Annotated in this window: 41 protein-coding genes (1 of these 41 cut by a window edge); 23 read left to right on the top strand and 18 right to left on the bottom strand. The window is 70.9% G+C overall.

Annotation, left to right across the window (positions count from 1 at the left end):
• Together ACZ7OY_RS01395 and ACZ7OY_RS01390 are read right to left on the bottom strand one after the other, a co-directional pair.
• The coding region (locus tag ACZ7OY_RS01395; RefSeq protein WP_471909489.1) for a trypsin-like serine protease at positions 1–1,272 on the bottom strand (1,272 nt) is incomplete at its 3' end.
• Positions 1,273–1,358: 86 nt separating this feature from the next.
• On the bottom strand, positions 1,359–1,865 hold the full coding sequence (locus ACZ7OY_RS01390) for a hypothetical protein (RefSeq protein WP_471909488.1): 507 nt from the start codon (positions 1,863–1,865) through the stop codon (positions 1,359–1,361).
• 736 nt (positions 1,866–2,601) lie between these two features.
• On the opposite strand from ACZ7OY_RS01390, the gene ACZ7OY_RS01385 reads away from it, so the two are divergent.
• Together ACZ7OY_RS01385 and ACZ7OY_RS01380 are read left to right on the top strand one after the other, a co-directional pair.
• Complete coding sequence (locus ACZ7OY_RS01385; RefSeq protein ID WP_471909487.1) at positions 2,602–5,976, top strand: ALF repeat-containing protein; 3,375 nt, start codon at positions 2,602–2,604, stop codon at positions 5,974–5,976.
• 123 nt (positions 5,977–6,099) lie between these two features.
• Entirely contained in the window at positions 6,100–6,483 is a 384-nt protein-coding gene (locus tag ACZ7OY_RS01380) for a hypothetical protein (protein WP_471909486.1), read from the top strand.
• A gap of 95 nt (positions 6,484–6,578) precedes the next feature.
• Here the strand turns inward: ACZ7OY_RS01380 and ACZ7OY_RS01375 are convergent, their stop codons facing one another.
• Entirely contained in the window at positions 6,579–8,783 is a 2,205-nt protein-coding gene (locus tag ACZ7OY_RS01375) for a trypsin-like serine protease (RefSeq protein ID WP_471909485.1), read from the bottom strand.
• 181 nt (positions 8,784–8,964) lie between these two features.
• On the bottom strand, positions 8,965–9,471 hold the full coding sequence (locus ACZ7OY_RS01370) for a hypothetical protein (protein WP_471909484.1): 507 nt from the start codon (positions 9,469–9,471) through the stop codon (positions 8,965–8,967).
• Between the two features lie 1,332 nt (positions 9,472–10,803).
• On the opposite strand from ACZ7OY_RS01370, the gene ACZ7OY_RS01365 reads away from it, so the two are divergent.
• From ACZ7OY_RS01365 to ACZ7OY_RS01340, 6 genes are all read left to right on the top strand, one after another.
• On the top strand, positions 10,804–14,187 hold the full coding sequence (locus ACZ7OY_RS01365) for an ALF repeat-containing protein (protein ID WP_471909483.1): 3,384 nt from the start codon (positions 10,804–10,806) through the stop codon (positions 14,185–14,187).
• A gap of 291 nt (positions 14,188–14,478) precedes the next feature.
• A complete protein-coding gene (locus tag ACZ7OY_RS01360; RefSeq protein ID WP_471909482.1) occupies positions 14,479–16,314 on the top strand; it encodes a DNA/RNA non-specific endonuclease in 1,836 nt (611 codons plus the stop codon).
• A 32-nt stretch (positions 16,315–16,346) separates the two neighbouring features.
• The gene (locus ACZ7OY_RS01355) at positions 16,347–17,393 is read left to right on the top strand and encodes a hypothetical protein (protein ID WP_471909481.1); all 1,047 of its coding nucleotides are present in this window, start codon (positions 16,347–16,349) and stop codon (positions 17,391–17,393) included.
• Between the two features lie 169 nt (positions 17,394–17,562).
• Positions 17,563–17,784 carry a DUF397 domain-containing protein gene (locus ACZ7OY_RS01350; RefSeq protein ID WP_471909480.1) on the top strand — a complete coding sequence of 74 codons (222 nt, stop codon included), beginning with the start codon at positions 17,563–17,565 and terminating at the stop codon, positions 17,782–17,784.
• Between the two features lie 84 nt (positions 17,785–17,868).
• Positions 17,869–20,166 carry an ArnT family glycosyltransferase gene (locus tag ACZ7OY_RS01345; RefSeq protein WP_471909479.1) on the top strand — a complete coding sequence of 766 codons (2,298 nt, stop codon included), beginning with the start codon at positions 17,869–17,871 and terminating at the stop codon, positions 20,164–20,166.
• Between the two features lie 217 nt (positions 20,167–20,383).
• Positions 20,384–21,187 carry an endonuclease I family protein gene (locus ACZ7OY_RS01340; RefSeq protein ID WP_471909478.1) on the top strand — a complete coding sequence of 268 codons (804 nt, stop codon included), beginning with the start codon at positions 20,384–20,386 and terminating at the stop codon, positions 21,185–21,187.
• Between the two features lie 67 nt (positions 21,188–21,254).
• Here the strand turns inward: ACZ7OY_RS01340 and ACZ7OY_RS01335 are convergent, their stop codons facing one another.
• The 8 genes from ACZ7OY_RS01335 to ACZ7OY_RS01300 form a co-directional block, all read right to left on the bottom strand.
• Positions 21,255–21,911, bottom strand: coding sequence for a DinB family protein (locus ACZ7OY_RS01335; protein WP_471909477.1), 657 nt, complete (start codon positions 21,909–21,911; stop codon positions 21,255–21,257).
• Positions 21,912–21,983: 72 nt separating this feature from the next.
• Positions 21,984–22,766 (bottom strand): ABC transporter permease, encoded by a 783-nt coding sequence (locus tag ACZ7OY_RS01330; protein ID WP_471909476.1) that lies wholly within the window; start codon positions 22,764–22,766, stop codon positions 21,984–21,986.
• Positions 22,763–23,860: an ATP-binding cassette domain-containing protein gene (locus ACZ7OY_RS01325; protein WP_471909475.1), complete on the bottom strand. Its 1,098-nt coding sequence runs from the start codon at positions 23,858–23,860 to the stop codon at positions 22,763–22,765. The genes ACZ7OY_RS01330 and ACZ7OY_RS01325 overlap by 4 nt, the downstream gene beginning before the upstream one ends.
• A gap of 133 nt (positions 23,861–23,993) precedes the next feature.
• Complete coding sequence (locus ACZ7OY_RS01320) at positions 23,994–24,851, bottom strand: DUF4097 family beta strand repeat-containing protein (protein ID WP_471909474.1); 858 nt, start codon at positions 24,849–24,851, stop codon at positions 23,994–23,996.
• 81 nt (positions 24,852–24,932) lie between these two features.
• Positions 24,933–25,472 (bottom strand): hypothetical protein, encoded by a 540-nt coding sequence (locus ACZ7OY_RS01315; RefSeq protein WP_471909473.1) that lies wholly within the window; start codon positions 25,470–25,472, stop codon positions 24,933–24,935.
• A 215-nt stretch (positions 25,473–25,687) separates the two neighbouring features.
• Positions 25,688–27,373, bottom strand: a complete 1,686-nt coding sequence (locus ACZ7OY_RS01310; RefSeq protein WP_471909472.1) for a thiamine pyrophosphate-binding protein — start codon at positions 27,371–27,373, stop codon at positions 25,688–25,690.
• Positions 27,370–28,335: an agmatinase gene (gene speB / locus ACZ7OY_RS01305; protein ID WP_471909471.1), complete on the bottom strand. Its 966-nt coding sequence runs from the start codon at positions 28,333–28,335 to the stop codon at positions 27,370–27,372. The genes ACZ7OY_RS01310 and speB overlap by 4 nt, the downstream gene beginning before the upstream one ends.
• Positions 28,336–28,388: 53 nt before the next feature.
• The gene (locus tag ACZ7OY_RS01300) at positions 28,389–29,861 is read right to left on the bottom strand and encodes a sodium:solute symporter family protein (protein ID WP_471909470.1); all 1,473 of its coding nucleotides are present in this window, start codon (positions 29,859–29,861) and stop codon (positions 28,389–28,391) included.
• Between the two features lie 189 nt (positions 29,862–30,050).
• On the opposite strand from ACZ7OY_RS01300, the gene ACZ7OY_RS01295 reads away from it, so the two are divergent.
• Positions 30,051–31,949: a helix-turn-helix domain-containing protein gene (locus tag ACZ7OY_RS01295; protein WP_471909469.1), complete on the top strand. Its 1,899-nt coding sequence runs from the start codon at positions 30,051–30,053 to the stop codon at positions 31,947–31,949.
• A gap of 103 nt (positions 31,950–32,052) precedes the next feature.
• Positions 32,053–32,841 (top strand): phosphatase, encoded by a 789-nt coding sequence (locus tag ACZ7OY_RS01290; RefSeq protein WP_471909468.1) that lies wholly within the window; start codon positions 32,053–32,055, stop codon positions 32,839–32,841.
• 144 nt (positions 32,842–32,985) lie between these two features.
• Here ACZ7OY_RS01290 and ACZ7OY_RS01285 read toward each other — a convergent pair whose 3' ends face one another.
• The 5 genes from ACZ7OY_RS01285 to ACZ7OY_RS01265 form a co-directional block, all read right to left on the bottom strand.
• Positions 32,986–33,351, bottom strand: a complete 366-nt coding sequence (locus ACZ7OY_RS01285) for a hypothetical protein (RefSeq protein ID WP_471909467.1) — start codon at positions 33,349–33,351, stop codon at positions 32,986–32,988.
• Positions 33,352–33,614: 263 nt separating this feature from the next.
• The gene (locus ACZ7OY_RS01280; protein ID WP_471909466.1) at positions 33,615–34,604 is read right to left on the bottom strand and encodes a cation diffusion facilitator family transporter; all 990 of its coding nucleotides are present in this window, start codon (positions 34,602–34,604) and stop codon (positions 33,615–33,617) included.
• Positions 34,605–34,609: 5 nt separating this feature from the next.
• On the bottom strand, positions 34,610–35,482 hold the full coding sequence (locus tag ACZ7OY_RS01275; protein WP_471909465.1) for an acyl-CoA thioesterase: 873 nt from the start codon (positions 35,480–35,482) through the stop codon (positions 34,610–34,612).
• A 35-nt stretch (positions 35,483–35,517) separates the two neighbouring features.
• Positions 35,518–36,675: an acyl-CoA dehydrogenase family protein gene (locus ACZ7OY_RS01270; RefSeq protein ID WP_471909464.1), complete on the bottom strand. Its 1,158-nt coding sequence runs from the start codon at positions 36,673–36,675 to the stop codon at positions 35,518–35,520.
• 106 nt (positions 36,676–36,781) lie between these two features.
• Positions 36,782–37,405, bottom strand: a complete 624-nt coding sequence (locus ACZ7OY_RS01265) for an SACE_7040 family transcriptional regulator (protein ID WP_351619595.1) — start codon at positions 37,403–37,405, stop codon at positions 36,782–36,784.
• A 95-nt stretch (positions 37,406–37,500) separates the two neighbouring features.
• Here ACZ7OY_RS01265 and ACZ7OY_RS01260 point away from each other — a divergent pair, with 95 nt between their 5' ends.
• The 11 genes from ACZ7OY_RS01260 (at position 37,501) to ACZ7OY_RS01210 (ending at position 51,861) form a co-directional block, all read left to right on the top strand.
• Positions 37,501–39,117 (top strand): carboxyl transferase domain-containing protein, encoded by a 1,617-nt coding sequence (locus ACZ7OY_RS01260; protein ID WP_471909463.1) that lies wholly within the window; start codon positions 37,501–37,503, stop codon positions 39,115–39,117.
• Between the two features lie 14 nt (positions 39,118–39,131).
• Positions 39,132–41,063: an acetyl/propionyl/methylcrotonyl-CoA carboxylase subunit alpha gene (locus ACZ7OY_RS01255; protein WP_471909462.1), complete on the top strand. Its 1,932-nt coding sequence runs from the start codon at positions 39,132–39,134 to the stop codon at positions 41,061–41,063.
• Positions 41,060–42,001, top strand: coding sequence for a hydroxymethylglutaryl-CoA lyase (locus ACZ7OY_RS01250; RefSeq protein WP_471909461.1), 942 nt, complete (start codon positions 41,060–41,062; stop codon positions 41,999–42,001). The genes ACZ7OY_RS01255 and ACZ7OY_RS01250 overlap by 4 nt, the downstream gene beginning before the upstream one ends.
• Positions 42,002–42,006: 5 nt before the next feature.
• Positions 42,007–43,167 carry an acyl-CoA dehydrogenase family protein gene (locus ACZ7OY_RS01245; protein WP_471909460.1) on the top strand — a complete coding sequence of 387 codons (1,161 nt, stop codon included), beginning with the start codon at positions 42,007–42,009 and terminating at the stop codon, positions 43,165–43,167.
• A gap of 272 nt (positions 43,168–43,439) precedes the next feature.
• Entirely contained in the window at positions 43,440–44,489 is a 1,050-nt protein-coding gene (locus tag ACZ7OY_RS01240; RefSeq protein WP_471909459.1) for an ABC transporter substrate-binding protein, read from the top strand.
• 32 nt (positions 44,490–44,521) lie between these two features.
• Positions 44,522–45,388, top strand: a complete 867-nt coding sequence (locus ACZ7OY_RS01235) for a siderophore-interacting protein (RefSeq protein ID WP_471909458.1) — start codon at positions 44,522–44,524, stop codon at positions 45,386–45,388.
• 455 nt (positions 45,389–45,843) lie between these two features.
• A complete protein-coding gene (gene desA, locus ACZ7OY_RS01230; RefSeq protein ID WP_471909457.1) occupies positions 45,844–47,286 on the top strand; it encodes a lysine decarboxylase DesA in 1,443 nt (480 codons plus the stop codon).
• Entirely contained in the window at positions 47,270–48,553 is a 1,284-nt protein-coding gene (locus tag ACZ7OY_RS01225) for a lysine N(6)-hydroxylase/L-ornithine N(5)-oxygenase family protein (protein ID WP_471909456.1), read from the top strand. The genes desA and ACZ7OY_RS01225 overlap by 17 nt, the downstream gene beginning before the upstream one ends.
• Positions 48,550–49,098 carry a GNAT family N-acetyltransferase gene (locus tag ACZ7OY_RS01220; protein ID WP_471909455.1) on the top strand — a complete coding sequence of 183 codons (549 nt, stop codon included), beginning with the start codon at positions 48,550–48,552 and terminating at the stop codon, positions 49,096–49,098. The genes ACZ7OY_RS01225 and ACZ7OY_RS01220 overlap by 4 nt, the downstream gene beginning before the upstream one ends.
• A complete protein-coding gene (locus tag ACZ7OY_RS01215; protein ID WP_471909454.1) occupies positions 49,095–50,864 on the top strand; it encodes an IucA/IucC family protein in 1,770 nt (589 codons plus the stop codon). The genes ACZ7OY_RS01220 and ACZ7OY_RS01215 overlap by 4 nt, the downstream gene beginning before the upstream one ends.
• Positions 50,865–50,973: 109 nt before the next feature.
• The gene (locus ACZ7OY_RS01210) at positions 50,974–51,861 is read left to right on the top strand and encodes a DUF4429 domain-containing protein (RefSeq protein WP_471909453.1); all 888 of its coding nucleotides are present in this window, start codon (positions 50,974–50,976) and stop codon (positions 51,859–51,861) included.
• Positions 51,862–51,882: 21 nt separating this feature from the next.
• Here ACZ7OY_RS01210 and ACZ7OY_RS01205 read toward each other — a convergent pair whose 3' ends face one another.
• Positions 51,883–53,448 (bottom strand): purple acid phosphatase family protein, encoded by a 1,566-nt coding sequence (locus ACZ7OY_RS01205; protein ID WP_471909452.1) that lies wholly within the window; start codon positions 53,446–53,448, stop codon positions 51,883–51,885.
• A 165-nt stretch (positions 53,449–53,613) separates the two neighbouring features.
• Between ACZ7OY_RS01205 and ACZ7OY_RS01200 the strand changes: the two genes are divergently transcribed.
• On the top strand, positions 53,614–53,871 hold the full coding sequence (locus ACZ7OY_RS01200; protein ID WP_351614915.1) for a hypothetical protein: 258 nt from the start codon (positions 53,614–53,616) through the stop codon (positions 53,869–53,871).
• A 13-nt stretch (positions 53,872–53,884) separates the two neighbouring features.
• Positions 53,885–55,318, top strand: the 5' portion of a protein-coding gene (gene glmS / locus ACZ7OY_RS01195) for a glutamine--fructose-6-phosphate transaminase (isomerizing) (RefSeq protein ID WP_471909451.1). Its footprint extends 384 nt past the window's final position; only the first 1,434 of its 1,818 coding nucleotides appear in the window; it begins with the start codon at positions 53,885–53,887; its stop codon lies off the right edge, out of view.

Here is a 55,318-nt window from a genome sequence, read left to right as displayed (position 1 = left end):
GCCCGTACCGGTGGAGGTGAACGTCCACAGCGCCGAGTGACCCCGGCCGTCCGAGGTGTTGGCGTACTTGTACAGGACGCCCACATCGGCGAGGCCGTCACCGTTGAAGTCACCGGACACCGGAGCGGAGCTGTCCCAGGTGAAGGAGCCGGTGCCGGAGTCCCACACCTTCACCGGCGCGTTGAAGCCGGTACCGGTGGAGGTGAACGTCCACAGCGCGGTGTGGCCGCGGCCGTCCGAGGTGTCGGGGTACTGGTAGAGGGCGCCGACGTCGGCCAGGCCGTCGCCGTTGAAGTCGCCCGACACCAGCTTGCTGCGGTTCCAGTCCCAGGAACCGGTGCCGGAGTCCCAGGGCTTCACCGGGGCGTTGAAGCCGCTGCCGGTCGACGTCTGGAGCCACAGGCCCGTGTGGTTGGTGCCGTCGGCGTTGGTCCCGTAGTTGTACAGGTACGCGACGTCGGACTTGCCGTCACCGGTGTAGTCGGTGACCCGGGGGACGGAGACGATGGAGGTCACCCAGTCGCGCAGATCGTCGACGCGGGCGCCGACGGCCCCGGTCTGCGTCACGGCCGGGTCGATGCCGAAGCAGCCGCCCTGCCAGGACCTGCTGCTGAGCGCGACCAGCTCGGGCTTGCCGGCCACCGTGCGCACGGCCGGGCCGCCGGTGTCGCCCATGCACACCCTCGCGCCGTCCTTGCCCGCGATGTCGACGGTGTCCGCGGCGGCCGAGCCGACGGTGAAGGTGCCGCTGTGCAGACCCAGCGGGGACCATTCGGTCGCGGTGCGGCCGTAGCCGGCCACCGTCAGGTCCTCGCCGGCCGTGGCGGCGGTGGCGCTGACGGCGACGGGCGCGACGGTGGTGACCGGCCGGCCGAGCCGCGCCAGCACCACGTCCCGCGACGAGGACGAGTACGGGACCAGTTCCACGACGTCGCGCGTCTCACCGGCCGTGCTCGTGAGGTCGGTGCGGCCGATGATCGCGGTGGTCTTGAGCTTGGGGGCGCCCGCGGGTACGGCGAGGCTCTGCGCCGGGTCGTCGGCGAAGCAACTGGCCGCGGTGAGAAGCCAGTTGCGGTCGACCAGGGCGCCCGAGCAACCCTTCTGGCCGTCGCCGATGTCCAAGCGCGCGGTGAAGGCGAGGGAGTTGTCGCTCACGGCCGGACCGGAGACGGCGCTGGCGGGCGTGGCGGTCAGCGCCAGCGGCGCCGTGACGAGCGCGGCGGCGAGCACCGTGGTGAGTGTGGCGGGACGGTGACGTCTGGGGTGTCGCATGTGACCTTCGGCTTCCTTGGTGGGAGAAGTGCGGTGCCGGTGCCCGGCGAAGCGCGGCGGCTCCGGCGCGAGGCGCCTGCGGCGGGCTACTTGGAGGTCCTGATCTCCATGAGCATGAACTCGCGTCCCTGCTCGTCCGCGCTCTCTCCCACGGGCGTCCAGGTGTTCTTGGTGATGTCGAAGGACTTCTCCTCGCTCCCGACGGTCATGTCCACCTGGGTCGCGTAGTCGTTGCCCTTCATCACGTAGACGGAAGGGATCTCCAGCGTCAGCCAGCCCGAGTTGCCGACCGTCCTGAAACAGATCGACCCCGACCGCTCCCGGGCCATGATCTGGAGGAGGCCGGTACCACTGGCACAGTCGGCCAGGGTGATGTGACCGTCACCCCGCTTGAGCACGATCCCCTGCTCGGCCAGGATCCTGTCCGCCTGCGGATAGGCGAAGTCCTCCACCGCATAGCCCGGGGCCTCGCCCGCGACCGGAGCCACGTCGGCGCCCGACGCACTCGCCCCGGCGGAAGCGCCCGGCAGGCCCTGCGCCACAACGAGCCATCCCAGGGCGGCCGTTGCCGCCAGTCCCACAACACGCCGCACAAGTCTCCCGCGGCTCGTCCGCGCCTGAAGCGCGGTACGCACACGTGCCTTCATCACAGTCCTGATCCACAGCCCTCGTCGTCGGTTCCGGAAAACCCGGAACACGGAATGAAAGGCGAGCGCGAAGGCCACGCCCAGCACCGAGGGCACGTTCGAGGACATGCGGATGAATAATTCCAGGCATAACGGAGCGACAGCTTGCACGCGCATATCCATGAGCTCACCCCCACCCCTGGAAGCGCGGTTTCCCGCTCGGAAATAACCGCCAAAAGACTCCGGCCCGCCCAACCTGTCGCACAACTGGACAAGAGATCGGAGAAACGCGAGACCCGTCGGCGACCGGCCTTGAAAGCGCTTGTGCGTCTCGGCGGAAATCCTTTGACCGCGTCATGAAATCTCAAGATCCATACTTTGTCCAGTGGTTTAACTCTTCACGAAACTGGATAAAAGGCCATCTTCCCCTGTGGCGCGCATCACTCACCGCTGAGTTGCCCGCACGCCGCGTGATTTCTCTCTCCACCGGTAGTCCATGACGAGTCGACGAATAGGCAATCCGGCGCACGCCATCTGTGCAATCCTTCCGCCGGTAATCGATGGCATCGGCACCTGTTTCGGAGAGGAGAACAGTGGGGCCCTTGCTCCGCTTATCCCTTTCGCGGGTGCCTTTTGCTCCTCCTCAGGAGGTTCATCCAGTGATGCGAAACAACGGCAAAAGACACGAGGGCGTGGTCGGACGATGCGCGTGAAGCAGTGGAGCAGGCGGAACTTCCTCCGCACAGTGGTCACCGGCAGCACCGCGATGGTCGCGGTGTCCGCCCTCGGGTTCGACCTGGCGCTCGCCACGTCGGCCGCGGCAGACGACACCGCGGGCGCCGATCCGCTCGCCTTACCGGACACCGACCGGGCGAAGGCGGTCAAGGCGTGGCTGACGGGCGGACAGGCCGTCAAGGCCGCCGCGGCCACGGCGCTCGTCGGCGGCGACGCCGAGATCACCGCCTTCCTCACCGAACACCTGCCGACGGCGACCGCGGAGGACAACCGCACCGTCGTCCTCACCTATCTGGCGAACGCCGGCACCGGTCTGCGCCGTGCGGGCACCGCCGCCCTCGACAACGGCGACAGCGCCATCAGGGACTTCCTCAACGGCGGCTTCACGTCCGCCTTCGAGGAGGACCTCCGCGTGGCCACCGCCACCGTCATGAGCACCAGCGGCAAGGCGGTCACGAAGGCGGGCAACGCCGCCCTGAACTCCGGTACCCAGGCGGCTCTGTCGGCGTTCCTCACCGACGGTCAGTTCAACGCACGCCTCGATGACATGAAGGTGCAGGTCACCTCCATGCTGGTCATGGCCGGCCCGGAGGTGCAGAAGTACGCGAGCCGTGCCCTGGACGGCACCGAGACGGACCTCCAGTGGTTCCTCGACACCGGCCAGCACATCGCGCGCGCCCGTGACCAGGAGTCGGCGACGATCGATGAACTCGTCGCGGTGGTCGAGCGGGAGGGCCAGCGCGCCCAGACCGAGACCGACCTCGCCGTGGAGGCCTCCCAGCGGGCCCAGACCGCCGCGGACAAGGCGAAGGAAGCCGCCCAGAAGGCCGCGGCGGAGGCCGAGGCTGCCAAGAACGACGTGGCCAGGTCCGGGGCTGCGGCGCGCAAGGCCGCCAGTGCCGCCGCGGGGGCCGCGGACGCCGCCCGTAACGCCATCAGCGCCTCGCAGGCCGCCGTGAGCGCCTCCCGTCGCGCCGCCAACGCCGCCACCGCCGCCTCGCACGCCGCCGCGGCCGCCGGGTCGGCCGCGTCCAGCGCCTACAACGCCGCGATCGCCGCGTCCAAGGACGCCTCCAAGGCGAGCACGGCCAAGAACGCCGCGGTCGCGGCCCGCAACGCCGCCGCCAAGGCCCGGTCTGCCGCCAAGGCCGCCGACTCCGCCGCGACCGCCTCCGCCCAGGCGGCGAACGCCGGTTCCGCGGCCGCCTCGGCAGCCCGCAACGCGGCCGCCGCGGCCAACGCCTCCGCCCAGGCGGCGAGCGCCGCGGGAGCGGCCCAGGCGGAAGCCGCGGAGGCCAAGCGCCAGGCGGCCATCGCCAACGCCGCAGCGAACCGCGCCACCAACGCCGCCTCCACCGCACAGGCCCTGGCCAACTCGGCCGCGGCAGCAGCGCGTACCGCACGCGACGCCGCCAACTCCGCCGCCGCGCATGCCGAGAAGGCGGCGGACGCCGCGGACGAGGCCGTGAAGTACGCGGGCCAGGCGCTCGACTACGCCAACAAGTCCACCGCCCACGCGGCCGCGGCGATCGCGGCCGCCGACACCGCCACCCAGGCCGTCACGGACGCCCTCGCGGTGGCGCAGGCCGCGCGGGACGCGGAGCTGGCCGGCATCGAGACGGACAGACTGCGCGGCATCGACGAGGCCAGACAGCTCGCCCAGTACGAGGCGGACGAACTGGCCTCGTCCGAGAACAAGCGCACCCAGGAGCAGCAGACCGACCAGGCACTCAAGGATCTGATCTCCCGGGCCGAACAGGCCCTGGCGGGCAACGACCTGACACTGGCCGCCACCCTGGGCCGCCAGGCCGCCGTCGGTCTGCTGAGCTCGAAGGGCTCCTGGTCCCGGGAGGCCGCCCAGTTCGCCCTGTCCGGCTCGGACGCCGACACCCACGCCTGGATCGACACCGACCGGGCCGTCGCCCAGAACCAGGACGACCGGGAGACCGCCCTCTACCTCGCCCAGATCTCCTCCCCCGCGATCGCGACGGCCGCGACCACCGCGCTGACCAGCGACGATTCCGAGGCGGCGCGAAACTTCCTGACCGACGGCGCGGTCCAGGCCGCGGCGGAGGACAACCGCGTCCAGGTGGGCCGTGTCCTCGGTACCAACCCCGGCAGGGCCGTCAAGGCGGCAGCCCAGTCCGCCCTCGACGCGAACACCGCCTCGGCGTTGCAGGACTTCTTCCAGACCACGTTCCCCGCCGCCATGCGGGAGGACGACGGGGTCGCCACCGCGACGCTCCTCAGCACCGGAGGCCCCTACACCAAGGCGCACGCCGAGGTGGCCATGGAGGGCCCGACGTGGATGCGCCGGAACTTCATCAGTTTCGCGCAGTACAGGACCGCACAGCTCGACTACGACTCCGCGACCCACATCGCGGCGATCAGCGGAGCGATCGCCGCGGCCGCGAAGATCGCCTGCAAGGCGCAGCAGAACGCGGCGCTCGCGTCGAAGGCGGCCGCCGAGGCGCGCCAGGCGGCGGCCGAGGCGGCGCAGTGGGCCACCAAGGCACAGGCCTCGGCGGACCAGGCCGACACCTACGCCACCCAGGCCCGGCAGAACGCCGACGACGCGGACCGCTCCGCCGCCGCGGCCCAGGCGTCCGCGGCCCAGGCCAAGGCGGCGGCGGCGACCGCGCACAGCGCCGCCCGTTCGGCGAACTACTCGGCGAACAGGGCGATCGACTCGGCCCGCAGCGCACTGAATTCCGCCTACAGCGCCAAGGCCTCGGCGGCAAACGCACGGGCGTCCGCGATCGCGGCGGGCAAGGACGCGAAGACGGCGTCGGCCGCGGCCACCGACGCCCGCAAGATCGTCGTTCAGAAGCGGCAGGCGGAGGTCGCGGCTGCCGCGAGGAAGGCGGCCGACGAGGCAAAGCAGAACCGGGCGAACGGAACCAACCCGGCCGACGGCACCCCGTGCGACAGGGTCAACTCGAACGGCAGCAACGGCAGCAACGACGAGTGGTACACGGACGCGGGCTTCTACGCGGACGCGTTCAACTACATCAGCATCGGCACCGGGTTGATCTCCGCCGGCCTCGGCCTGGCCAGCCTCGCCTTTCCGCCTCTGGAGCTTGCCGCGTCGGTCTTCGGCTTCGTGTCCCTCGGGACCGCGGCCCTCAGCACCGTGTTCACCGGCATCGAATACGGTGTAGGCAGCCCCGAGTTCAGGGATTCCGCCGTCAGTACGGCCATCGGCCTGATCACGTTCGGCCAGTCCCAGGCACTCAGCTCGCTCATGAAGGTCGGGGGCGAGGTGGCACCGGTGGTCAGTCGTGTCACACGGTTCGGCCACGACCTGATATCCCCGGCCATCGGCATCATGTCGTTCTTCTGATGAGTCTCCCGGGCGACGGCACAGACGTGCCGCTGGGCCGTCGCCCCGTCGTGTGAAGCAACCAGCAGGGGCTGGTGATCCGTCACCGGCCCCTGCACCCTTCTCCCGGAAGGACCCGGCCTCATGCTCGCCTCCGTCCCGATCGAGTGGCTGTGGCTGCTGGCCGTGGCCGCCACCGTGATCCACTGCGCAGCCATGGCCACGTGGATCCCCGTCCGGAAGTTCCGGGTGGTGTACCCGTTCGTCATGGTCGGCTGTGGCGCGGCAGCGGTCGTGGTCGGCCTGCTGTCCCGCTTCGGGCTGGCCGCCATGCTGGTCATGTACGCGTTCGCCCTGATCGGCCTGACCATAGGGCTGTTCCCGACCCGCAAGCTGTTCACGGCCTACTTCCACGCGGTCGACAACGAAGTGACTCCCGACCGGTTCGATCACCCGCGCTCGCACCTCGTGTTCTGCTCCGTCGTCGTGGTCGCCCTGCTGTTCGCGGGCTTCGCGCTGACCCGCTGACCCCGTCGGTCCCGCTCGCCGAACACACGCAGGGAGCCTCCGGGACCCGGGGCGCGGGTCCCGGAGGCTCCCTGTGGACCGGACTGCTGCCGTGTCTACTTCACGACGGCGCCGAAGCGGACGCCGGCGGCCGGGAGGCTTCCGGTGCCGGGGGCGTACGTGGTGACCGCGCCCACGGTGCCGCCGGTCACGTTGGACCAGGGCAGCACGTGCACCGCACCGTACGTCGACGGGCCGTAGGGCATACCGACGTACAGGTTCGTACCGGTCGCGTTGAGGCTGATGCCGAGCTGCTGGTTGGCCGCCGGGGTGCCCGGCAGGCCGACGTTGCCCGCCTGGATCCAGAAGTCGGAGTCGCCCGGAGCGCCCAGCAGCGAGAAGGTCTGGATCGCGCCGGCCTTGGCGGCAGTGCCGACCGCCTCGCCCGGCATGCCGACCGCGAGCTTCATCGTGGCGGCGGTGCCCACCGAGCGCGGCGCGGTGTTCACGACCGCCACCCGCTCGCCGAAGCGGTCGCCCACCTCGGCGCCGCCGCTCACGCCGTCGGCCTCCTGGTGGATGTCGCCGATCTGGCTGACCACGCCCGCGGCGGTGATCCGCAGGGTCACCACACGTCCCGCGTTCGCCTTGTCGACGTCGCTCACGGTCAGCGACTCGCCCGGCGAACCCACCGCCAGGATCGAGTCGGTGGCGGCCGTGGCCCCGGCCGGACGGTACTCGGTCATCGACAGCGAGGCGCCGAACTGGTCGCCCGCCTCAGCCCCACCGGAGATCCCGTCGGTGTCCTGGTCGATGCCCGCCACCGGGGTCGGGATGCCGCCCGCGTTCAGCTTGTGGTCGAAGACCGCGATACCGCCGGACGTCGCGAACGTGCCGATCGCCTCGTTCGGGATGCCGACCGCGATGTGGTTGGCGTCACCGGCGACCGAGGTGCCGAAGCGGTCGTTGGCCTCCGCCGTGCCCGGCACGTCCGTCTTCTCCTGGTGGACGGCCACGTTGGTGGTGCCGCGCAGGTAGAAGATCTCGCCCGCCTTGGTCACCGTGCCGAGCGACTCGCCCGGCACGCCGATGACCAGCCACGCCTCACCCGCGGCGGTCGTGCCCGCGGCCAGCGAGTAGCCCATGTTGTCGCCGGCCTCGGGGGCCGAGGCGGCGATCGCGCCGGAACCGGCCCCCTGCTCCAGGTGCAGCGCGGCCGGGCCGGTGCCGAAGCCGCCGGGGCCGCCGTACAGCACATCCACGAAACCGGCGTCCGCCACGCTGCCGACGTCCTCGTTCGGCGTGCCGACGACCAGGTCGGTGTAGCCGTCCTGGTTGTAGTCGACCGTCGCCATGGCCGCGCCGAAGCCGTCGCTGTTCTCCGCGCCGCCCGGCACCCAGTCCAGGTCCTGGGTGATCTCGGCGGTGCCCTTGCCCCCGCCGTACACGACCCGCACCAGACCGGCCTTGGTGTGGGTGCCGACGGTCGCCTCCGGGTCGGCGACGGCGATGTCCTCGATGCCGTCGCCGTTGTAGTCGTTCACCCGGGTGGCGTTGACCTTGGACGCGACCCAGGAGCCGAGGTCGTCGACGCGGGTGGCGACGGCGCCGGTACGGGTCTCGGTGGCGTCGATGCCGTAGCAACCGCCCTGCCAGGAGCGGCTGTTGATCGCGGCGAGCTGGGCAGTGCCGCCGGAGACGCGGATCTGGGGGCCGCCGGTGTCACCGAGGCACACGGACACGCCGTCCTTGCCCGTGACGGTGGCGGTGGTGGCGTCCGAGGCGTCCACCGAGAAGGCACCGGTGTGCAGGACGAGGGGGGCCCACTCGTCCTTGGTGCGGCCGTAGCCGGCGACGCGCAGTTCCTCGCCGACGGTCGGCGCGGCGGTGGCCAGCGCGATCGGGGTGACACCGGTCGCCGGGCCGGACAGGCGGGCCAGGACCAGGTCGCGGTCGGTGCGCGGGACCAGCTCGACCACGTTGCGCACCACGCCGGCGGTCCCGGTCAGATCGGTGCGGCCGATGGTCGCGGTGGTGGCGAGCTTCGGTGCGCCGGCGGGCACGCTCAGTCCGGCGGCGGGGTTGTCGACGAAGCAGCTGGCGGCGGTCAGCAGCCACTCGGGGTCGACGAGGACTCCGGAGCAACCACGGGTGCCGTTACCGATGTCCAGGCGCGCGGTGTAGCCGTAGGTGGTCTCGGCGGCGGGCACGGCGGGGCCGCTGACGGCCTGCGCGGGCGCGGCGCACAGGGCGAGCGGCGCGGCGATCAGGGTCGCGGCCAGCGCGGCGAGCCGGACGGGTCTGGCGTGTGGGGTGAGCATGACGTCCTTGGGGCGAGAAGACGGAAAAAGGAAGCGGAAAGAGATCGGCCGACAGCAACAGGGCGCGTCTCGGCGCGACTTGGCGCGACTTGGGCAGCCCGGCCTGCAACGCGGAGCTGACGGAGCGAACTCGACTGTTACGGGACGAACTCGGCGAGCCGAGGCCGTAACTGACGGAGCGCTACTTGGAGGTCCTGATCTCCATGAGCATGAACTCGCGTCCCTGCTCGTCCGCGCTCTCTCCCACGGGCGTCCAGGTGTTCTTGGTGATGTCGAAGGACTTCTCCTCGCTCCCGACGGTCATGTCCACCTGGGTCGCGTAGTCGTTGCCCTTCATCACGTAGACGGAAGGGATCTCCAGCGTCAGCCAGCCCGAGTTGCCCACCGTCCTGAAACAGATCGACCCCGACCGCTCCCGGGCCATGATCTGGAGGAGGCCGGTACCACTGGCACAGTCGGCCAGGGTGATGTGACCGTCACCCCGCTTGAGCACGATCCCCTGCTCGGCCAGGATCCTGTCCGCCTGCGGATAGGCGAAGTCCTCCACCGCATAGCCCGGGGCCTCGCCCGCGACCGGGGCCACGTCGGCGCCCGACGCACCCGCCCCGACGGAAGCGCCCGGCAGGCCCTGCGCCACAACGAGCCATCCCAGGGCGGCCGTTGCCGCCAGTCCCACAACACGCCGCACAAGTCTCCCGCGGCTCGTCCGCGCCTGAAGCGCGGTACGCACACGTGCCTTCATCACAGTCCTGATCCACAGCCCTCGTCGTCGGCCCCGGAAAACCCGGAACACGGAATGAAAGGCGGGCGTCGAAGCCGTTTCCAACGGCGAGGACAGGCTCAAAAGTGTGCGGAAAAACGACTCGCGACATAACAAGGCAACAGCTTGCAAACGCATACCCATGAGCTCACCCCCCCTGTGGAACTCCGGCGCCCCGCCCCCAGACAGCCACTCAAAGTCCCGTCCATCTGCCTTGCCGCACGATGGGGCCAGGGGCCGAGGAGGCATCAAGACGCACGGACGATGGACCGTGAAAGCGCTTGTACATCCCGGACGGGAACCCTTTGACCGCGCTATGAAATCTCATGATCCATGCTTTGTCCAGCCATCGCGTTCTACGCAGAAGTGGACATAAGCACAGCTCTTACCGTGACGCAGACCACCTCAGCATGAACGCCCTGCATGCCGCACGCAATCAGAGTGCAAACATCCGATGATGGATCGGCAACGGACGATCCGGTGTACGCAGGCACCTTCACCACTCCCTCACACTCGCGCGACACACACACACGCGCCATGCGGGATAAATCGGACGCGTTTGCCTTGAGTGTGAATTCACCCGCGTGATCTGTGCAATCCTTCCGCCGGTAATCGATGACATCGACACCTGTTTCGGGGGGAACATGGGAACCCTGTGCCGCTTACCCCTACCCTGGGTGCTTTTTGAACGTCCTCGGGAGGTTCATCCAGTGACGCGGGGCGCTCGCCACGCCGGCCTTCCGGCTCGGCGGAGCAAGGCCACCAGCGGTCGCGGCGAGTACGGCATCCACGCCTGCCGCCACAGCGTCAAGAATCCGCACAGCAAGTCGATTTCCTCGCCACCATTGCGCCATGTCCCCTCAGCGCGCTCCGCGCCTCAAGCGGAATGACAGGCCTGCGGGGCGCCCCTCATATCGATGGGTTTCACAGCTACTTCACAAAGGCCCGGCCGACTTCTCGCCGCGAGGGCTGCAGAGCTGCATGGAATTCGCGAACGCAACCAGGGCGACACGGGCATGAAACGTCGACCAACCGTCACCACCTGCTGTAACGCGTGATCTTGATGACACGTCAGGTGTGGCGTTCGCCACCTCGAAGGGTTGCATGGAAGGAGTGACCCGGTTTTTTAACTCTGCTCTCCCTGTGGCGAGTTGGTAGGGTCGCCGTCATTCACTGACGTTTCCACGTATCCCGTGCCGGATCCTGCCCGCGCGCTTTCAGCGGTGCTCATCCCACTTCTCACGCGAGGAAATTCCCCTTATGCAGACAGCTTTCTGGAGCCGACGCCGCGTGCTCGGCGCGCTCGCCGCCGCGACCGCCGTCGCGGCCACCCCTTCGGTCCTGATACCGGCCACCGCCGCCGCCACCGAAGGCACCGCACCCGAACCGGTGCCGCTGCCGGACACCGAGCGCGCCAAGGTCGTCAGGGCGTGGCTGACCGGCGGCAAGGGCGTCAAGGCCGCCGCCGCCGTGGCCCTCTACGGGTCGGACGCCGACATCCAGACCTTCCTCGCCGAGACGCTGCCGAGGCAGACCGTGGACGACAACCGGGTCGCGATCGTCCGCAGCCTGGACCGTGCCGGCAAGGGCCTGCGCCGGGAGGCCGTCGCCGCCCTCGAGAACGGCGACGCCGCGATCGCCGCTTTCCTGCAGCAAGGCTTCAAGCCGGCCATCCTCGAAGACCTCCAGGTCGCCACCACCACCGTCTCGTCCACCGGCGGCAAGGCGGTGGTGCGCAGCGCCAACACCGCCCTCAACACCGGCACCAATCCGGCTCTCACCGCCTTCCTCACCGACAGCCAGTACGACTCGCGCCTGGAGGACACCCGGGTCCAGGTCAGCGCCATGCTGGTGACCGCCGGCCCGGAGGTGCAGAAGTACGCGAGCCGTGCGCTCGACGGCGCCGCGGGCGACGTGCAGTGGTTCATCGAGACCGGCCAGCACATCGCGCGCTCCCGTGACCAGGAGTCGGCGACCATCGAGGAGCTGGTGGCCCTCGTCGAGCGCGAGGGCAAGCTCGCCGAACAGGAGACCAACCTGGCCGTGGAGGCCTCGGCCCGCGCCTCGACCGCCGCCGGGAAGGCCAAGGAAGCCGCCGAGAAGGCCGCTGCCGAGGCGACCGCCGCCCAGAACGACGTGCAGAAGTCGGGGGCGGCGGCCCGCAAGGCGGCGAGCGCGGCGAAGGGCGCGGCGGACGCCGCACGCAACGCCATCAACGCCTCCAACGCCGCGGTGAATGCCTCCCGCCGCGCCTCCTGGGCGGCCACCGGCGCCGCTCAGGCCGCATCCAAGGCGGGCAGCGCCGCGGCCGCCGCCTACAAGGCCGCGATCGCCGCCTCCAAGGACGCGACCAAGACGGCGGCGGCCAAGGACGCCGCGGTCGCCGCCAGGAACGCGGCGGCCAAGGCCCGCAGCGCCGCCAAGGCCGCCGACAAGGCCGCCATCGCCGGCGATGCGTCCGCGACCGCCGGCAGTGCCGCCGCCTCCGCCGCACGCAACGCGGCCGCCGCCGCCACGGCCGCCGCCCAGGCCGCCGTCGCCGCCGGTGTCGCCCAGGCGGAGGCCGCCGAGGCCAAGCGTCAGGCCGCGATCGCCACCGCTGCCGCCAACCGTGCCACCAACGCGGCGTCCGCCGCACAGGCCCTGGCCGGCACTGCCGCCGCCGCGGCCCGCACCGCCCGCGACGCCGCCAACTCCGCCGCCGACCACGCCGACAATGCGGCGGCCGCGGCCGAGGAGGCCGTGAAGTACGCGGGCCAGGCCATCGACTACGCCAACAAGTCGACCGCGCACGCCGATGCGGCCGTGAAGGCCGCGAACGTCGCCACCAAGGCCGTCTCCGACGCCGTCACGGTGGAGCAGAACGCCCGCGCCGCCGAGGCCCAGACCCTTGAGCAGGACAAGCAGCAGGCGATGGAGGAGGCACAGCTGCTCGCCTCCGTCGAGGCGGACGAGCTGTCCGACACCCGCGACAAGCGGCTCCTGGCTGAACGCACCACCCAGGACATCAAGGACCTCACCTCCAGGGCCGAACAGGCTCTGTACTCCGGCGACATGGAAGTCGCCGCGACCGTGGGCCGCAAGGCCGCGATCGGCCTGCTCGAGGCCCGGGGCGCCTGGACCCGGCAGGCCGCCCAGCACGCCCTGGCGGGCTCCGACGACGACATCTTCGCCTGGATCGACCTCGACCGGGCCCTCGCCGAGGCCCAGGACGACCGCGAGACCGCTCTCCATGTGGCGACGGTCGCCGCACCGGCGATCGCCCAGGCCGCGCAGGTCGCCCTTGCGAGTTCCACCTCCACGGCCGTCGGCGACTTCCTCACCATCGGCATAAAAAAGGCCTCCGACGAGGAGCTGCGCGTCGCGATCGGCAAGATCCTCAAGGATGGCGCGGGCAAGGCCGTCACCAAGGCCGCCAACGACGCACTCGACAAGAACACCACCGAATCCCTCAACTACTTCTTCGACGAGGCCTACCCGCTGGCGCAGGAGGAGGACGACAAGGTCCTCGCCGGCCAGCTCATCTCCACCGGTGGCGCCTTCACCCAGGCCTACGCCGAGGTCGCCCTCGAGGGCCCGGCGTGGATGCTCCGCAACTTCATCTCCGTGGTGCAGTTCCAGACGGCCCAGCTCGATTACGACACCGCCACCCATGTAGCCGCGATCCGCGGTGCGATCGCCGCCGCCTCGAAGATCGCCTACCAGGCGCAGCAGAACGCGCAGCTCGCGTCGAAGGCCGCCGCTGACGCCCGTAACGACGCCGCCAAGGCCCAGGAGTGGGCCGACAAGGCGCTCGACTCGTCCAAGAAGGCCGACAGTTACGCGGACGAGGCACGAGCGAACGCGGACGCCGCCGACAAGTCGGCCGCTGACGCCCAGGCTTCCGCCGACAAGGCGAAGGCGGCCGCCGCGACCGCCCGTGGCGCGGCGCGTACAGCCAACTACTCGGCCAACAAGGCGATCGACTCGGCGCGTGCCGCCCTCAAGTCCTCCGCTGACGCCCAGACTTCGGCCAACGCCGCCCGTGCCGCCAAGCTCGCCGCGCAGGCGGACGCGAAGGAGGCCGCCGCCGCGTACTCCGACGCCAAGCGGATCGCCGCCGAGAAGCACCAGGCCGAATTGGCCATCGCGGCCAAGCTGGCCGCCGAGAGGGCCAAGGCGGACCGCGACGCCAAGAAAGACCCCGCCGCCAACGACCGGAACAACCAGGTCAACCCCAACGGCACCAAGGACTCCGCCGACTCCGACGAGTGGTGGAACGACGCCCAGTGGTACGCCGACGCGGCCAACGTGGTGAGCATCGGTGCCGGCTTCCTGGCCGCCGGCTGCACTCTCGCAGGCTTCGTCTTCCCGCCCGCCTTCGTCGCGGCCGGCTTCTTCGCCGAGGTCTCCGTGGGCGCGAGCGCCATCAGCACTGTCTTCACCGGCATTGAACACGGCTTCACCAGCAGCGAGTTCGGTTGGTCCGCCGCAAGTACCGGCCTGAGCCTGGTCACCTTCGGTGCGAGCAAGGCACTGGGCGCGGCTGTCAAGCCCGCCAGCACTCTCGTCAAGCCCGTCGTGGGCCGGATCGCGGGCGTTGCCGAGGACGGGGTCTCCGCCATCACCAAGGGACTCAGCGATGTCTTCGGACTGGCCGCCTGACGAGCGCGTCCCTTTCGTCCGGCCCTGACGCGGTAGAGCGCAGGCCACCCGTCGCTGCCCTTCGGGGGGCACTGCATGTCCGGTGCCCCCCTTCCTCCCTGCCACCAAGACAAAGAATCAAGGAAGAGAGATCTGACTTACATGCACGACATACGCCCCAGAGGCACGGCCCGAATACGGGCCCGGTCGACCGTACTGGCCGTACTGACCGCGGTGACGCTGGGACTCACCACGGCGGGTACGGCCACGGCACAGCAGACCGCGGACGCGAAGCCGCGGCAGGTGGGGAGGGTGGACCTGACGAACCGGACCGCCGCTCCGGCCCCCGCCACCGCCACCAGCGCCTTCCCCAAGCAGTCCGGGGAACACTGTGAGGCTACGAAGGCAGGCTCGAAGGAGCGCAGGGCGGGCGCCGTCGAGGCGTGTGTGAGCACCAGCCCCGCCCCGGCCGCGCGCACCACGGCACAGCCGCAGAGCCTTGCCGCCACTTCCGCCGCCCCCACTGCCGCTGCCGCTTCTGCCGCTGCCGCCAGTTGCTCCGTCACCCCCGGCAACTACTCCTACGAGCGCTTCAGTTACTGCGTGAGTGGGATAAACGTCCTCTACCTCCTGCGCGACAGCAACGGCGGGGAGCTCGGGCGCGCCACCCTGACGGTCTCCACCAGTGCGTCACTGCCCGCGAGCGGCACGACGTGGAGCGAGCAGGTCACCGTGACGATGACCGCCGCGCAAGGCGAGGTCGTCGCCCTCAGCGCCAAGTTCCGTGCCGCCTGCGGGACCGGCTGCACGGCGACGAAGACCGCGCCCTGGTACGTCAGCGACCTGGTCGAGGGACAGTCCCTCACCGGCACCGTCACGTACTCCTCGTCCCCCGCGGCGGGCGCCGTCGCGCAGTTCCTCACCTCGTACAAGATGTACGTGACCTCCCCGGGCGCCACGGCCATCGACCCGAACGCCTCGTGGGACAACCCGCGCAAGATCCGCTGCGACAACGCGGTCGGGGGCACCTCGACGGCGGGCTGTGTCATCCCCTCGATCATGCCCGTCGTGCCGATGAGCGCGCAGGGTTCGGAACCGGGTGGCGCGGTGGCCGCCTATCAGTGGGCCCAGCAGAACCTCGCCGACGGCTGGGGGAAGAACAAGCCGCTGACCAGGAAGAAGAGCGGTGCGGCCGACCGCACGGATCGCACGTGCGGAAGCGCAGCTACGGAGCCTTTCGAGGCGAATCTGGACCTCGTCGATAACGATACCTGTGGCGAATTCCCCTTCGCAGAGGCCGAGGAAGGAGGTATCGACGGCGCTCGGTGCGTCGAGGTGATTCCCAATCTCGGCAATGGTGGATGGGACACCTACGTGCTGGGCGACAGTTTGGAGCTGGATCCCAACCAGCCATGCGTGCGTGCCCATGTCCCGCTTGCTGACAAGCAGTTCGCCGACGCGAAGCTCACCGAGGGGTTCGAGAACCAGCGCGTCATCGACGCCGAGCAGTTCCAGGTGAAGTTCACAACGCCGACCGCCCACCCGCAGGCGCCCTGCCTGCAGCGCACGCCGGCCGGTTCGTTTCCTGCAGGCGACGGATGGATCAAGAACGCCACCGAACCGGTCGCCCACAGGAACAAGACCACCACCCCACTCGGCCCGGCCGGTACGCGGCCCCTCTTGGCGCAAGCTTGCCTGGGAAAGAACCTTCGTGAAGGCAAGGAAGCCGGGGGCAACCCCACAGGCTGGGAGGACGCGAAGCTGTTCAACCAACAGAACCCGCCCGTAGTCGATCAAGCTCGGTGCCACCTGATCGCGAAGATCCTCGGTGGACCGGGCAAGGTTCGGGACGGCGGTCAGGACAACCTCGTTCCTTGCTGGCAAGTCGGTATGAATACCGGTACGCCCAGCATGCGAACCTACGAGGCCGAGGCTCAGGACATGGTGAAAAGCGCCACCTTCGGGGCGGATGACGCGATCTTCTATGAGGTGACACCCATCTACCGAGACGCGACCAGCACGATCCCAGTGGGGGTCACGATGAGCGCTAACATCGAGCGGGTGGACGGAACGACGGAGGTCCTGTTCCCCAACGTCTACGTCCCCAATACCCAGGCGAACACCGGGTTGCTCAACCTCGGTAACTGATCTCAGCAGGATTTATGCCATCGGGAGCCGGAATGAGTCGTACCACCCCGCCGCGGCCACTCGACGTGACCGCACTCTTCCCTCAGCTGGCCCCGCTGGCCCGCACGGCAACCCGGTTGCATCCCCGCCCCGGTACGCCGTCAATGCACGACAGTTCCGTCGGCGGGCCGCTCCTGTGGCCCGCCGACGAGCCGTGGCCGCACTGCGAGGGGCCGCACGACAGTCGTGCAGCAAAAGTGATGCACTCTCCGGACGACATCAGGCTCCTGCGTCGCAATCGCACAGCAGCAGCCGAGCGGCAACTCCGCGATGCCCAGGCACCCGCGGTCACACCCGAGGAACTGGAGATCGAGCAGCGGCTCAGCGAGGGCCGCCCGTGGTTCGACGGCCCGATTCCCATGCTTCCCGTGGCCCAACTGTACGTACGCGACATCCCCTTGCTGCGCCCACCCGGACAGACCGGCGCCGATCTTCTCCAGGTCCTGTGGTGCCCCTTCGACCACCCGGCGCACCCCAGGACCGCGCTGTACTGGCGTTCCGCCGCCACAATCACCGACGCACTCGACGCACCACCAGAGCCGCCTGTGGTCCAGTTCCCCGGCTATCTTCCGGAGCCGTGCCTGTTGGAACCGGAGCAGGTCACCGAGTACCCCAACGTTATGGAGTTGAGCGAGGAGCTGCAGCAACAGCTGGAGGACTGGAACAGGTGGGAGGCGGCCGGAGCCGCAGTGGACAGCTCGTACGAGGTCGCCCCGGAGGAGTTCTACGGGGATACGCTGTCCCACGCTCCCGGCTGGAAGGTCGGAGGCTGGACCCGTTGGGGCCTCACCGACCCCAAGCCCCGGCTCTGCCCCGAATGCGGCACCGAGGCGGATCCGCTGCTGACCATCGCCACCACCGAATGGGGGGCCGACACCGACAATTGGGCCCCCGAGGCGGACCAGGCCAACCCCACTGCGATACTTCCCGGCTATCCCCCGGCGAACTTCACCATGATCGACATCGCGCGCGGCTACGACCTGCAACTCCACGCCTGTCCAGTGTCCCCGCACCATCCCCACATCGAACTGGTCCAGTGAGCAGGCCCGACGCCCAAGCACCGGGACGCCTACCCCATGGGCAGGCTCCATGACGCCCCATCAGTGGTCCAAGACCTGCAACATCGCTACGATTTCGCGCTGGTCAACGCACTGCCGCTCAAGGAATCTCTGGCGCTACTCAGGGCAACAGCGAGGGACTACGAGCGCCATGACTGACCGAGCCATCTCGAACGCGACAGCGCTGGAAGGCTGGCGAAAGTCCTCGTACAGCAATGATCAGGGTGGCAGTTGCCTGGAGGTGCTGGACCGGTACTCGGCCGGCATCCCCGTCCGTGATTCCAAGGTCCCGCACGGTCCCGCACTGGTCTTCGGACCGGCCGCCTGGTCACCGTTCGTGTCCGCTCTCAAGGTCGGGTTCGCCTCCGCCTGATCCGGTGAAGCGCAGCGCCTCTCTCACAGGCTGCGCCCAGCTTCGCCACAGTCGGCACCCATCGGGTGTCTGCATGGTGCAGTGGTGACATCTGCCACCGATCCACTCCCCCAGCCCACCGTGACCCCCGACCCGTCGCCGCCGGTCACGCCACCGGCGCCGCCGCTGGAGGCGCCGCGCTGGTCGCTCCCCGCGTTGATCGCCATCCTGGTGCTGGCGGGCGTGCTCTACTCCTGGAACCTCTCCGGCTCCGGCCTGAACAGCTTCTACAGCTCCGCCGTGTTCAGCGGCACGCAGAGCTGGAAGGCGTGGTTCTTCGGCTCGCTGGACGCGGGCAACTTCATGACCGTGGACAAGCCGCCGCTCGCGCTGATGGTGATGGGCCTGTCCTGCCGGATCCTCGGTTTCGGGACCTGGCAGATGATGCTGCCGATGATCCTGGTCGCGCTGGCGACCATCTGGATCCTGCACGCCTCGGTGAAGCGGGTGTGGGGCCACGGCGCCGCGGCCGTCGCCGCCCTGGTGCTCGCGCTGACCCCGATCACGGTCGCCATCAACCGGGACAACAACCCCGACACCCTGCTGGTGTTCCTCATGGTGGCGGGCGCGGCCCTGGCCCTGCGGGCCACCACGAACGGCCGGCTGCTGCCGCTGCTCGGCTCGGCCGCCTGCTTCGGTCTCGCGTTCAACACGAAGATGCTCCAGGGCTACATCGCGCTGCCCGCCGTCTTCGCGGTCTACCTCTACGCGGCCACCCCGAAGCTCGTGAAGCGGATCGTGAACCTGCTGCTCGCGGGTGTGGTGCTGGCCGTCTCCAGCTTCTGGTGGGCTACGGCCGTCTCCCTCGTGCCCGCCGACGACCGGCCGTACATCGGCGGTTCGACGGACGGCACCGCCTGGGACCTGATCATGGGCTACAACGGCCTCGGCCGGGTCCTCGGCGGCGAGGGCAACGGCGGGGGTGGCGGAGGTGGGGGCGGCGGCTTCTCCGGCACCTCGGGCCTGGGCCGACTGTTCAACGACATCCTGGGCGGCCAGATCTCCTGGCTGATCCCGTTCGCGGCCGTCGCCCTCGTCGGCGGGCTGGTGCTGTGCGGGCGTGCCCCGCGCACCGACCTCACCCGCGCCGCGCTGGTGCTGTGGGGCGGCTGGACGCTGCTGCACTATCTGACCTTCGCCATGGCCGAGGGCACCATGCACCCGTACTACACGACCGCGGTCGCCCCCGGCATCGCGGTGCTGTGCGGGGGCGGCGGCGCCATGCTGCTGCGTGCCCTGCGCGGCGGCGACGCGCGCTGGTCGTGGGTGCTGCCCGCCGGGCTCGCGGTCACCGGAATCTGGGCGGTCGTGCTGCTGCGCCGGGCCACCGACTGGAACGGCTGGCTGTGGCCCCTCGTCGCGGTGGTCATGGCGCTGGCGGTGGTGGGCCTGGTCCTGTTCCGCACCGGCCGGCGCGCCCGGCTGCTGGCCGCGTCCGTGGCCGCCGCGGTCGTGGCGGGCCTCGCGGGTCCGACGGCGTACGCGGTCTCCGTACCGGCGAGCTCCGGTGGCGGCGGCATGGGCGGCACAAACCCGACCGCCGGTCCCTCGACCGGCAACGGATTCGGCGGCGGAGGTATGGGCGGCGGCATGGGCGGCTTCGGCGGCGGCCCCGGCGGCGGCGAACTGCCCGGCGGGACCGGGCAGGGCAACCAGGAAGCCGGCGGGGCGAACGGTGAACTGCCCGGCGGCGCCCCTGAGGGTGGCGGGAACGGCGGATTCCCGGGTGGCGGCGAAGGCGGCGGCGAGGGTGGCGGCGAAGGCGGTCAGGCCGGTGGCTTCCCCGGCGGCTTCCCCAATGGCGAGAACGGTACGTTTCCCGGCGGCACGGCCCCGAACGGCTCGGGCGGGCAGCCCGGCGGCGGCATGGGCGGCGGGCCGGGCGGCGGCACCAGCAGTGAGCTGATCGCGTACCTGGAGAAGCACCAGGACGGCGCCAAGTGGCTGCTCGCGGTGTCCGACTCGCAGTCCGCAGGGCAGCTGATCCTGAGCACCCACAAGCCCGTCATCTCCATGTTCGGCTTCACCGGCAGCGACAACGGCATGACGGTCGCCAAGCTCGAGGAGCTGGTGAAGAAGGGCGAGCTGCACTACATCCAGATCGGTGGCGGAGGTATGGGCGGCGGCATGGGCGGCGGCAACAGCGCCAGTTCGGCCGTCACCGCCTGGGTGCAGAAGCATGCGACCGCGGTGAAGGAGAGCGAGTACAGCAAGACGGCGAGCACCGGGTCGGACTCGGAGTCCGGCTCCGGATCCGACTCCGCATCCGACGCCGACTCCGGTGCGCAGAACGGCCAGTCGTCCTCGACGCTCTACCGGCTGGACCCCTCGGACGTCGGCTGACCCCGTACCGTTCCACACCCCAACGGCCCCTGGACCCCGGCGGATCCCAGGGGCCGTTTCAGCCATTCCTCCACCACGGCCATCAACTCGCGTAGACAAAACCCGACTTGCCCGTCCCCGCCACTTGATAGACATGTCAACTTCATTGCCACGTCTACATGTCCATGCCATCCTCCCGGTTGCCGCCTTCAATCAACCCGCGTAGATGGGACCCCACATGCTGGCGACACACCTGCACCGATGGAAGTCGGTGGCCCTCACCACCGCCGCCGTCCTGGTCGGACTGACCGCTCCCGCGCTCACCGCGTCCCCCGCCGCGGCGACCACCACCGCGTACGACTCGACGTACTACAAGAACGCGGTCGGAAAGACCGGTACCAGCCTGAAGTCCGCACTGCACACGATCATCAGCAGCCAGAGCAAGATCTCCTACTCCGCGGTCTGGGACGCGCTCAAGGTCACCGACCAGGACCCGAACAACACCAGCAACGTGCTCCTGCTGTACAGCGGTGTCTCGCGCAGCAAGTCCCTCAACGGCGGCGACGTCGGCGACTGGAACCGCGAGCACACCTGGGCCAAGTCGCACGGGGACTTCGGCGAGGTCACCGGTCCCGGCACCGACCTGCACCACCTGCGGGCCGCCGACGTCCAGGTCAACAGCACCCGCGGCAACCTGGACTTCGACAACGGCGGCAGCGCGGTCACCAACGGCGGCGGCAGCAAGGTCGACTCCGACTCCTTCGAGCCGCGCGCCGCCGACAAGGGCGACGTGGCCCGCATGATCCTCTACATGGCCGTGCGCTACGACGGTGGCGACGGCTTCGCCGACCTGGAGCCCAACGAGAAGGTGAACAACGGGAGCAACCCGTACATGGGCAAGCTCTCGGTGCTCAAGGCCTGGAACGAGGCGGACCCGCCGAGCGCCTTCGAGGAGCGGCGCAACCAGGTCATCTACGACACCTACCAGCACAACCGCAACCCGTTCATCGACCACCCGGAGTGGGTCGAGGCGATCTGGTAGTCCGCGCGCACTGCACGTCGAGCCGGCCGCCCCGGGTGGGGTGACCGGCTCGACGGCGTACGGGGATTCAGGCGTCCGGCGTGACGGGGGCCCCGTACCAGCGCCAGCGCGTCAGCCGCGCGTGCCCCTCGAGCTCTCCCCGGCCGGTGGTCCACAGCAGGGTGGCCCACCCGTCGGTGCCGGTCGGGGCGTGCGGGAAGAGGCGGGCCAGGACCCGGTCGCAGAGGTCTGCGTCCGGATGCCACGCGACACCGAGTCCGGAAGCGACGTCGTACAGATGAACCAGGGTCTCCACGACCCCCATGGCGGCGAAGCCCTCGGGATCGGCGGCGCCGAAGACGTGGTGCGCCCGGACGGTCGGCGCCGTGGTGCGCACCATGGCCGCCAGCAGGGCCCCGCTCGCCTCCAGCACCTGCACCAGTCCGGCCGGTCCCGCGGCGCGGTCCGCGAAGACGACGTTCGCCGGGCCGCCGGGCCGCCTGGCGCTCCACACGAAGGGGACCTCCCGGTCCGACGGCGGCCGCTCGGGGCCCAGTTGGGCGGCGTAGGCGAACAGGTCGTCGGCGAGGTGCTCCACCGTCTCCCAGCAACTCCACTCCAGCGAACCGGCCTTGGCGTCCCAGTCGGCCGCCTCCGCCGCCCGCAGGACATCGGCCGCCAGTCGGACGGCGGTGGTTACGTCGTCGGCGGTGACGGGAGCGGAGGTGCGGCGCGCTTCGGGCATGACGGGACCGTATCAACGGCTCGTCCCCGCCCGGAACGAGGGCGGGGACGAGGGCGAGGGTGCCACCGGCGCTCAGCGCTTGGTGTTGCTGTTGAAGAGCGAGCGGGACCAGAAATAGCCGACCAGGGTGATGCCGACGCACCAGGCGAGCGAGATCCAGCCGGCGTTGCCGATCGCCGAGCCGGAGAGCAGACCGCGCAGGGTCTCGGTCATCGGCGTGAAGGGCTGGTACTCGGCGAACCAGCGCAGGCCCGGGGACATGGACTGGGCCGGTACGAAGGCGGAGCCGAGGAACGGCAGGAACTGGACGAGCAGCGGCTTGTTGCTCGCGGACTCGACGGTCTTGGAGATCAGGCCGAGCGCCGTGGACAGCCACGTCACCGCGAAGGCGATGGCCGTGAGAAGGCCGGCCGCGGCCAGCCACTCCAGCGGGGTGGCCCCGGACCGGAAGCCGACGGCGAGCGCGACGCCGACGACCAGCACGGCGCTCAGCATCGTCTGGATGACGCTGCCGACGACGTGTCCCGTCATGAACGACGAACGCGTGATGTTCATGGTGCGGAAGCGGTTGATGATGCCCTCGGTCATGTCGGAGCAGACCGCGATCGAGGTGGACATCGAACCGGCGGCCACGCCCATGACGATGATGCCGGGGGTCAGATAGTTCAGATACGCGTCCCGGCCGCCGCCCATCCCCGCGCCGATCGAGTCGCCGAAGGCGTACACGAACAGCAGCAGCATCAGGATGGGTGTCATGGCGGCGCCGAAGCCCACGGCCGGATAGCGGATCGCGTGCTTCAGGTTCCGCCGCAGCATCGTCATCGAGTCGTGCACGGCGTAGGTGAGGGTGCTCATCGCCGGGTCTCCTTCACGTGGAGCGCAGAGTCGGGGTCGGTGCCGGAGCCGGAGCCGGTGCCGAGGTCGGTGCCCGTGCCGGTGCCGAGGTCGGTGCCCGTGCCGGTGCCGAGGTCGGTGCCCGTGCCGCCGTCGCCGGTCAGGGCGAGGAAGACGTCGTCGAGGTCGGGGGTGTGCACGGAGAGGTCGGCGGCGGCGACCCCGGCCGCGTCGAGCCGGTCGAGCAGGGCGCGCAGCGCGTCGAGGCCGCCGTCGCCCGCGACGCGCAGGGCGAGCTCCTCGTCGTCGCGGACCGCGCCCGGGAAGGCTGCGACGGCGCGCTCGTACTCGTCGGGGCCGGTGAACCGCAGGCGGACGTGGCTGCCGGGGATCTGCGCCTTGAGCTCGGCGGCGGTGCCCTCGGCGACGATCCGGCCGCCGTCGAGCACCGCGATCCGGTCCGCCAGCTGGTCGGCCTCCTCCAGGTACTGCGTGGTGAGGAAGACCGTGACTCCGCCCGCGACCAGCGAGCGCACCGTCTCCCACATGGTGCGGCGGCTGCGCGGGTCGAGACCGGTCGTCGGCTCGTCCAGGAAGATCACCTCCGGGTTTCCGACCAGGGTCATGGCGAGGTCGAGCCGACGCCGCATCCCGCCGGAGAAGGTGGCGGCGCGCTTGTGCGCGACGTCCGCGATGCCGAACCGCTCCAGCAGCTCCGCGGCCCGTCTGCGTCCCTCGCGCTTGCCGAGGCGCAGCAGGTCGGCCATGAGGAGCAGGTTCTCCTCGGCGGTGAGCAGGTCGTCGAGCGCGGCGAACTGCCCGGTGACGCCGATCGCGGCCCGCACGCCGTCCGGCGACGCGGCGACGTCGTGGCCCGCGACCTGGGCCTGTCCGCCGTCGGCGGCGACGAGCGTGGACAGGATCTGCACGGTGGTGGTCTTGCCGGCGCCGTTCGGCCCGAGCAGCGCGAACACCGTGCCGGCCGGGATCCGCAGATCGATGCCGTCCAGGACGGTCTTGTCGCCGTACGACTTGCGCAGCCCGATGGCGGAGACGGCGGCGGGCGGCTGCCCTCCGTCAGGCTGTCCGGGCACCGGTTTTCTAGACATGGGCATGACAGAAAAAGGCATGGGGTCCTCCCCCTCGAAGGCGTGCGAGGCGCGCGAAGACGTGCGAAGGCATATGAAGGCGCATGAAGGCGCACGAAGCGGTGCGGTGGCCTCGGCCGTACGCGGCCGAGGGGGCGGGTCAGGACCGGGCGCGGCGGATGTCGATGTTGCCGTAGCGGGTACGGGCCCTGACCTCGACCGTGTCCTCGGACTCGGCCGGGCCCTCGGACGCGGTGAGCACGTTGTGCACCTGGCCGGAGCCCGAGCCGGCGTCGATCCAGGCGGCCGTGCCCTCGCGGATGCCGATGTCGATGGCGCCGTAGGAGGTCTCCAGCTGGACGGTGCCGCGGGCGACGTCCTCGATGCGCAGGGTGCCGTGGGCGGTGGTGGCGGTGACCGAGCCCTCGGCGCGCCCGACGAGGATGTCGCCGTTGGCGCCGCTGACCCGCAGATCGCCTTGGACCTCGCCGACCGTCGTGCCGCCGTGCGAGTTCTTCAGGACGGCCTGGCCCTCGACGGTGCCGACGCGCAGGCTGCCGGAGCTGGTGGTGATCTCGGCGGAGCCCCGCACGTGGTCCACGGTGATGCTGCCGTGGGACGCGGTCAGGTGCAGCTGCCCGGTGGCTTCGAGGCGGACGTCGCCCGCCGAGGTCTTCACCCGGACCTCGCCGAGGCGGCCCTCGCCGTGCACGTGGGTCCAGGCGCCGGCCACCTCCACCCGCGAGTCCGTGGGCAGTTCGACCGTCACGTCGGCGACGCCGGTGGGTCCGACGGCCCAGCGCCCCTTCGGCGTCCTGACGGTCAGCAGGCCGTTCGCGTAGCGCACCTCGGTCTGCTCGGCGGCCCGTACGTCCCGGTCCTTCTTGGGGTCGCGCGGCTGGACGTCGACGAGCGTGTCGAGCCGGTCGCCGGCGATGAAGCGGATGGATCCGGCGTCCACCTGGGCGGTGACCGAGATCGGTTCGGGGGTGTGGAAAGGGGCGTCGAAAGAAGGCATGGCTGTCCCGTCCTCTTGAGTCCTCGTGGCGTCCCTGCAGGTGGGACGTGGTGTGGGTGGTGCGGGGCGGGCGGGGCGCGGCTAGCGCACCCAGCCCGTGAAGCTCTGCCCGACGGTGCGGGTGGCAGTGGTGGCGCGGGGCTTCCCGGTCGCGGGCGACGCGGTGCCGCCGTCGACCGCGGCCGAGACGGCCCGGACCAGCCACGCGTTGACCGACAGGCCCTCGCGGCCGGCGGCCTCCTCGGCGCGCGCCTTGAGATGCGCGGGCAGGCGCAGGTTGACCCGGGCGGTGCCGCCCTCGTCGGCGTCGGCGGGTGCCGGGGCCGGTGCGGCGAGCGGCTCGGCGGGCCCGCTCCTGTCGTCGTACGGCTCGTCGCGCGGCGGGGGTGTCACCACGAAGTCGGGGTCGAGTCCGCGCAGGCGTACGTCGACCGAGCCGGGGGCGAGATCGCGGGTGATCTCGTCCATCGCGGCGGAGAGCACGTTGAGCATGGTCAGGCGGGTCGCCGACTCCAGGGGGGCGGTGAGCCGCTCGGCCAGCTCGCGAGCTTCGTCGCCGCCGGCCTCGGCGGCCACCGCGAGTTCACGGCGGAGGGAGTCGACATACGGCGTGAGGTCCATGACGCCATCATGGCACCACTGTGGCGCCACAGGCAACCCCACAAAAGAAAAGTGGGTGCACCTGGGTGCACCCACTGGGCCTGACCTGCTAAAACGTGCCGACATCAAGAGGTGTCAGCGCGACACCACGGGGAGCCTCGATCCTGTTTGGCACCTCCGGTGGCGCCATGTGACACCACCGGCGCCACCAGTGGCACCACCCGCTGTACGCCACCTCAGTCCAGGTGCGTCGGCGCGAACATCCGCAGCAGGGCCGGGAGGACGACCACCGACGGTCCCGGTGCCGCCAGCGCCTTCGTCAGGTCCGTCTCCAGCGCCTCGGGGCTGGTACGGATGCCCGGGACCCCGAACGACTCGGCCAGCGCCACATAGTCCGGGCGGCTCAGCTCGGTCGCCGTGGCCTGCCCGAAGGTGTCGGTCATGTACTCGCGCAGGATGCCGTAACCGCCGTCGTCGACGATCAGCCAGGTGACGTTCAGGTCGTACTGGCGGGCGGTGGCCAGCTCGGCGATCGAGTACAGGGCGCCGCCGTCGCCCGAGACCGCGAGGACCGGGCGGGACGGATCGGCGGCGGCCGCGCCGAGCGCCGCCGGGAAGCCGTAGCCGAGGCCGCCCGCGCCCTGCGCGGAGTGCATGGCGTTGGGCGCCTTCGCGTCGAAGGCCGACCAGGCCCAGTAGGCGAGGATCGTCATGTCCCAGAAGGACGGGGAGCCGTCCGGCAGGGCCCGGCGGACCGACCCCAGCACCTGCTGCTCCAGGGTGAGTTCCTGGGCGTCGATGCGCTCGGCGACCTTGGCGAGCAGGGTGCTCACCCGCTCCCGGGCGCTCGCGTCCGCCCGCTCCGGCACCGTCTCCAGCAGTGCCTGCAACGCCATACGGGCGTCCGCGTGGATGCCGAGCGCGGGATGGTTGGACTCCAGCTTGCCGAGGTCCGCCTCGATCTGGATCACCCGGCCGCGCGGCGCGAACGTGTGGTAGTTGGAGGAGAGTTCACCCAGACCCGAGCCCACCACCAGCAGGACGTCCGCGTCCTCCAGGAGGTCCGTGGTGTGCCGGTCCTCCAGCCAGGACTGGAGGGACAGCGGGTGGTTCCAGGGAAAGGCGCCCTTGCCGCCGAAGGTGGTGACCACGGGCGCGTTCAGCCTCTCGGCCAGCTGCCTCAGCTTTCCGGAGGCGTCCGCCCGGACCACTCCACCGCCCGCGATGATCGCCGGACGCTGTGCGCGGGCGAGCAGATCGGCCGCCACGGCGGTCAATTCGGGCCGCGGAAGCAGTTCCTCGGGCGCCGCGTCGACGGCGGTGACCACCGGCAGGGAGGTCTCGGCCAGCAGCACGTCCTGCGGGATCTCCACCCACACCGGACCGTGCGGGGCGCTCAGCGCGGACTTCCAGGCCGCCGCGATCGCGGACGGGATCTGCGAGGCGGCGCGGACCGTGTGCACGGACTTGACGACGCCCCGGAACGAGGCCGCCTGGTCGGGCAGTTCGTGCAGATAGCCGTGGCGGCCGCCGCCGAGCCCCGCGGTGGGGATCTGGCTGCTGATCGCGAGGATCGGAGCGGAGGCCGAGGCCGCCTCCTGGAGCGCGGCGAGCGAGGTCAGCGCGCCGGGGCCGGTGGACAGCAGCAGGGGGGCCGCCTCACCGGTGACCCGGCCGTACGCGTCCGCCGCGAACCCGGCGTTGTTCTCCACCCGCAGGCCGATGTAGCGCAGGTCCGAGCGGCGCAGCGCGTCGAACATGCCGAGGGCGTGCTGGCCGGGCAGACCGAAGACGGTGGTCGCGCCGAGCCCGGCCAGCGTCTCCACGACCAGGTCTCCGCCGATGCGGCCGGGGGGCGGGTTGAGCGCCGCCTCCGTCTGGGCGGGCGTCGGACGGAGTTCGAGGTCGTGGTCGTGGGTCACTTCGCTCGGGCCTCGGCAATCTGGCGGGACATGATCGTGGTCAGTTCGTAGGCGGTGTGGGACGCGGCCACCGAGGTGATCTCGGCGTGGTCGTAGGCGGGCGCCACCTCGACGACGTCCGCCGAGACGAGGTGGCAGGAGGCCAGGCCGCGCAGGATCTCCAGCAGCTCGCGGGAGGTCATGCCGCCGGCCTCGGGGGTGCCGGTGCCGGGGGCGTGCGCCGGGTCGAGGCAGTCGATGTCGATGGAGATGTACAGCGGACGGTCGCCGATGCGCTGACGGAGCTGGTCGGCGACCTCGTCGGCGCCGCGCCGGTAGACGTCCGCGGAGGTGACGATGCCGAAGCCGAGCTTCTCGTCGTCGGTGAGGTCCTTCTTCCCGTACAGCGGGCCGCGGATGCCGACGTGGGAGAGCGCCTCGGTGTCGAGGATGCCCTCCTCGACGGCCCGCCGGAACGGGGTGCCGTGGGTGTACTCGGCACCGAAGTAGGTGTCCCAGGTGTCCAGGTGGGCGTCGAAGTGGAGCAGCGCGACCGGGCCGTGCTTCTTGGCCACGGAGCGCAGCAGCGGCAGCGCGATGGTGTGGTCGCCGCCGAGGGTCATCAGCCGGGCGCCGGTGCCGAGCAGGTCGTCCGCCGCGGCCTCGATGGTGTCCACGGCCTCGTTGATGTCGAAGGGGTTGACGGCGATGTCACCGGCGTCCGCCACCTGGGCGAGCGCGAAGGGAGAGGCGTCCTGCGCCGGGTTGTAGGGGCGCAGGAGCCTGCTCGCCTCGCGGATGGCGTTGCCGCCGAAACGGGCGCCGGGCCGGTAGGAGACGCCCGCGTCGAACGGCACGCCCACGACGGCGACGTCGGCGGTGCCGACCTCGTCCAGGCGGGGCAGCCGGGCGAAGGTCGCGGGACCGGCGTACCGCGGTATGCGGGAGGAGTCGACGGGTCCGCGGGGCGTCTCACTGCTCATGCAACTGCCTTCTTTCCTACGCGTCGCCGCGTATGGGCTGCTTGTTCCCGACTTTACTGGGAGACCGGGACCGGCTCGGGCGTGGCTTCGGCGGTCCGGCCGGCCAGCCGCTCGCGCCAGGCGGCGAGCACGCTCGCGTCGGTCGCCGGGGTGGCCAGGGAGACCACCAGGTAGGCGGCCAGCGAGGCCAGCAGGCCGTAGTAGACGGGCTCGTTGGCGAGGATGCCGTAGGTCGCCATCAGGCCGATCACGGCGAGGCCGCCGACCACGACCGAGGCCAGGGCGCCCTGCACGGTGCCGCGCTTCCACAGCAGTCCGCCGAGGATGGGCACCAGCAGTCCGCCGACGAGCAGGTTGTACGCCACGGTCAGCGCCTCGACCACGTTGTTCAGGGCGATGGCGGTGCCGATGACGACGACTCCCATGATCAGGATGAACGCGCGGTTGCCCTTGACCTCGTCGTGCGCGTCCCCGTCGTGCGCGGCCGCCCCGCCGAGACTGCCGCGCAGCCGCGCCCAGATGTCGTTGTTGGCGACGGTGGCGCAGGCGATGAGGGCGCCGGAGGAGGTCGACATCACGGCGGCGAGCGCGGCGGCCAGCACCAGGCCCCGGACGCCGACGGGCAGTTCGTGCTTGACGATGGTCGCGAAGGCGTCGTCCGGGCTGGCCAGCTTCGGGTAGAGGACCTTGGCGGCCGTGCCGATGACGGCGCCGGCGAGGGCGTACGCCAGGCAGTAGGTGCCGGCGACGGTGCCGCCCCACTTCGCCGTCCGGTCGTTACGGGCGGTGAAGACGCGCTGCCAGATGTCCTGGCCGATCAGCATGCCGAAGGTGTAGATCAGCACGTAGGTGAAGATGGTCTCGCCGCCGATGCCCAGCGGGTCGAAGTAGGTGGTGGGCAGCTTGGCCTTCATCTCGCCGAAGCCGCCGGCCCTGATCACCGCGATGGGCAGCAGCAGGAGCAGCACGCCGATCGTCTTCACCACGAACTGCACCATGTCGGTGATCGTGATCGACCACATGCCGCCGAGCGTCGAGTACGCGACGACGATCGAGCCGCCGAGGACGATCGCGAGGGTCCGGTTCATGTCGAACAGGACGTCGAAGATCGTGGCGTAGGCGATGGTCGAGGTGACGGCGAGCATGAGGGTGTACGCCCACATGACCAGGCCCGAGATGACGCCCGCCCGGCCGCCGTAGCGCAGGTCCAGCATCTCGGAGACGGTGTAGACCTTCAGCCGGGCGATACGGGCGGAGAAGAAGACGGACAGGGCCAGGAGTCCGAGGCCGATGGTGAAGACCATCCAGGCGCCGGAGAGTCCGTACTGGTAGCCCAGCCCGACCCCGCCGATGGTGGACGCGCCGCCGAGCACGATGGCGGCCATGGTGCCGGAGTACATGGCGGGGCCGAGACGGCGGCCCGCCACGAGGAAGTCGCTCTTGGACTTGGCGCGGCGCATGCCCCACCAGCCCATGGCCAGCATGCCGGCCAGATAGACGACGATCACTGTGTAGTCGACGGCCATGCGGGGCCCTCCTTCGCGCTTCGCTCGGTGGCGTGTCGTGCAGGTACGGGGGACGGCCGGCTGCGCTGCGCGGGGACATACGCCGGTACCCGCGGCTGCCGGTCGGGACTGACACTAGGTGGCCGGAAAGCGACGGCGAAGTGTACGTTTCCTCCACTTGAACCGTCTCGGAAGGACGAAACGCACACCATGCCTGACACTTCCGCACCGGCGGTCCCGCCCACGCCGCCCGTCATGCTGTCGGCGCTGCTGGCCCGGGAGGACCTGGCCCTACGGCAGATCGCGGGGCCGTCCGACCCGGACCTGGTGATCCACTGGGTGCACACCTCCGAGATGGCGGACCCCTACCCGTACCTGCTGGGCGGCGAGCTGCTGCTGTCGGCCGGGGTGCACGTCCCGCAGGCGGCGGCCCCGGACGGGGGTTCCGCCGGCACGGGCGGGGCCGAGGGGTGGGAGGAGTACTTCGACGACTACGTCTCGCGGATCGTGGCGGCGGGCGGCGCGGCCCTCGGTTTCGGGCTTGCGCCGGTGCACGACACGGTGCCGCGGGCGCTGGTGGCGGCCTGCGAGGCGCACGCGCTGCCGCTGCTGGAGGTGCCCCCGCAGACCACGTTCTCGGGCGTGGCCCGCGCGGTCTGGCAGCTCATGGCCCAGTCCCGGCTGGCCGAGCTGCGCCGGACCACGGAGGCCCAGCAGAGCCTGGCGGCGGCCGCGTCCCGGCCGGACCCGGTGCCCTCGGTGCTGCGCCGGCTGGCCCAGCGGGTGAACGGCTGGACGGTGCTGTACGGCCCGGACGGAACGGAACTCGCCACAGCGGGCCGCCTGCCCGCGGCCGCGGCGACCGGGGGCACGACGGCCACGACGGCGGCGGCCGGGGGCACGGCGGCCCGGCGCGGCGCAGCCGGAGCCGGAGCCGGTACGACGGCCGGAGGCAGCACCACCGGAGGCAGGCCCGGCGAAGGAGCCAGGCCCGGCGACGGCATCAAGGGCGCGGGGGCCGCGGGGGCCTCGGCCGCTGGGGCTCCCGCGGGCGCCGGCACGGGCACGGGCACGGCTGCGGGCACCGGCACGAGCACGGCTGCGGGCACCGGCACGGCTGCGGGCACCGGCACGGCTGCGGGCACCGGCACGGCTGCGGGCGCGGGCACGGGCACGGCTGCGGGCACAAGCGCGGGCTCAGGCACGGGCGCCGCGGGCCAAAGCGCGGGCTCAGGCACAGGCGCCGCCGGTCCGGTGCGGGCGGCGCTCGCCGGGCTTGCTCGGGTGGTCACCAGCCGGCCTTCCACCACCGCCACCGACACCGCCGCCGGCACCCATCTCGCGGCCTACGCCCTCGGCACCGGGCAGGGCTTCGTGCTCGGGGTCGCGACCCCCCGCCGCGACCCCGCCGACCACAGCGTCGCCTCGGTGGCGGCCGTGCTGCTCTCCCTCCTGACCGGCGAGCACCAGAGCGGCACCGGCGCGGCCCGTTCCTCGGCGCTGGTACGGCTGCTGCTCGGCGCCGCTCCGGAGACGGTGGCCCCGCTGCTGAACGCCGAGCGCGGGCGCGTCGTGCACGCCCTCCCGGACGGGCAGGCCGCCGGCCCGGTGGCCGCCTCCGCGCTGGGCGCGGCGCTCGGTTCCGCGCTGGTCGATCTCGCCGACGGCCTGGTGCGGGTCCTGGTGCCCGAGGACCGGGAACCGGCCGGGCAGCCCGGCTGGACGCTGGGCGTGAGCGCGCCCGCCGCCGCACACGACTGGCCGGCCGCCGACGTCCAGGCGGCCCGTGCCCTGGCCCGCGCGCGGGCCACCCGCGTCCCGCTGGTGCGCCACGGCGACCGCCCCGGGCTCGCGGAACTGGTCCCGCACGACGAGGCGACCGCCCACGCCCGCGCCCTGCTGGCGCCGGTCGCCGGCACCCCCGCCCTCACCGAGACCCTGCGCACCTGGCTGTCCCTGCACGGCAGTTGGGACCGTACGGCGGTGGCCCTCGCGGTGCACCGCAACACCGTGCGGCAGCGGATCGCCCGGTGCGCGGCGCTGCTGGACGCGGATCTGGACGACCCGGACGTACGGATGGAGCTGTGGTTCGCGCTGAAACAGCGATGACGCACGGGCCGTGACGGACCGGCAGGGGCCCTGGTGAGTGACGCGTGTCCCAGCGTGCGGGACGTCAGGTGCGCACCCGGCCCGCTGCCTCACAATGGGGACCATGCCGATACCCGGGACACCCAGCCGCGCCGAACTCGTCGACCACCTCGTACGGACGCGCATCGCGGGCGACGTCGCCACCCCCCGCGAGAACAACCTCTCCCACTACCGCAAGCTGGCGAACGGCGACCGCAACTACTGGCTCGGGCTGGAGCTCGGCGACCGCTGGAGCGACGAGCAGGACGTGCTCGCGGTGATGGCGGAGCGGGTGGGCGTCAACGACGACGACTCGTACCGGTACGGCCAGGACACCATCGATCCCGAGCTGACCGTCGCCGCCCTGGAGCGGCTGGCGGGCCGGCTGCGCAAGGCGGCCGAGGGGCGGCAGCGGGTGCTGCTCGCCACCGGTCATCCGGGCGGCCTGCTCGACGTGCACCGGGCCACGGCCGCCGCGCTGCGGGCCGCGGGCTGCGAGATCGTCGTCATCCCGGACCTGTTGCAGACCGACGAGGGCTACGTCATGCAGTTCGCGGACGTGGCGGTGCTGGAGCACGGCGCCACCCTGTGGCACACCCACTCCGGGGAGCCGATGCGCGCGATCCTCACCGCGCTGGAGCGCGAGGAGCGTCCGTTGCCCGATCTGGTGGTCGCCGACCACGGCTGGGCGGGCTACGCGGGGCAGCACGGCATCGACTCCGTCGGCTACGCCGACTGCAACGACCCGGCGCTCTTCCTCGCCGAGGCGGAGGGCACCCTCCAGGTGGCGGTGCCGCTGGACGACCATGTGCTCAGCCCGCGCTACTACGACCCGATGACGGCGTATCTGCTGGCGGAGGCCGGACTGGCCTGAGCCGGCGGCGGCCCGGTCCGGTGCGGCCCGCCGGCCTCGCGGAAGGCCGTGCGACGCCCGTGCGACGCCGTGATGCGCGGTCCCGGGGAGCGGGGCCGCGCATCGTGCGTTCACCGGATCGCACCGGTGCGCTCAGCGATAGCCTCACCAGTCTCCGTAACCGTTGCCCCAGTTGCCCCAGTTGTTGTAGCCGTTCCAATTGCCCCAGTTCCCGTAGCCGTTCCAGTTGTTCCAGTTCCCGTAGCCGTTCCAGTTGTTCCAGTTGTTCCAGTTGTTCCAGCCGCTGTAGCCGAAGCTGTAGTCGCAGTTGCCGTTGTTCCACCAGCGGCCGTAGCCGGCGTAGTCGTAGCAGTAGCGGTTGTGGCTGGGAGCCTGGCTGGAGGCCTGGCCGGGAGTGTGGCTCGGGGTGGCCGCCGAGGCGGTACCCGCCGCACCGATCGCGGCACCACCGGCCAGAAGCAGACCGGCGGCGGACGTCGCGAACAGACGCCTCACACGTTGGGCTTGCATGGAAAACCTCGTTCCATCGTTTCTCGCGGTCCCGGGAGGAACACGCGAGGCTGATGGCCGCGGCCACAGGGGCGAAGCACTGCGGCGCGGTCTCGGGATCACCGCGTATTCAGGAGAGGTACGCACGCGGCCGCCGACGCCTTCGGGTCGCGAGGGGTCGTCCGGTACGGGTTTCACGCGCGCGTCACCGCGGACGCGGGCCGTCCTGCCGGAAAACCGCCTCGGCCGGTCGTGCCGTGTCCTGCGGCGTTCAATAACCGAGCCTAGTCCTGCACCCGCGACTCGTCACCTCGGGCGACGACCCGTCGCTCGGGGCCGGGCGTCGGGTCCAGATACACCCGGCTCACCACCGGGAAGGCCGCCCGCAGCCGCTGCTCGGCCCGCTCGCAGGCCCGCTCGACCTGGGCCGCGCTCGACGCGTCCCGGAAGTCGACCTTGGCGGCGACCAGGGCCTCCCGCGGCCCCTGCACCAGGGTCGTCAGTTCCAGTACGGCCTCGATGTGCTCGATCTCCAGCAGCTCCTCGCGGATGCGCAGGCGCACGGGCTTCGGCAGCGGCCGGCCGATGAGGAGTTCGGCGTTGGAGCGGCCCAGGATCCAGGCGACGCACAGCAGGAGCAGGCCGATGAGGACGGACGCGACGCCGTCCCAGACGCCGGAGCCCGTGAGCTGCCCGCCGAGCAGCCCGCCGGCCGCGAGCACGAGGCCGACGAGCGCGGCGGAGTCCTCCAGTACGACCGCCTTCACGGCGGTGTCGGGGGTCCGGCGCAGATAGCGCCGGAAGGGGATCCCGGAGCGGTCCGCCTCGCCGCGGGCCTGCCGGGCGCCGGTGCGCAGGGAGAAGCCCTCCAGCAGGAAGGCGACGCCGAGGACGATGTAGGAGACGAGCGGGTCGCCGAGGTCCTCGCCGGCGACGAGGGTGTGGATGCCGTCGTAGAACGAGAAGACGGCGCCGCCGACGAAGGTGGCGACGGCGGCCAGCATCGCCCAGATGTAGCGCTCGGCGCCGTAGCCGAGGGGATGGTCCTCGTCGGCCGGTTTCCCGCTGCGTTTGAGGGCGGTCAGCAGCAGCACCTCGGTGACCGTGTCGGCGACCGAGTGCGCGGCCTCGGAGAGCATCGCGCTGGAGCCGCTGATCACGCCGGCGACCGCCTTGGCGAGCGCGACCCCGAGATTGGCGAGAGCGGCGACGATCACCGTGAAGACGCTCTCGCCGCCGTCGTCGTGCGCTGGTGCTGCTTTCCCCTCGGTCATGTCCCTCAGTGTTGCCGAGGGACGCGGACCACGCCTTCCTGGATCACCGAGATGGCCAGCCGGCCGTCCTGGGTGTAGATCCGGGCCTGGCCGAGGCCGCGGCCGCCGTACGCGGACGGCGACTCCTGGTCGTACAGGAGCCATTCGTCGGCGCGGAACGGGCGGTGGAACCACATGGCGTGGTCGAGGGAGGCCCCGACGACGTCGCCCACCGCCCAGCCGCCGCGGCCGTGCGCGAGCAGGACGGAGTCGAGGAGCGTCATGTCGGAGACGTAGGTGGCGAGGACGACGTGCAGCAGGGGGTCGTCGTCGAGCTTGCCGTTGGTGCGGAACCACACCTGGGAGTGCGGCTCGCGCGGCTCGCCGAACTTCCCGTAGGGCGGTTCGTCCACGTAGCGCAGGTCGATCGCCTCGCGCGCCTCCAGGAACCGCTCCACCACCTCGGCGTCGAGGTGGTCGTAGCCGCGCAGCCGCTCCTGGGAGGTGGGCAGGGTGACGGGGTCGGGCGCGGGAGGCATCGGGGCCTGGTGGTCGAGTCCGTCCTCGTACGTCTGGAAGGACGCCGACAGGCCGAAGATCGGCTTGCCGTGCTGGACGGCGACGACCCGGCGGGTGGTGAACGAGGCGCCGTCGCGGATGCGGTCGACGTTGTAGACGATGGGCGCGCCCGGGTCGCCCATCCGCAGGAAGTACGCGTGCAGGGAGTGGGCGAGGCGGTCCGGGGGGACCGTCCGCCCGGCGGCGACCAGCGCCTGGGCCGCGACCTGCCCGCCGAAGACCCGCGGGACGACGGCGGACCGGGACTGGCCGCGGAAGATGTTCTCCTCGATCTGCTCGAGGTCGAGCAGATCGAGGAGAGACTGAAGTGCCTGACTCATGCAGCCATTTCTACCGGCGGGAAATTGCGCGGACCTTACAGACCCATGTCCTTGGCGATGATCGACTTCATGATCTCGCTGGTGCCGCCGTAGATGCGGTTGACGCGGTTGTCGGCGTACAGGCGGGCGATCGGGTACTCGTTCATGAAGCCGTAGCCGCCGTGGAGCTGGAGGCAGCGGTCGATGACGCGGTGCGCGACCTCGGTGGCGAACAGCTTGGCGCTGGCGGCCTCGGCGGGGGTCAGCTCACCGGCGTCGAGGGCCTCCGTGGCGCGGTCGACGACGGCCTCGGCCGCGTCCACCTCGGCCTGGCAGGCGGCCAGTTCGAACTTGGTGTTCTGGAAGGACGCCACGGTCTGGCCGAAGACGGTCCGCTCCTTGACGTAGTCCTTGGCGAACCGGACGGCGGCCTTGGCCTGCGCGTAGGCGCCGAAGGCGATGCCCCAGCGCTCGGAGGCGAGGTTGTGGCCGAGGTAGTAGAAGCCCTTGTTCTCCTCGCCGAGGAGGTCCTCGACGGGGACCTTGACATCGACGAACGCCAGCTCGGCGGTGTCGGAGGTCTTCAGGCCCAGCTTGTCCAGCTTGCGGCCGATGGAGTAGCCCTCGGCCTTGGTGTCCACCACGAACAGGGAGATGCCGTGGCGGCGGTCCTCGGCGGTGGGCGCGGAGGTGCGGGCGCAGACGATCATGCGGTCGGCGTGCACGCCGCCGGTGATGAAGGTCTTGGAGCCGTTGAGGACGTAGTGCGTGCCGTCCTCGGAGAGCTTGGCGGTGGTCTTCATGCCCGCGAGGTCGGAGCCGGTGCCCGGCTCGGTCATCGCGATGGCCCACATCTCCTCGCCGGAGGCGAACTTCGGCAGGTAGCGCTTCTTCTGCTCGTCGGTGGCGAGCAGCTTGATGTAGGGCAGGCCGAGCAGCACGTGCACACCGGAGCCGCCGAAGGTGATGCCCGCGCGGGCGGTCTCCTCGTAGACCACGGCCTCGAACTTGTACGAGTCGATGCCGGCGCCGCCGTACTCCTCGTCGACGCGGATGCCGAAGACGCCCAGCTCGCCGAGCTTGTAATAGAAGTCGCGGGGCGCCTGGCCGGCCGCGAACCACTCGTCGTAGACCGGAACGACCTCGGCCTCGATGAAGGCGCGCAGGGTCTCCCGGAACGCCTCGTGATCCTCGTTGAACACCGTACGGCGCACGCCGCCACCTCCAGGTCTTTGCCGACGTCGGCTGTCTAAGCGCTTGCTCAGATCAACCGTACCGGCCGGTAGCGACAGGAGTCGAGGGGATCGGCCGTAACGCTCGTCACGCCCGCGCGGGGTGCTCCGCCTCCTCGGGCCCGGCCGCCGCCCCCAGCGCGCCGCGCGCCATCCGGTGCAGCAGCCGCGCCGTCACCGCGCGCCCCGGCAGGGACCCCGGGCGGCCGAGGTGGGGGGTGGAGTTCAGCAGACCGAAGACCGAGTGCACCGCCGAGCGGGCGGCCGGCTCGGCCAGCGCCGGATAGACCTCGCGGACCAGCCCCACCCAGAGCTCGACGTACTGCCGCTGGAGCTGGCGCACCAGCTTGCGATCGCTGTCGCGCAGCCGGTCCAGCTCGCGGTCGTGCAGGGTGATGAGCGGGCGGTCGTCGAGCGCGAAGTCGATGTGCCCCTCGATGAGCGAGTCGAGGACCGCCTCGGCGGACCCCCCGTCCGCCTCCTCCAGGCGCCGGCGGGCACCGGTCAGCAGCTGGCCGCTGATCCCCACCAGCAGCTCCGCGAGCATCGCGTCCTTGCCCGGGAAGTGGCGGTAGAGCCCGGGACCGCTGATGCCGACCGCGGCACCTATCTCGTCGACTCCGACACCGTGGAAGCCGCGCTCGGCGAACAGCCGCGCGGCCTCCTTGAGGATCTGCTCGCGCCGGGTGGGGGCGTCGGTTCTGGTGGCCATGGAAGCAATTCTAGACAGCGGGGTTAGCGGTCGTTAACCTGAAGGAAATGGTTAACGCTCATTAACAGTCGATCGCTGGGTGAGGGGACCGCAGGATGCAAGAGGCACCGGAGCTGACGAGCGCGGCCGATCCCGCGTCGGAGGCCTGGCGGGCCAACGAGGACGCGCACCGCGCCCTCGTGGAAGAGCTGCGCGCGAAACTGGCCGCGGCCCGGCTGGGGGGCGGTGAGAAGGCGCGGGCCAGGCACACCGCACGCGGGAAGCTGCTGCCGAGGGACCGGGTGGACGCCCTCCTGGACCCCGGCTCGCCGTTCCTGGAGCTGGCCCCGCTGGCCGCCGACGGGATGTACGAGGGACAGGCCCCGGCCGCCGGCGTGATCGCCGGGATCGGGCGGGTGAGCGGCCGGCTGTGCGTGGTCGTCGCCAACGACGCCACCGTCAAGGGCGGCACCTACTACCCGATGACGGTGAAGAAGCACCTGCGCGCGCAGGAGGTGGCGCTGGAGAACCGTCTGCCGTGCATCTACCTCGTGGACTCCGGGGGCGCCTTCCTGCCCATGCAGGACGACGTCTTCCCCGACCGCGAGCACTTCGGGCGGATCTTCTTCAACCAGGCCCGGATGTCCGGCGCCGGGATCCCGCAGATCGCCGCCGTGCTCGGCTCGTGCACGGCCGGCGGGGCGTACGTGCCCGCGATGAGCGACGAGGCCGTGATCGTGCGCGACCAGGGCACGATCTTCCTGGGCGGGCCGCCGCTGGTGAAGGCGGCCACCGGAGAGGTCGTCACCGCCGAGGAGCTCGGCGGCGGCGAGGTCCACTCGCGGGTGTCGGGCGTGACCGACCACCTCGCCGAGGACGACGCCCACGCGCTGCGGATCGTGCGGAACATCGCCGCCACCCTGCCCGCGCGCGGCCCGCTGCCCTGGGAGGTCACCACACCGGTCGAACCGAAGGTGGACCCCGCCGGGCTGTACGGCGCCGTGCCGGTCGACTCCCGCACCCCCTACGACGTCCGCGAGGTCATCGCGCGCGTGGTCGACGGGTCGCGGTTCGCCGAGTTCAAGTCCGAGTTCGGCCAGACCCTGGTCACCGGCTTCGCCCGGATCCACGGTCACCCGGTCGGGATCGTCGCCAACAACGGCATCCTGTTCTCCGAGTCCGCCCAGAAGGGCGCCCACTTCATCGAGCTGTGCGACCAGCGCGGGATCCCGCTGGTGTTCCTCCAGAACATCTCCGGCTTCATGGTGGGCAAGGCCTACGAGGCGGGCGGCATCGCCAAACACGGCGCCAAGATGGTGACCGCGGTGGCGTGCACCCGGGTGCCGAAGCTGACGGTGGTGGTCGGCGGGTCGTACGGCGCGGGCAACTACTCCATGTGCGGACGGGCGTACTCGCCGCGCTTCCTGTGGATGTGGCCCAACGCCAAGATCTCCGTGATGGGCGGCGAGCAGGCCGCCTCCGTCCTCGCGACCGTCAAGCGGGACCAGCTGGAGGCCCGCGGGGAGTCCTGGCCGCTGGAGGACGAGGAGTCCTTCAAGGACCCGATCCGCGCCCAGTACGAGCGCCAGGGCAACGCCTACTACGCCACGGCCCGGCTCTGGGACGACGGCGTGATCGACCCGATGGAGACCCGGCAGGTGCTGGGCCTGGCCCTGACGGCGTGCGCGGGCGCGCCGCTGGCCGAGCCCGCCTTCGGCGTCTTCCGGATGTGAGGGGACCGCAGACCATGTTCGACACAGTCCTTGTGGCCAACCGGGGCGAGATCGCCGTACGCGTCATCCGGACGCTGCGCGCGCTCGGGGTGCGCTCGGTGGCCGTCTTCTCCGACGCCGACGCGGACGCCCGGCACGTCCGGGAGGCCGACACGGCCGTACGGATCGGCCCGCCGTCCGCGGCCGAGAGCTATCTGTCGGTGGAGCGGCTGCTGGAGGCCGCCGCCCGCAGCGGAGCCCAGGCGGTCCACCCCGGGTACGGGTTCCTCGCGGAGAACGCCGGGTTCGCCCGCGCCTGCGCCGAGGCGGGTCTGGCCTTCATCGGCCCGCCGGCGGACGCGATCTCCCTGATGGGCGACAAGATCCGCGCCAAGGAGACGGTGCGGGCCGCAGGCGTCCCGGTCGTGCCCGGATCCAGCGGCAGCGGGCTCACCGACGCCGAGCTGGCCGAGGCCGCCCGGGAGATCGGCATGCCGGTGCTGCTCAAGCCGTCGGCGGGCGGCGGCGGCAAGGGCATGCGGCTGGTGCGCGAGACCTCGGCGCTGGCCGACGAGATCGCCGCCGCCCGCCGCGAGGCCCGCACCTCCTTCGGCGACGACACGCTCCTGGTCGAGCGCTGGATCGACCGGCCCCGGCACATCGAGATCCAGGTCCTGGCCGACGCCCACGGCAACGTGGTGCACCTGGGCGAGCGCGAGTGCTCGCTCCAGCGCCGGCACCAGAAGATCGTCGAGGAGGCTCCGAGCGTGCTCCTGGACGAGGCGACCCGCGCCGCGATGGGCGAGGCCGCCGTCCAGGCCGCCCGCTCCTGCGGCTACCGGGGCGCGGGCACGGTGGAGTTCATCGTCCCCGGCGGCGACCCGTCCTCGTACTACTTCATGGAGATGAACACCCGCCTCCAGGTGGAGCACCCGGTCACCGAGCTGATCACCGGCATCGACCTGGTGGAGTGGCAGCTGCGGGTGGCCGCGGGCGAGCCGCTGCCGTTCACCCAGCACGGCATCCGGCTGACCGGTCACGCCGTCGAGGCCCGCATCTGCGCCGAGGACCCCGCGCGCGGGTTCCTCCCCTCCGGCGGCACCGTGCTGCGGCTGGCCGAACCCCAGGGCGACGGGGTGCGCACCGACTCCGGGCTCAGCGAGGGCACCGAGGTCGGCAGCCTCTACGACCCGATGCTGTCCAAGGTCATCGCCTACGGCCCCGACCGTGCGACGGCGCTGCGCCGGCTGCGCGCGGCCCTCGCGGACACGGTCACGCTGGGCGTGCCGACCAACGCGGGGTTCCTGCGCCGGCTGCTGGCCCATCCGGCGGTCGTCGCGGGCGAGCTGGACACCGGCCTGGTCGAGCGGGTGGCGGCGGACCTGGTCCCCACCGAGGTGCCCGACGAGGTCTACGAGGCCGCCGCGGCCGTCCGCCTGGACGCGCTGCGTCCCGACGGCGAGGGCTGGACCGATCCCTTCTCGGTGCCGAGCGGCTGGCGGCTGGGCGGCCGGCCCAGGCCGGTCGGTTTCCATCTGCGGGTGCAGGACCCGGTGGAGTACGTCCCGCGCGGCACCCACACCGTCACCGAGGACCGGGTGTCGGTGACCCTGGACGGCGTCCGCCACACCTTCCGGCGCGCCGCCGACTGGCTCGGCCGGGACGGCGACGCCTGGCACGTGCGCGACCACGACCCGGTCGCCGCGTCCCTGGACCGCGCCGCGCACGGCGGCGCCGACTCGCTCACCGCGCCCATGCCCGGCACGGTCACCGTGGTGAAGGTGGCCGTCGGCGACGAGGTGACGGCCGGTCAGAGCCTGCTGGTCGTCGAGGCGATGAAGATGGAGCACGTCATCTGCGCCCCGCACGCCGGCACGGTCGCCGAGCTGGACGTCAGGCCGGGCAGCACGGTCGCCATGGACCAGGTGCTCGCCGTCGTCGCCCCGCACGAGGAGACGACGTCATGACCGCCCCGGGACTGCCGATGGCCGTGCCGGACCCGGAGCTGCCGGCGCGGGTGCGCATCCACGAGGTCGGCGCGCGCGACGGCCTGCAGAACGAGAAGGCGACCGTACCGACCGAGGTGAAGGCGGAGTTCGTGCGCCGGCTGGCCGGTGCGGGTCTGGGCACCATCGAGGCGACCAGCTTCGTGCACCCGAAGTGGGTGCCCCAGCTCGCCGACGCCGAGCAGCTGTTCCCGCTGGTCGCCGACCTGCCGGTGGAGCTGCCGGTGCTCGTGCCCAACGAGCGCGGGCTGGAGCGCGCCCTGGCGCTGGGCGCGCGCCGCGTCGCCGTCTTCGCCAGCGCCACCGAGTCCTTCGCCAAGGCCAACCTCAACCGGACGGTGGACGAGGCGCTGGCGATGTTCGAGCCGGTCGTCGCGCGGGCCAGGGCCGAGGGCGGCCACGTGCGCGGCTACCTCTCCATGTGCTTCGGCGACCCGTGGGAGGGCGCGGTCCCCGTCGACCAGGTCGTCCGGGTCTGCAAGGCACTGAGGGACATGGGCTGCGACGAGCTGAGCCTCGGCGACACGATCGGGGTCGCGACCCCGGGCCATGTGCGCGAACTGCTCGTCTCGCTGGACGCGCAGGGCATCCCCGCGGAGGTGCTGGGCGTGCACTTCCACGACACCTACGGCCAGGCCCTCGCCAACACCCTGGCCGCGCTGCGGCAGGGCGTCACCACCGTCGACGCCTCCGCCGGCGGTCTCGGCGGCTGCCCCTACGCCAAGTCCGCGACCGGCAACCTCGCCACCGAGGATCTCGTGTGGATGCTGCACGGCCTCGGCATCGACACCGGAGTCGACCTCGGCCGTCTCGTCGCCACGAGCGTGTGGATGGCCGACCGACTGGGCCGACCCAGCCCGTCCCGCACCGTACGAGCCCTCTCCCACCAGGAGCAGTGAACACGATGGACCACAAGCTCTCCCCCGAACTGGAAGAACTCCGCCGCACGGTGGAGGAGTTCGCCCACGACGTCGTGGCGCCGAAGATCGGTGACTTCTACGAGCGGCACGAGTTCCCCTACGAGATCGTCCGCGAGATGGGCCGGATGGGCCTGTTCGGGCTGCCGTTCCCGGAGGAGTACGGCGGCATGGGCGGCGACTACCTGGCCCTGGGCATCGCGCTGGAGGAGCTGGCCCGGGTGGACTCGTCCGTGGCGATCACCCTGGAGGCGGGCGTCTCCCTGGGGGCCATGCCGATCCACCTCTTCGGCACCGAGGAGCAGAAGCGCGAGTGGCTGCCGCGGCTGTGCGCCGGCGAGATCCTGGGCGCCTTCGGTCTGACCGAGCCGGACGGCGGCTCGGACGCGGGCGCGACCCGTACGACGGCCCGCCTGGACCCCGAGACGGACGAATGGGTCATCAACGGCAGCAAGTGCTTCATCACCAACTCGGGCACGGACATCACCGGCCTGGTGACGGTCACCGCGGTCACCGGCCGCAAGCCGGACGGCAGGCCGACGATCTCCTCGATCATCGTCCCCTCGGGCACCCCCGGCTTCACGGTCGCGGCGCCGTACTCGAAGGTCGGCTGGAACGCCTCGGACACCCGTGAGCTGTCCTTCGCGGACGTACGGGTCCCGGCCGCGAACCTGCTGGGCGAACAGGGCCGCGGGTACGCGCAGTTCCTGCGCATCCTGGACGAGGGCCGGATCGCCATCGCGGCGCTGGCCACCGGGCTGGCGCAGGGCTGTGTGGACGAGTCGGTGAAGTACGCGAAGGAGCGGCACGCCTTCGGCCGCCCGATCGGCTCGAACCAGGCCATCCAGTTCAAGATCGCCGATATGGAGATGAAGGCGCACATGGCCCGCGTGGGCTGGCGCGACGCCGCGTCCCGTCTCGTCTCGGGCGAGCCCTTCAAGAAGGAGGCGGCCATCGCCAAGCTGTACTCCTCCACCATCGCGGTGGACAACGCCCGTGACGCCACCCAGATCCACGGCGGCTACGGCTTCATGAACGAGTATCCGGTGGCCCGCATGTGGCGCGACTCCAAGATCCTGGAGATCGGCGAGGGCACGAGCGAGGTGCAGCGCATGCTGATCGCCCGGGAGTTGGGGCTGGCGGGCTGAACCACCCTGCGCGGCCCTGGGCCGCGGCCGGTGGACACGGGCGGGTCGTCGTCGACGGCCCGCCCGTCCGCATCCGGGCGGGCACTCCGCCGCAGGCGCAGGGTCGGGTCAACTCGCCCCGGAACAGGCGGAGTCGGCCGATCCATCGACCTCACAGTCCACGCACAGGGTGAAGTGGTCGCCCCCACCCCCTGGGACATCAGCTGAGGTTAGGCTAACCTACCTTCGAATTGTCCGGCGGGTGATCCGCCCTGTTCGAAAGCAGCGTAGCCATGCCCAACGCCAGAGCCACCCACCTCTCCCGTCGCGGCATCCTCGCCGCGGGCGGAGCCCTCGGCCTCGGTGCCGTGCTCGCCGCGTGCGGGGACGACGACGCGAAAGACGGCGGTTCGGCCAAGGAGACGGCCGCTGCCGCCAAGTCCGGCCCCTGGACGTTCAAGGACGACCGTGGCACCACGGTGAAGCTCGACAAGATCCCCGCGAACATCGTCGCCTTCACCGGCGTCGCGGCCGCCCTGTACGACTACGGCATCTCGGTCAAGGGCGTCTTCGGCCCCACGAAGACCACCGACGGCAAGGCCGACGTCCAGGCCGGCGACATGGACATCAGCAAGGTCACCGTCCTGGGCAACGTCTGGGACGAGTTCAACGTCGAGAAGTACGCGGCCCTGGCGCCGGACGTGCTGATCTCCACGATGTTCGACAACGCCGGCACCCTCTGGTACGTCCCCGAGGCCTCCAAGGACAAGATCGCCAAGCTCGCCCCGAGCGTCGGCGTCTCCGTCTACGACCGCCAGCTCGACAAGCCGCTCCAGCGCATGTGGGAGCTGGCCGAGTCGCTCGGCGCGGACATGAAGGCCGCCGCGGTCACCGACGCCAAGAAGCGTTTCGAGACGGCGGCCGCCCGGCTGCGCGCGGCCGCCAAGGCCAAGCCCGACATCAAGGTCATGGCGGGCTCCGCCAGCCAGGAGCTGTTCTACGTCTCCGGCACCAACCTCTCCATCGACCTGGAGTACTTCAAGGCCCTCGGCGTGAACTTCGTCGAGCCCCCGGAGAGCGCCAAGAAGCAGGGCGGCGGCTGGTTCGAGAGCCTGAGCTGGGAGAACGTCGACAAGTACCAGGCCGACATCATCATGATGGACGACCGCTCCCAGACCATCCAGCCGGCCGACATCACCGAGGCCACCTGGAAGAAGCTCCCGGCGGTCAAGGCGAACCAGGTCATCGCGCGTTCGCCCGAGCCGATCCTGTCCTACGCCAAGTGCGTGCCGCTGCTCGACAACCTCGCCGAAGCGCTCGAGAACGCGAAGAAGGTCAGCTGACCGCCCACCCTTCCTGAGCCTCAGGAGCTCTCATGACGACGGCCGTGGCCGCCCCGTTCCGCTTCTTCTCCCTCCGAGTCGTACGGACGAGGCGGCTCGGCCCGTCTCTGGTCCGGATCACCTTCGGCGGGTCCGACCTCGCCCACTTCCGCTCGCACGGGCGCGACCAGAGCCTGTCGCTGTTCCTGCCGCACCCCGGCCAGAGCGAGCCCGCGGTCCCGATCGAGCTCGGTGACGGCTGGTGGCAGGGGTGGCGGGAACTCCCCGACGACGTACGGGCGGTGATGCGTTCGTACACCCTGCGCTCGCTGCGCCGGGACGCGCTCGGCGACACCGCCGAGATCGACATCGACTTCGTGCTGCACGGCGTGGAGCCGGGCGCGGCCGTCCCCGCGGGCCCCGCCTCCCGCTGGGCGTCGCGGGCGTCCGCGGGCGACCGCGTCCGGCTGCTCGGCCCGGCACTCGCCGACAATCGCGCGATCCGCTTCCGCCCGCCCGAGGACACCGACCTGGTGCTCATCTGGGGCGACGAGACGGCTCTGCCCGCCGTCTCGTCGATCCTGGAGTCCCTCCCGGCCGGCACCCGCGCCCGGGTGTGGCTGGAGGTGCACCACGCGGGCACCGTCCAGGACCTGGCCACGGCGGCCGACGCCGAGATCACCTGGCTCCTGCGGGACGAACACGCCGCCACGGAGGGCCCCCTGGCGCTCGACACCCTGCGCGCGGCGCACCTGCCGGCCGCGCAGCACCCGTACGTCTGGATCGCGGGCGAGTCGGGCTGCGTGAAGCAGTTGCGCCGGCACTTCGTCGGCGAGCGGGGCATCGACCGGCGCCGGGTCACCTTCGTGGGCTACTGGCGCCAGGGCCTGTCCGAGGAACAGCTGCGCGAGCAGGAGTGAGCCTCCGGGCCCGACCGAGCGGGCCCGGAGGCGGCCTCCCCGACCAACAGAACCCGGCGGCGGCCGCCCCGACCAACAGAACCCGGAGGCGGCCGCCCCGACCAACAGAACCCGGAGGCGGCCGCCCCGACCAACAGAACCCGGCGGCGGCCACCCCGACCAACAGAACCCGGCGGCGGCCACCCCGACCAACAGAACCCGGCGGCGGCCACCCCGACCAACAGAACCCGGCGGCGGCCGCCGCGAAGAACGGAGCCCGGGGGCGGCCGCTGCGACCAACAGGGTTCGGCGGCAAGGCAGGTGGGACCGCCGGGGTCAAGTGATCGCGGTCACGGAGGAGTCGGCGTTTCGGCCTCGTTAATTAGGTTAGGCTTACCTAAGTTGAAGCCGGGAATCTTGCCGCCTTCTCCCCCTTCTCGTCCCGCTCGGACTCTCCCCATCCGGAGGACCCCCACATGCGCTCGCACCTGCTCAATGACCTCACCGCGGAGGACTACCGTCGCTCCGTGACCGAAGGAGTCGAGCGGGTGGCGGCCAAACTCGCCACCACCGAACGGCCGTTCACCGGCGTCACCGCAGACACCCTCGCCCCCCGCATCGAACAGATCGACCTCGACCGGCCGCTGCACGACACCACGGCCGCCCTGGACGAACTCGAAGAGGTCTACCTGCGCGACGCCGTCTACTTCCACCACCCCCGCTACCTCGCCCATCTCAACTGCCCGGTCGTCATCCCGGCCGTGCTCGGCGAGGCGGTCCTGTCCGCCGTCAACTCCTCGCTGGACACCTGGGACCAGTCGGCCGGCGGCACCCTGATCGAGCGCAGGCTCATCGACTGGACGGCCGCCCGGATCGGCCTCGGCCCGTCCGCCGACGGGGTGTTCACCTCCGGCGGCACCCAGTCCAACCTCCAGGCGCTGCTGCTGGCCCGCGAGGAGGCCAAGACCGACAGCCTCGACCGGCTGCGCGTCTTCGCCTCCGAGGCCAGCCACTTCAGCGTCAGGAAATCCGCGAAACTGCTCGGCCTGAGCGCGGACGCGGTGGTGAGCATCCCCGTCGACCACGACCGGCGGATGCAGACCGTCGCCCTCGCCCACGAGCTGGAGCGCTGCCGCAGGGACGGCCTCGTCCCCATGGCCGTCGTCGCCACCGGCGGCACCACCGACTTCGGCTCCATCGACCCGCTGCCCGAGATCGCCGAACTGTGCCGGCAGTACGGCGTGTGGATGCACGTCGACGCCGCCTACGGCTGCGGTCTGCTCGCCTCGGTGAAGTACCGGGACCGCATCGACGGGATCGAGCGCGCCGACTCGGTCACCGTCGACTACCACAAGTCCTTCTTCCAGCCGGTGAGTTCCTCCGCCGTCCTGGTCCGCGACGCCGCCACCCTGCGGCACGCCACCTACCACGCGGACTACCTCAACCCGCGCCGCATGGTGGAGGAGCGCATCCCCAACCAGGTGGACAAGTCCCTCCAGACCACCCGCCGCTTCGACGCGCTCAAGCTGTGGATGACGCTGCGCGTGATGGGCGCCGACGGCATCGGCTCGCTCTTCGACGAGGTCTGCGACCTCGCGGACGAGGGCTGGCAGCTGCTGGCCGCCGACCCGCGCTTCGACGTGGTGGTCCGGCCGTCCCTGTCCACCCTGGTCTTCCGCTACATCCCGGCCGCCGTCACCGACCCGGCCGAGATCGACCGCGCCAACCTCTACGCCCGCAAGGCCCTGTTCGCCTCCGGCGACGCCGTCGTCGCGGGCACCAAGGTGAGCGGACGCCACTACCTGAAGTTCACCCTGCTCAACCCCGAGACCACCGCGGACGACATCGCCGCCGTCCTCGACCTGATCGCCGGCCACGCCGAGCAGTACCTGGGAGAATCCGTTGACCGCGCTTCCTGAGTCCCGAGAGAAGACCTACGACTTCGTGGGGATCGGGCTCGGCCCCTTCAACCTCGGCCTGGCCTGTCTCACCGAACCGATCGCCGAACTCGACGGCGTCTTCCTGGAGACCAAGCCCGACTTCGAGTGGCACGCGGGGATGTTCCTCGACGGCGCCCACCTCCAGACGCCGTTCATGTCGGACCTGGTCACCCTCGCCGACCCGACCTCCCCGTACTCCTTCCTGAACTACCTCAAGGAGCGCGGCCGACTCTACTCGTTCTACATCCGCGAGAACTTCTACCCGCTGCGGGTCGAGTACGACGACTACTGCCGCTGGGCCGCCGGCAAGCTGAGCAGCATCCGCTTCGGCACGACCGTCCGGACGGTGACGTACGAGGACGCGGACGAGACCTACGTCGTGACGACCACCGCGGGCGACACCTACCGCGCCCGCCACCTGGTCCTGGGCACCGGCACCTCGCCGCACCTGCCCGCGGCCTGCCGGGACCTGGGCGGCGACTTCATCCACAACTCCCGCTACCTGGAGCACAAGGCGCAGCTGCAGCGCAAGGAGTCGATCACCCTGGTCGGCAGCGGCCAGTCCGCCGCCGAGATCTACCAGGACCTCCTCGCCGAGATCGACGTGCACGGCTACCGGCTGAACTGGGTCACCCGCTCGCCGCGCTTCTTCCCGCTGGAGTACACCAAGCTCACGCTGGAGATGACCTCCCCGGAGTACGTCGACTACTTCCGCGAGCTGCCCGAGGACACCCGCTACCGGCTCACCGCCGAGCAGAAGGGCCTGTTCAAGGGCATCGACGGCGACCTGATCGACGAGATCTTCGACCTGCTGTACCAGAAGAACCTCGGCGGCCCGGTCCCCACCCGGCTGCTCACCAACTCGGCCCTGACCGGCGCCCGGTACGACGACGGCACGTACACCCTGACGCTGCGCCAGGAGGAGCAGGGCAAGGACTACGAGCTGAGCAGCCAGGGCCTGATCCTGGCCACCGGCTACGCGTACACCGAGCCGGAGTTCCTCGCCCCGGTCCGCGACCGGCTGCGCTACGACGGGCACGGCAACTTCGACGTGGCCCGCAACTACGCGATCGACGTGACGGGCCGGGGCGTCTTCCTCCAGAACGGCGCCGTCCACACGCACAGCATCACCTCGCCCGACCTGGGCATGGGCCCGTACCGCAACGCCTACATCATCCGGGAGCTGCTCGGCACCGAGTACTACCCGGTCGAGAAGAAGATCGCGTTCCAGGAGTTCGCCATATGACCGCCCCCCGCACCGGCATCGGGACGTTCACCGTCCGCCCGCTCGACCCGCTGCACGACGCCGAGCTGCTGCACGGCTGGGTCACCCACCCCAAGGCGGCCTTCTGGATGATGCAGGACGCGAAACTGGAGGACGTCGAGCGGGCGTACATGGAGATGGCGACGGACGAGCACCATCACGCGCTGCTGGGCCTGCACGACGGCGTACCGGCCTTCCTGATGGAGCGCTACGACCCCGCCCACCGCGAGCTGGTCGGCCTGTACGAGCCGCTCCCCGGTGATGTCGGCATGCACTTCCTCGTCGCCCCGACGGACACGCCCGTGCACGGCTTCACCCGCGCGGTGATCACCGCCGTGATGGCGCACCTCTTCGCGGACCCGGCGACCGCCCGGGTCGTCGTCGAGCCCGACGTCGGCAACAAGGCCGTGCACGCCCTCAACGAGGCGGTCGGCTTCGTGCCCGACCGCGAGATCGAGAAGCCGGAGAAGACGGCGTTGCTGAGCTTCTGCACCCGCGCGCAGTTCGAGAAGGCGGTGGCCGCATGACCCTCGCCGACTCCGTGGCCCACCTCTCCCCCGAGCGCTGGGAGCAGGCCAACCGGCTGCTGGTCCGCAAGGCGCTCGCCGAGTTCGCGCACGAGCGGCTGATCAGCCCCGAGCCGGACGGCGACGGGTACGCCGTGCGCAGCGACGACGGTCAGACCGTCTACCGGTTCACCGCCGTCCGCCGCGCCCTCGACCACTGGCAGGTGGCCGCCGACTCCCTCACCCGTCACCGCGACGGCGTCGAACTTCCCCTGGCCGCGCTGGACTTCTTCATCGAGCTGAAGAAGTCACTGGGGCTGAGCGACGAGATCCTGCCGGTGTACCTGGAGGAGATCTCCTCCACCCTCTCCGGCACCTGCTACAAGCTCACCAAGCCGCAGATCCCCTCGGCCGAGCTGGCCGGCGCCGGCTTCCAGGCGATCGAGACCGGCATGACCGAGGGCCACCCCTGCTTCGTCGCCAACAACGGGCGGCTCGGCTTCGGCGTCCACGAGTACCTGTCGTACGCGCCCGAGACGGCGAGCCCGGTACGGCTGGTGTGGCTGGCCGCGCACCGCTCACGGGCCGCGTTCACGGCGGGCGTGGGCATCGAGTACGAGTCGTTCGTACGGCAGGAGCTGGGCGAGGAGACCGTCGACCGCTTCCACGCCCGGCTGACCGGCCTGGGACTCGACCCGGCCGACTACCTCTTCATCCCCGTCCACCCCTGGCAGTGGTGGAACAAGCTCACCGTCACCTTCGCCGCCGAGGTCGCCCGCCGGCACCTGGTCTGCCTGGGCGAGGGCGACGACGAGTACCTCGCCCAGCAGTCCATCCGGACCTTCTTCAACTCCTCCCACCCCGAGAAGCACTATGTGAAGACGGCGCTGTCCGTCCTCAACATGGGGTTCATGCGGGGCCTGTCGGCCGCGTACATGGAGGCCACCCCCGCGATCAACGACTGGCTCGCGCAGCTCGTCGCCAACGACCCGGTGCTGCGGTCGAGCGGCCTGTCGATCATCCGCGAGCGGGCCGCCGTGGGCTACCGGCACCTGGAGTACGAGGCGGCCACGGACCGCTACTCGCCCTACCGCAAGATGCTCGCCGCACTGTGGCGCGAGAGCCCGGTGCCGTCGCTGGCGGAGGGCGAGTCGCTCGCGACCATGGCCAGTCTCGTCCACGTCGACCACGAGGGCACCTCGATCGCGGCCGCGCTGATCGAGCGGTCGGGGCTGGCGCCGGCCGAGTGGCTGCGCCGCTATCTGCGGGCGTACTACACCCCGCTGCTGCACAGCTTCTACGCCTACGACCTGGTGTACATGCCGCACGGCGAGAACGTCATCCTGGTCCTGGCGGACGGGGTGGTGCGGCGCGCGATCTACAAGGACATCGCCGAGGAGATCGCGGTCATGGACCCGGACGCGGTGCTGCCGCCCGAGGTGCGGCGCATCCGTGTGGAGGTGCCCGAGGACATGAAACTGCTGTCGATCTTCACGGACGTCTTCGACTGCTTCTTCCGCTTCCTCGCCGCGAACCTCGCCACCGAGGGGGTCCTGGCGGAGGACGAGTTCTGGGGCACGGTCGCCGAGGTCACCCACGAGTACCAGGAGGCGAACCCCGAACTGGCCGACAGGTTCCGCCAGTACGACCTGTTCGCCCCCGAGTTCGCCCTGTCCTGCCTCAACCGCCTCCAGCTGCGCGACAACCGGCAGATGGTGGACCTGGCGGACCCGTCCGGCGCCCTCCAGCTGGCCGGCACCCTGGCGAACCCCCTCGCGGGCCGGTAACGGCCCCCCGACGGACGGGCACCCCGCGGTACGGTCCCGCGGGGTGCCCGTCGCTCTGCGGCGGAGAATCGCCGGGGTCGGCGAACTGCCGTGATGAAACAATTGCCGTATGGCGGAGATCATCCAGAAGGACGGCACCTGGGTCTTCGACGGGGACGCCGTGCGGCTGACCCCCGGACGGGACAAGAGCGTCGGCGTGCTGCGCCGGACGCTGGGTGAACTCGTCGTACCGCTGGAGGCGTTGGCCGGGGTGTCCTTCGAGCAGGGCCGCAAGGCGGGGCGGCTCAGGCTGCGGCTGCGCGAGGGCGCCGACCCCCTGTTGCACGCCACCGGCGGGCGGCTCGGCGAACCGCATGACCCCTACCAGTTGCCGGTGGATCCCGAACGCCATGGCGTCGCCGAGTACTTCACCGACGAGGTGCGCAACGCGCTGTTGCTGGACCAGGTCGGCTCCGGCCCGGTGGACCGGTTCCTGCTGCCCGGCCCGTCCGTGCCGCTGTCGGTGTCCGCCGGGGACGGCACGGCGAGCTTCGACGGGGACCATGTGCGCCTGGAGTGGAACTGGAAGACGGAGGACGCCAAGGCCGCGGCCGGCACCCGCACCCTCGCCGTCGGCGACATCACGGGCGTCGAGTGGCACCCGGCCGTCGGCCTGGAGAACGGTTCGCTGCGCTTCGCCGTGCGGGGCGCGGCCACCAAGGCCCCGCCGAAGTACGACCCGAACTCCGTGGAGCTGTGGGGCTTCAAGCGGGACCCGCTGATGGCACTGGTCGCGGCCGCCGTGCAGGCCCGGCTGCCGCATCCGACCGCGCCCCCTGCCGGGGACGTACGGCCCTCCGGGCCCCTGGCGCCCCGGCAGCTCGCGCCCGCCCCCGCCGAGGACGGGCACGACGCGCTGCTGCGGCGGCTGCGCGAGCTCGGCGAGCTGCACCGCACGGGGGTGCTGACGGACGAGGAGTTCACGGCGGCCAAGCAGGCGATCCTCGGACGGATGTGAGGACCGCCCGCCCGGCTTGGCCTACTTCGCCCTGCGGGCCACCGTGAAGTGGTCGATGCGCTCGCCGGTCTCGGCGATGCCCTGGACCTTCAGGGTGGTGTAGCGGCCCCTCGACGCGGGGGTGACGTCCACGCGCAGGAACGAGTAGTTCAGGTAGCGCACCCGCGACCAGGTGACGGTCTCGTTGACCTTGCCGTCCTTGGTGTTGATGAAGGAGGCCACGGAGTCGACCTCGTTCTGGTGGCCCTCGTAGGAGTCGGGGGCGGTGAAGGCGTACAGGCTGCGGCCCGCGGCGCCCGCCGTGACGTACACGGTGCCCTCGCTGTCCGAGTAGGCCGTCTCGCCGATCGGCAGCTTCTTGACGACCTGGTCGCCCTTGATGACGTCGGTGCGCTCGTACTGGTGGTTGTGGCCGTTGATGACCAGGTCGACCTGGTACCTGTCGAACAGCGGCACCCACTCCTGGCGCACGCCCCCCTCCGAGGCGTGCGCGGTGGAGGTGCAGTACGCGCAGTGGTGGAAGAACACGATGACGAAGTCGATGTTCTTCGAGGCGCGGAACTTCTTCAGCTGCGCCTCGAACCACTTGGTCTGGGTGCCGCCGGAGATGCCGAGGTTGGCCGGGATCTCGAAGGAGACGTCGTTGGGGTCCAGCGAGATGATCGCGGTGTTGCCGTAGACGAAGGAGTAGACGCCCGGGAGGTTCTTGGCGTCCGGGCCGTTGTCCGGGAGGGTCCAGCGGGCTTCCTCGCCGCCGTAGCCGTTGGGCGAGTACCAGGCCTCCATGTCGTGGTTGCCGTACGAGACCATCCACGGGATCTGCTTGGCGACCGACTCGGTCTGGTACAGGAACTGGTCCCAGGTGCGCGAGTCGAACCCGGTGTCGGAGGTCTTGCCCTGGCCGGCCGGGTCACCGTAGGCGATGTCGCCGGCGTGCAGGTGGAAGGCCGGGTTCTGGCCGAGGATCAGGCTGTCGTTGGCCAGCGCGTGGTAGCTGACGCCCTGGTCGCCGAAGGCGGTGAAGGTGAACGGCTGCTTGCAGTCGGGCGCGGTGGTGAAGGTGCCCAGGGTGCCGGCCAGGTGCGCCGCGGCCGGGTCGAAGCCCTGGTGGCCGACGCCGTAGTAGTACGTGCGGCCCGGGCGCAGGTGGGTCAGCTTGGCGTGCAGGTAGTACTGGTTGTGGTCGCCGCTCGCGCCGACACCGGCCGGGGTGTAGAGGGTGCGGACCTCGGCCTCGATCTTGCGGGAAAGGTCCCAGGGGTGGGCACCGATCCGGATGAACGGCTTCTTCACCGCGACCGGGACCTGCCACGAGACCGTCATCTCGGTGCTCGGGTCGTTGCCGTAGGCCAGGTGACGGCCGAAGGGAGCCACGAGGGCGCCGTCGACCGTCTCGGCCGCGGGCGCGGTGGACTGGGTGGGCACGGCGGCCTGGGCGGTGGCCCCCGGCACGAACGCGCCACCGACGACGGCGCCCACGGTGACCGCGCCGCCTCTCATCATCGTGCGCCTGGAGAATCTTGCGCGCAGGTATTCGTGCTGTTCGGCCATGCTCATGCGATCGGCCAGCTGCTCGGGTACGCCCATGCGAGGAATGTCCATGGCGTCTGAAACTCGTCTCCCAAGGCTACGGACCGCAAGACTCAGGATGGACAGCTGACGAACAGCGCCTCATAAGAGATTCAACACAGCCCTGCCCGAAATCGGGCAGGATTGTTGCGGATCTACCGCCGGTACCCCAGGATCTACCGGGTGCACGACGAACTCGTTGATCACCTGACGCGGTCCACCCCCCTCAACCGGGGTGAGGCCCTGCGGGTGATCCAGGACGTGCTCGCCTACTTCGACGAGACGACCGAGGACTACGTCCGTCGCCGCCATCGCGAGCTCCAGGCCCAGGGCCTGGTGAACGCGACGATCTTCGAACGGATCGAGGCGGACCTGAAATACCGGGCGGTGTCGCCGCCGGAGCTCTCGCTCCGACAGCTGCGCCGCATGGTCTACGGCTGAGGAATACCTATATATGTGCGGAATTGTCGGATACATCGGTCGGCGTGACGTCGCTCCCCTCCTGCTGGAGGGCCTCCAGCGCCTGGAGTACCGCGGCTACGACTCCGCGGGCATCGTCGTCACCTCGCCGAAGACGCCGGGTCTGAAGCTGGTCAAGGCCAAGGGCCGGGTCCGCGACCTGGAGGCCAAGGTCCCGGCGCGCTTCAAGGGCACCACGGGCATCGCCCACACCCGCTGGGCCACCCACGGCGCCCCCTCCGACGTCAACGCGCACCCGCACATGTCGGCCGACAACAAGGTCGCGGTCGTCCACAACGGCATCATCGACAACGCCTCCGACCTGCGCAAGAAGCTCGAGGCCGACGGGGTCGAGTTCCTCTCCGAGACCGACACCGAGGTGCTCACCCACCTCATCGCGCGCTCCCAGCACGAGAAGCTGGAGGACAAGGTCCGCGAGGCGCTGCGGGTGGTCGAGGGCACCTACGGCATCGCCGTGATGCACGCCGACTTCAACGACCGCATCGTGGTGGCCCGCAACGGCTCCCCGGTCGTCCTCGGCATCGGCGAGAAGGAGATGTTCGTCGCCTCGGACATCGCCGCCCTGGTCGCCCACACCCGGCAGATAGTCACGCTGGACGACGGCGAGATGGCCACCCTCAAGGCCGACGACTTCCGGACGTACACCACCGAGGGCACCCGCACGACGTCCGAGCCGACCACCGTCGAGTGGGAGGCCGCGTCGTACGACATGGGCGGCCACGACACGTACATGCACAAGGAGATCTTCGAGCAGGCCGACGCCGTGGACCGCGTGCTGCGCGGCCGCATCGACGACCGGTTCTCCACCGTCCACCTCGGCGGCCTGAACCTGGACGCCCGCGAGGCGCGCCAGATCCGCCGCGTGAAGATCCTCGGCTGCGGCACCTCGTACCACGCGGGCATGATCGGCGCCCAGATGATCGAGGAGCTGGCCCGTATCCCCGCGGACGCCGAGCCGGCCTCGGAGTTCCGCTACCGCAACGCCGTCGTCGACCCCGACACGCTGTACATCGCCGTCTCGCAGTCCGGTGAGACGTACGACGTGCTGGCGGCCGTCCAGGAGCTCAAGCGCAAGGGCGCGCGGGTGCTGGGCGTGGTCAACGTGGTGGGCTCGGCGATCGCCCGCGAGGCGGACGGCGGCGTGTACGTGCACGCGGGCCCCGAGGTCTGCGTGGTCTCCACCAAGTGCTTCACCAACACCACGGTCGCCTTCGCGCTGCTCGCGCTGCACCTGGGCCGCACCCGCGACCTGTCGGTGCGCGACGGCAAGCGGATCATCGAGGGTCTGCGCAAGCTGCCCGGGCAGATCACCGAGATCCTGGAGCAGGAGGCGGAGATCCAGAAGCTGGCCGAGGAGTACGCCGAGGCCCGCTCGATGCTCTTCATCGGCCGCGTCCGGGGCTACCCG

The organism is Streptomyces sp. NPDC107559, from assembly GCF_055657365.1.
This window is presented reverse-complemented; position numbering and strand designations above follow the sequence as displayed.

Bases quoted from the DNA above. Each gene is read 5' to 3' on its own strand.
- ACZ7OY_RS01330 (WP_471909476.1), bottom strand. From the start codon at position 22,766: ATGAGCACCCTCACCTACGCCGTGCACGACTCGATGACGATGCTGCGG.
- ACZ7OY_RS01340 (WP_471909478.1), top strand. From the start codon at position 20,384: ATGCTGGCGACACACCTGCACCGATGGAAGTCGGTGGCCCTCACCACC.
- ACZ7OY_RS01380 (WP_471909486.1), top strand. From the start codon at position 6,100: ATGCTCGCCTCCGTCCCGATCGAGTGGCTGTGGCTGCTGGCCGTGGCC.
- ACZ7OY_RS01235 (WP_471909458.1), top strand. From the start codon at position 44,522: ATGACGACGGCCGTGGCCGCCCCGTTCCGCTTCTTCTCCCTCCGAGTC.
- ACZ7OY_RS01240 (WP_471909459.1), top strand. From the start codon at position 43,440: ATGCCCAACGCCAGAGCCACCCACCTCTCCCGTCGCGGCATCCTCGCC.
- ACZ7OY_RS01300 (WP_471909470.1), bottom strand. From the start codon at position 29,861: ATGGCCGTCGACTACACAGTGATCGTCGTCTATCTGGCCGGCATGCTG.
- ACZ7OY_RS01375 (WP_471909485.1), bottom strand. From the start codon at position 8,783: ATGCTCACCCCACACGCCAGACCCGTCCGGCTCGCCGCGCTGGCCGCG.
- ACZ7OY_RS01280 (WP_471909466.1), bottom strand. From the start codon at position 34,604: ATGACCGAGGGGAAAGCAGCACCAGCGCACGACGACGGCGGCGAGAGC.
- ACZ7OY_RS01265 (WP_351619595.1), bottom strand. From the start codon at position 37,405: ATGGCCACCAGAACCGACGCCCCCACCCGGCGCGAGCAGATCCTCAAG.
- ACZ7OY_RS01275 (WP_471909465.1), bottom strand. From the start codon at position 35,482: ATGAGTCAGGCACTTCAGTCTCTCCTCGATCTGCTCGACCTCGAGCAG.
- ACZ7OY_RS01335 (WP_471909477.1), bottom strand. From the start codon at position 21,911: ATGCCCGAAGCGCGCCGCACCTCCGCTCCCGTCACCGCCGACGACGTA.
- ACZ7OY_RS01205 (WP_471909452.1), bottom strand. From the start codon at position 53,448: ATGGGCGTACCCGAGCAGCTGGCCGATCGCATGAGCATGGCCGAACAG.
- desA (WP_471909457.1), top strand. From the start codon at position 45,844: ATGCGCTCGCACCTGCTCAATGACCTCACCGCGGAGGACTACCGTCGC.
- ACZ7OY_RS01215 (WP_471909454.1), top strand. From the start codon at position 49,095: ATGACCCTCGCCGACTCCGTGGCCCACCTCTCCCCCGAGCGCTGGGAG.
- ACZ7OY_RS01285 (WP_471909467.1), bottom strand. From the start codon at position 33,351: ATGCAAGCCCAACGTGTGAGGCGTCTGTTCGCGACGTCCGCCGCCGGT.
- speB (WP_471909471.1), bottom strand. From the start codon at position 28,335: ATGAGCAGTGAGACGCCCCGCGGACCCGTCGACTCCTCCCGCATACCG.
- ACZ7OY_RS01365 (WP_471909483.1), top strand. From the start codon at position 10,804: ATGCAGACAGCTTTCTGGAGCCGACGCCGCGTGCTCGGCGCGCTCGCC.
- ACZ7OY_RS01245 (WP_471909460.1), top strand. From the start codon at position 42,007: ATGGACCACAAGCTCTCCCCCGAACTGGAAGAACTCCGCCGCACGGTG.
- ACZ7OY_RS01350 (WP_471909480.1), top strand. From the start codon at position 17,563: ATGACTGACCGAGCCATCTCGAACGCGACAGCGCTGGAAGGCTGGCGA.
- ACZ7OY_RS01255 (WP_471909462.1), top strand. From the start codon at position 39,132: ATGTTCGACACAGTCCTTGTGGCCAACCGGGGCGAGATCGCCGTACGC.
- ACZ7OY_RS01290 (WP_471909468.1), top strand. From the start codon at position 32,053: ATGCCGATACCCGGGACACCCAGCCGCGCCGAACTCGTCGACCACCTC.
- ACZ7OY_RS01325 (WP_471909475.1), bottom strand. From the start codon at position 23,860: ATGCCCATGTCTAGAAAACCGGTGCCCGGACAGCCTGACGGAGGGCAG.
- ACZ7OY_RS01250 (WP_471909461.1), top strand. From the start codon at position 41,060: ATGACCGCCCCGGGACTGCCGATGGCCGTGCCGGACCCGGAGCTGCCG.
- ACZ7OY_RS01320 (WP_471909474.1), bottom strand. From the start codon at position 24,851: ATGCCTTCTTTCGACGCCCCTTTCCACACCCCCGAACCGATCTCGGTC.
- ACZ7OY_RS01315 (WP_471909473.1), bottom strand. From the start codon at position 25,472: ATGGACCTCACGCCGTATGTCGACTCCCTCCGCCGTGAACTCGCGGTG.
- ACZ7OY_RS01355 (WP_471909481.1), top strand. From the start codon at position 16,347: ATGAGTCGTACCACCCCGCCGCGGCCACTCGACGTGACCGCACTCTTC.
- ACZ7OY_RS01385 (WP_471909487.1), top strand. From the start codon at position 2,602: ATGCGCGTGAAGCAGTGGAGCAGGCGGAACTTCCTCCGCACAGTGGTC.
- ACZ7OY_RS01220 (WP_471909455.1), top strand. From the start codon at position 48,550: ATGACCGCCCCCCGCACCGGCATCGGGACGTTCACCGTCCGCCCGCTC.
- ACZ7OY_RS01260 (WP_471909463.1), top strand. From the start codon at position 37,501: ATGCAAGAGGCACCGGAGCTGACGAGCGCGGCCGATCCCGCGTCGGAG.
- ACZ7OY_RS01210 (WP_471909453.1), top strand. From the start codon at position 50,974: ATGGCGGAGATCATCCAGAAGGACGGCACCTGGGTCTTCGACGGGGAC.
- ACZ7OY_RS01295 (WP_471909469.1), top strand. From the start codon at position 30,051: ATGCCTGACACTTCCGCACCGGCGGTCCCGCCCACGCCGCCCGTCATG.